The organism is Parapedobacter luteus (genome assembly GCF_900168055.1).
GTDB classification, from domain to species: domain Bacteria; phylum Bacteroidota; class Bacteroidia; order Sphingobacteriales; family Sphingobacteriaceae; genus Parapedobacter; species Parapedobacter luteus.
Genome location: NZ_FUYS01000001.1, coordinates 171,255 through 228,925, shown reverse-complemented (window position 1 = coordinate 228,925; position 57,671 = coordinate 171,255). Strand labels below are relative to the sequence as shown.

Sequence of the window (57,671 nt, the reverse complement as noted above, 5' to 3'; positions counted from 1 at the left end):
AAACAATAATCTCAGCTTATGCTCCGATTAGGTAGAGGCCGGACATGCGTTTACGTGTCAAACCAAAAATAAGCGATTTGGCAAAAAACTACCAGTCAGCCCCTGCAATGTAAGCCAATCTTTACAAAGTCATAAAATTGAGTAACGATTAGGATATTGACAGCTTCTTAGCGCTGACAAAAAGGAATAAAAATTAACAACTAATAAATGATGAGCGAAACATAATTCACTGTCCGGTTGTTATGTATTCGGATCAAGTTGGTTTATTCACATTAAAACCCGCGAACCATGACTTACCTAAAGGGGATTACGTTGGCAATGGTCTTTTTGCTCAGCGTATCGTTCACTGCCTTCCACCATGGATGGGCCAATTATGACCAAACGAAAGTATTGGATTTCCAGTCAGCGATCGAGCATTCTATCTACGAAAACCCCCATGCACTGGCTGAAGTAAAATACAACGGAGCACGCTGGACAGTTTACCTGGCGCCCGCAAGCCGGATGAAAACCCGTGGTGTCTCTGCGGATATGATTAAAAAAGGCACATCATTGCGGATAGTCGCCTATCCCCATAAAACCAAAAAGACGGAAATGCGTGCCGAACGGATATTCATCGGTGGCGAGAAATACGAGCTACGTTAACCAATGCGCGCTGACACATCGCCGCATTTCTTTGAGTGGCTGGAAAGCACGCCGTTGGCATCCGGTATCCGGCAGTCCCTGTGGGCTTACCCGGTTCTGGAAATCACACATATTGTGGGTATCGTTATGCTTGTAGGGGGTGCGTTTTTGATTGACCTGCATCTGCTGGGGTTCTCCAGGAATTTACCGTTTCCGGCGCTATCACGTTACCTACTGGCTTGGTCGGCAAAAGGGTTGTTGCTTATTATTCCGTCGGGAATACTGTTATTTATGACCAACGCTGCATCATTGGCTTCCGATCCGACATTCCGCCTCAAATTGGCCCTATTGGGCATCGCGGGTCTCAATGCCTGGGTATTCCATAAGCTGATCTCCCGCCGAATCGAATCGACAATTCAGCCAAACCTGCCTTCTGCGGCCAAAATCTCCGCCTTCTTTTCCGTCATCGTTTGGCTGGCCATTATCGCTTGCGGGCGCTTATTGGCTTATTAAAGCTTGGGTTAAAAAGCCCCCTCTTGGATGGACGTGAATCAAGAGGGGGCTTGTACCTTGTTATCTTGTCACCCGCATGACGCCCTGCATGATACGCCAATGGCCGGGGAACGTACACACATAGGGATAATCCCCGGGTGTGGTAGGCACCGTAAACGTTAGTTCATAACGTTCCTCCGGATTAACCAGCGGTGTACTGAATAATACATCCGGCGTATTGGGAATATACTGCAATTCCACGCCATTAGGCTGCTTGGCCAAATCATCCGCTGCTTGCCCCACCCGGTCGAGTGTTCCCGGTTTCAGTACCAACAAATTATGTTGCATATGGTCCGGATTTTCGAAGATGATTTTCAACGTCTGTCCGGCCTTGGCGGTAAAATTCGTTACATCGTATTTCATTTCGCCGATGACAGCTTTAATGGTGATGGATTCATCGGCTGCAACAGCCTCCCCCTCTCCAACGTCGTGCGTGTTTACAATGACAAGGCGCGTATTCTCCAGGCGACCGGTGAAGTGAAAGTCATCGGGGTAGTCGCCAACATTCGCAATGCGGGGGGAATCATCACCCCAACGGCGTTGACGGTTATGCCCTATGCGGATAAACCCGCCCGGCATTTCGGCAAATAAACCGGTTGCCTTTCCTTCGGCTACTTGTTTGTCATCCACGGCCAGGGTCATCTTTCCGCCTGCAAGCAGCGAAGCTTTTACCTTAAACTGCCCGGGTAACGAATCCGCGGAATGGATGATGGCTTTTCTTCCCTTTTGATTGACCTGGAAATAGATTTTGCCATCTTTAAGGAACACAGCATACCCGTCGCGGTTGTCGCCATGGGATATGAGCACTCCCTCCAGTAAAACACGGCGCATTTCACCCGGCAGGACATCGGCCACAAAGCTTATCTCCTGATTAACAAAGTCAGGGATTTGCCGCCCGCCGATTGTCCCCCCCCGTTCGGTGGTCAAAGGAAGTACCGTCATGCGCTTGCCTGCGACAATACGTTCGCCCAGCGATCCGTCGGTGTTGGAAAGATCCGGGTGTCCCAATTTCTGGTGGTATTCATCCATAAAGGCCTGCCGATGTACTGTTCCTGCGATAAGCAGTGCATGGGATACCCATTTGTCTCCAATATTTTCCGGTTGCTGCGCAGCCTCAAACACGGCGCTGCCGATCTCCGCTGTTGGTGCCGCATCTGACAAGGCTAAGAAAGCCGCCAGGCGCACGCGCAAATCGGGGTCCTGCGTTACACCGGACGCAAGAAGTTGCTGCACCACATCGGGCTCAGTTGCCGGGAGCGTTTGAATAGCGGCCCGGCGCACGCCAGGTGCGGGATGTTTCAACGCTTCAATGACCACCGAAATGCTGCTTTCATCAGACCCATCCAATAATCCCAACCCATGCAACGCCCAAATAGCATGAGTTGCCGCACCATTGACGGCCACCTCATCCACAGACCTATCCCGAATAAGCTTATGCAGGTCGCCAGCGGCTTCCTTATCGCCAGACTCTACCAGCAGCCGCTGTGCGGTAAGCCGCCAAAACATATTATCGCTTTTCAGCCCATTCACCAAGGTGCTTGTACGCTCAGGATTCAGCTTAAGCGGCTTATAGCGTTTGGCGTCTTCATGAACCAGCCGATAGATGCGCCCTTTTGTATTATCGCGGAGCGGATCGATATAGGCGTTACCTTCCCCGGTTTCAAAACCCTCAGGTGTCGGATTGTGCTGGATGATGAAGTTATACCAATCCAGTACCCACAACGCACCATCCGGGCCTACTTTAGCCTCTACCGGTCCAAACCAGTTATCAGCGCTGGCAATCATGTTCCAGCCATCGCCTTTCTCCTTGAAACCGGCACCGACCTGCTCCAAGATGTGGCGATGCACCAGCCGCCCCGTGGGTTCTGAAATGAATGCTACCCTATTCCAGTATTCCTGCGGAAAGGCACGGGCGGTATACAAGCTGTGGCCGGCCGCTGCAGTAAAGCCGCCATGCACATCCACTTGCCGGAGGTCTTTGGTAAGTACATGCATGTTGTAATGCGCATCAATTTTCTCGATACCCCGTTCATGCAGGTTGGCCTTTTCATAATAGCGTGCCGGAATAGCAAAAAAATCGCTGTGCTCGTTGTTGGCCGTAGAGATAAAAACGTCGAACTCCTCGGAAAACCCGAGCCCCCACGTATTGTTGGAGGTGTTGCCCAAATACTCAAATTGTTTGGCTTCACCGTCAAATTGGTACACGCCTGCGCCGAACTTGAATGGCTGGCCTCCTATCGTACCTTCGAAACCTGAGTAACCCACCGTACCCCAGATTTTGTTATCCATGCCATACCGCAAATTGGACGGTCCGGCATGGGTGTCGTACGTACCCCAGCCGTCTATCAGCACTTCGCGCACATCGGCCTTGCCGTCTCCATCGGTATCTTTCAAGAAAAGGAAATGAGGTGCCTGCGCCACTACGATCCCGCCGTTGACAAACGTAAATGCCGTCGGGATGTTCAATCCCTCTGCAAACACCGTAAACTTATCTGCTTTGCCATCACCGTCGGTATCTTCACAAATGGTGATGCGGTCATCGCCCTGTCCCTTGTCATTCCGTACGGTATTGGGGTAGTCAACAGTTTCAATCACCCATAATCTTCCCTTTTCGTCCCAATCCATCGCGATGGGCTTTTTGATATCCGGTTCACTGGCAAACAATTCCAGTCTGAAGCCCACTGGCACTTGTATCAGGGTCTGCGACTCTTCGGGGCTCAATGGGTGCTGGTATCTCGGTGGCGGGTCGCGGCGCTCATAGTTCGGCATCCTCCCCGCTTCATAGGTAGGTTGCGCAATGGTATATTCTTCCATTTTTTTAACCGCTTCTTCCCCAACGGCCCATCGGATACCGCTTCTTACCAACTGAAGGAATCCCGGATTACGGAATGTCCGCTCATCATGGCCAAATGCCGTATAGAATACCCTGCCGTTTCCATATTCCTTCACCCAGGTATACGGCTCACGATGCGTACTATCCACACGCTCCATCAATACCACGATGTCATCGGCAATTTTATCATGCACATAAGTTTCGTCCCATTCGGTTTCAAAAGGCTCCACACCTTCCACCGCCGGGTGGTCTGGCATCACGATTTCAGCAGAAAATGCGCCGCCGCCATGGCTTTTGAACTGCCCACCGATGAGCGCCACCACCTCTGGCGAATTGCGAAAACAGAATGAAGCCGAGTGTAAAGGAATGAACCCTTTACCGGAAGCCACATAATCCAGTAAGGCCTTTTCCTGCGCGGGGCTGATGGAATCGTGGTTAGCGTACACAATTAATCCATCGTACCGGTACAAATCCTCACGTGTAAGATCATCGGGGTCTACAGAATACGTGATATTGATCCCTTCGGGGAAATACGCTTGGGCTAAGATGTCGGCCAATAATTCCGAATCATGATGTTTACTGGCGTGGCCCAGAAAGAACAACTCAAGCCGCCGGGGACCATCGTCCTTGTTTTTTTGGCCACCGCAGTTCAAAAAGAACAAGGGGGTCAGTAACAATAGCCCGATTCTAATTAACTTATTCATTTTATTGTTTGATTGACATTTATTGACATTAAAAGACGACCTCATGCGGATACGCCATTACTTTGATAAGGTAAACTCCGGTAACCGGATGATTTCGCCGCCCTTCAAAGCAGACTCATGTGCCAAAATCCCCACACAAGTGATATTAGCGGATTGCCGCACATTTGGGAACGGCTGTCGGCCTTCCACCAACGCACTGACAAACTCGTGTACCAAATGCGGGTGAGATCCACCATGACCTGCGCCCTGAATAAAAGACAAATGTTGGTTGTCACCTTCATCATACACACCTCCGGTGGTAAAGTGCTGGATCGGCTCAGGCAGCAAATGTGCAAAATCAGGGCATATCACTTCTTCAGGGATTTCGGGTTCGGGCTTCTTAGCCGTATGCACGACCAAAGGCTCCCCCTCTATAAGCGGCCATTCCACCGCTTTCTTCGAGCCGTACACCTCAAAGCTCTCGCGGTACTGACGGGCAGTATCAAACAGCGAACGGTATACATGCGCGCTCAAATCCGAATTTCTGAACTTAATGTGAGCCGTTTCTACAGCAAAAGGCGAATTGTAGTAGTGATGCAACGCTTCCCTGATGGTCCCCGAACCGAAGCATGATACATACTCAGCCTCACTACGTGTAAGCCCCAGTACAGGCCCTACGCAATGGGTGGCATAATGCATCGGGGGCAGCCCCGGCCAATAGTCCGGCCACCCGTCCATATCCTGCTGATGGCTGGCCTTTAGAAACTGGAGCTTGCCCAGCTCACCTTTTTCATATAGCTCCTTCATAAAAAGAAATTCCCTGGCATAAACAACCGTTTCCATCATCATGTAGGTCAAGCCGGTTTCTTCAACGGCCTCCACCAATTGCCGGCATTCATCCACCGTGGTGGCCATTGGCACGGTACAAGCCACATGTTTGCCTGCCCGGAGTGCCTTTAATGACTGCTCGGCATGGTTGGGAATGGGGGTATTGATGTGTACCGCGTCAATCTGGTCATCCTTTAGCAATTCGTCGTAATCGCGATATCGTTTTGCTATACCAAAGGCATCGCCCACCTTATTCAGACTTTCCTCATTCCGTTGGCAGATGGCATACATATTCGCATCCGGATGTTGCTGGTAAATGGGGATGAACTCTGCCCCGAAACCTAAGCCGACAATCGCTACATTAATTGGCTTTTTGCTGATCATAATCTATTTCTTTTATTTAATTGTAAAAACCTGTTATCCATTTACTTAAATGCGCATATCCATCACGGGCAAAAGCATCCTGGCTATCCGCCAAACTACGCCAAATACACACGGCTGCTGCCAGCTCTTTATTCTCCGGCGTAAAGCTCTCAATGGATACGGTCCCCCGATAATCAATTGCTGCCAGCCCACGGTAATAAGCATCCCAATTGGCATTTCCTGTACCAGGTGTACCCCGGTAATTTTCGGATACCTGCATGTGAATCAGCTTGTCACCGGCTTTGCGGATAGCGGCCTCCGGATCAGGCTCTTCGATGTTCATGTGGAACATATCCAAGCACACCTTTGCGGCAGGGTGGCCAATATCGTCAATAAGGCGCAGCACATCGTCCACATTGTTGATCAAGTCCGACTCAAAGCGGTTCAACGGTTCCAAGGCTATCTGCAGCCCTTTTGCCGCAGCACGCTCGCATACCGTCCGCAGGTTCGTTACCGCCCGTTCCCACTCGATAGCCCGCTGTTCAGCGGGCACCATCCGGGCCTTTCCTACGGCAGCGTACATCGGACCGGCAACAAACCGGGCTCCCAAGTCATCCGCGATATTCAAACATTCTTCGATATAAGCGAGTCCGGTTTGCTGCAAACGCTCATCATCATTGGTCAAGTCGCGCGTTGGGCCAAATGCCCCGCAGATAACCGCCTCCAGGTTATTCCTAAACAGCATTTCCTTCACAGCTTGGGTATCAACCAATTGTGGATCTTCCACAGCGATTTCCACAGCATCATAGCCGAGCGCCGCTATCTTTTCAAATAACGACCCGGCCTCTTTTGTGGTAAATGGGGATACCCATAACCAAGTACTTACACCTCGTTTAACATGTAAAGCCATAAAAAAATAATTTATTTTATTTTGCCACCATAGGTGAATGTATAATTACGCATGTCATAATCGAATAATTGTTTACGTTATTGGTTATTATGTATGTGCTAAGATAGGGGCTTACAACGCATTGACACACCTATTAATTAACAAATACTGACTGTATTTTGTCCATTCTACCATGCTTACGTAGCGTTATTGGATAATTAGCTAACATTTTCATTACAATAATCGGGATAAGCTTCCGTTTATTAGATTTGGATATATACGCTCTACACCATGACGATGTGAAGAATAGTGTGGCGTAAACGTATCGAACAATCGCTGCTGTATGCAGCAACCAAAGATAAACCATCATGAACGTCACCTTAAAAAAAACCGCCATACAAAAGACGCGGATACCCGAGTCCAATGTGTTTTTTGTGCGCGAACTCCACGACAGGCATTTTGATGCGACCTGGCATGCCCATATGGAGTACCAGCTCTTTTTAGTGCTCGAAGGCACGGGCACCAAATTCGTCGGCAACACGGTCAAACCGTTTGATAGTGGCGACCTCACATTTCTTGGCCCCAATATTCCGCATCTTTGGCGAAGCGATGAGTGTTACTTTGACCCCTGCAGCGAAAAGAACAGCCGAGGCTTGGTGATTTACTTCAATGCAACAGCACTTAGCCCGCTGATTGATAAAGAAGAATTTGCGCAATTGAAACTATTGCTTGAAAAGGTAAGGCGTGGAATGGAGCTTTATGGAAAAACCGCGCAAACGACCATCCAATTGATGGTCGAGCTTGTCCACCTGCACGGTTTGGAAAGTATCATCCAGTTATTCAGGATACTCGACCTGCTTTCCAAAAGCAAAGAATATCGACTGCTCCATGATGATCCCGTTTATTACCAGTTAAAGGACGTAGAGACAAACCGCATCAATACGGTATACAACTATGCCGCCAGACGTTTCAAGCACAAAATCACGTTGGAAGAAGTATCTTCGCTGTTGAATATGACCCCCACCTCATTCAGCAGGTATTTTACCATGAAAACGAGTAAATCATTTTCGTACTTTCTCACAGAGCTCCGCATCCGGCATGCGTGCAAACTGCTCGCCACCGAGGAGGCCAGGAGCATCGCACAAATTTGTTATGAATCAGGCTTCAACACACTCTCAAATTTCAATAAACAGTTTAAAACATTTGTCGGCATGACCCCCACCGAATATCGGCAGAAGTTTATGACGCTCTGAACTAAAGCCCGAACCGTTTCCGGAGCGTCAGGCCATAAGTAGCCGGCCTGCCCATGTGCACGGCAGCAAAACCGAAGTCGTAAGCGTAGTCGATGTAGCGTTTATTCGCGAGGTTCTGACCCCAGCATATCAGTTCATAACCCATCAGGGAATAACCGATATTGACATTGAGCAGACTGTAAGCCCCCTGTCCCAGGGTATTTTCCACGGTAAAATACTGTTGACCGAAAAATTTTGCATAGGCGCCCAGTTGCAGCTGTTGCCGTTTGGCCCTATCGACGGGAACCACATACTGCGCTCCCAAAAAGGCAGTCCAATCTGGCGTAAATACCGGCCGGTTACCCTTTAGCTGCACATTGCCTCCATTGCCCGCCGTGTTCAAGTCGAGGTAGCGCGCACGGGTAAATGCGACGTTGCCCCATAAACTTAGGTGACGCACCACGCGGGCAGTCGCCTCCAGCTCGCCGCCCATACTTTCCATGCGGCCCGTATTTTGCGTTACCGTAACCGCATCCGGCAAAACTAATGTAGGGACTTGAGCGTCATTGACCCGTGAATAAAACACCGCCAGATTCAGCTCCAAACGCCGGTCCCATAATAAATTCTTGGTGCCGATTTCGACATTATTGCTATACTCCGGAGCAAACGATCGCAAAGAAGCCTCGCCTGGGTCGGACGATAATTGCGAAATCCCTCCAGCCCGAAAGCCACGGGCATAACTACCATAGAGGTGATGTGCTTCGTCAAATGCATATTTAATACTCACGCTCGGCGTAAAAGCATTGAAATTAGCCGATGCCGCCGTATCCGGTTGCACGACCACCAACTCTCCGCCATCGGGCTGGAATTCTCCTCGGGCATCCAATTGTGCGTGCTCGTAATCATAGCGAAGCCCCGCTTGGAGCTCCACCCCACTTTCAAACCGGAAGCCAATCTGGCCGAAAACTGCAGCTCCCCGATTGATCGCCGAGTTCGTCAATACGCTTGTAGCGTGGGTCGGCGTACCTTCTCCCATCATTCCGGCATCCTCACCAAAATACGTTCCTTGCTTCGTGGGAGCATCCTGATGAAACAAAAATGCACCCGCCGTCCAGCTCATCAAGGCATGTTTTGACGGCGACGAAGAGACTTTGACTTCCTGCGTAAATACACGTACATTATTCCAATCTTTGCCGTAATCATTGATTATCGAAACGGCATCCAGAGGCGAAAAATCGCCATCGATAGGATCTCGATAATACCGGTAGTTAGACTGGAAGGCCGTTTGTGCACTAACGTTGAGCGCCTGGCCGAAATGGTTGATAGCCAGCGACACATTGCGCGACTCGTCAACCATCGTGGTCTTGGCGTTTTGATTCAGGCGAAATGGATGTTCAAAAGCATCGTCAAGCCCCATGATCAGTGAGAAAGCCCCATTGTTTCGGTTCGAAACGTGTTTTACATTTAATGTCATCGCCCATTGTGTGTTGGGCAAATATTTTAGGTAATAATTACCAAAGACGGTATGTTGTTTGTCATAGTGCGAACCGTCGAAATCATTGGTGTAGAAACCGTCCAACCCGTTAAACATACCCGAAGCCCCAAAGAACAATTTGTCCTTCAAGACCGGCATGCGTACCCCCAGAAGGTATCGCTGCTGTCCATAATTCCCCAGATTTACCTCCGCTAATCCACTCACGTTATTCGTTGGCTGCTTCGTAACGATATTAATGACCCCAGCCATTGCATTACGACCATACAGCGTGCCCTGCGGACCACGCAGCACTTCTATGCGCTCCACATCTTGCAGGTACGGTATATAAGTATCGAGCCCGAATTGATTTACGCCATCCACATAAGTAGCCACGGCAGAATTGTAGGACGTCGTGGTGATGCCGCGGATGGATGCAACATTCCGGTTGTCGCCAGGATTGGCGATATTCAGGTTTGGTACCACCGCCGCCACATCCATGATGTTCCAAATATACTGCTGCTCAACTTCCTTCGCACCAACCACCGATAAACTCGCAGGAATATCATGGGGGTCATGTTCCATTTTGTGTGCCGTCACGATCGCTTCATCCAGCCGGTTTTCGACGCTGGTCAATTGAATATCGACAATGACGTCTCCATTGACCGTTACAGTGCGGTTTTCTGCGGCATAGCCCAAGGCGCTTACCCGCAATAGGTGCCTGCCTGACGGAACACCTTCAAGGGCAAAGTCCCCGTTTTCATCCGTCGAAGCAGCCAAATTTGAATTTAGCAACTGTACACTGGCTCGGGGGATTCCGCCGCTATCTGCGGTTATTCTGCCTTTAATCGCATATTGAGCGGTGGCAGCATAAGAAAGCGACAAGCATACAAAAAACAGGTAATAGCGAAGCATAGTGCTTTTGATGTTTATAGTAAGTATCTTCTGGTGTTAATTCGAGATGCCGAAATTACTAATATTCCTCCGGATAACAAGTCTGATCGACAAGCATCTGCCCCACGCACGATCGTCGAAGCAAAGGCGGACACTGGCCACCGACGCCATAAAAAGGGCCATGCGGCGGATGTGCTGCATGGCTCTTTTATGAATCATCCTATACTTTATTAATATCCCGGATTCTGTGTAAGATTCGGATTTTTTGTCAGCTCAGCAAACGGAATAGGGAAAAGCGTACGGGTTTGAGCCTGTGGATGGGGCCGGTGATTAAACCATGTTTTCGTTTGGAAAACGCCGAAACGGATTAAATCCTGCCGGCGATGTGCTTCGGCGGCAAACTCCCAGCCGAGCTCGTCGAGGAATCGGCCGTACTCGATATCAGTGCCACCGTTTACAGCATCCACAGAGCCGTCTTTTTCCTGCCAACCATAATTATAACTACTACCCTGTAGCAGTTGGGCGCCAGTTACCGTGGCCTTTCCCGGATTGTTTTTGAATGCTCGCTGGCGCACTTCGGTGACTAATCTCGCGGCGCCATTCGCATCGCCGGTGCGCAGGAGCGCCTCAGCTTTCATCATTAAAATATCCGCATAACGAAACATTGGATAATCATTGTCAAGATTATTTGTGGCCCCTTGTTTGATTTGGTACTTGCCTATCCGGTAGCCAGAATTGCTTGGCGCAACTGTTCCATCGCCGCCAATGCCGGGTACATGCTTGACATAGTTAATTACTTCTTCACCCGTTGATGCGTGGTACTGTGGTCCCTGTATCCATGTATCGTATAAGCGTGTATCTTCCGAATCATAGGTATCGATGAACTGCGGTACCGCACAGTTACCACCCCATGGACCTGCAGACATGCCGTACACCAGTCTACTTAGCGGATCTAATGTTTTCATATGAATTTGACTGCCTTGCCCGTAAATTTCATCATATGGTACAGCGAAGATGATCTCAGAAGAGTTCTGATTAGTATATGTAAATACATCGGAGTAGTTCGCATCTAATCGATAGGCATCGCTATTGATGACATCATTGGTCTCTTGAATGACCAAATCCCACCGTGGGGTGCCGGTATAGATTTCCGCGTTTAAATAAATCTTTGCTAATAAAGCTTTAGCTGCCCATCGATTCATTCGACCATACATCTGGGATACCTCTTCAGAAAGGTCCGGCAGAACGGTTGTCAATTCATCAATAATAAAATTATATACTTCCTCCCGCGTACGTTGTTGGGGCAACGACACATCCGTATAATCTGTTACTATCGGAACATTCCCATGATTGTCCAACAATAAGTAATAAGCCAGCGCCCGTACGGCACGTAGTTCGGCTATCGCAGCATTACCAACTTCCGCGGGCAACGGAAGCGTTCCGTCTTCAATCTGCATGATGACCATATTGGTTCTTGTAATGGCAGAAAATGCCTGATTCCAAGTGTTGGTTGGTTGCCATTGTTCTGAAGTCCATGTATGCTGGTGCATCCGACGATAAGTGCCGCCGTCATCCCATCCATTTGGCCGAACCGGAGTAATAATGATATCCGCGGCCTCTTCTTGCAAGTCAAAATACCCCTGCCAGCCAAACATCAATGACCGAAATGGTGCATATACTGGTGCCAAGATATAAGGCAGATCTCGTTCCGTCGGCTGGAAGGAACTAGCCAGGACTTCAGAATAAACTTCCTCTTCGAGGTTAGTACAGGAGCTGATGCTCGTAGTTAAACCAACCGTCAGCGCTATCATGTATGCTAGTGTTTTCGTTTTCATAATGATTTAGTTTTGAATATAACTAGTTACTAAAAGGTGACGTTTAACCCTAAAGTATACGTCCGCGTTGTAGGGTATTTATCACGGTGATCCATCCCTGGAGCAAATGTAAAATCACCAGTATAGCTTACTCCCTCGGGATCAATCCCCTTATACCCAGTGAACGTTACCAGATTAAGGCCGGACACATAAATTCGCAAGTTACTAATTCCTTTTATAAGATTGGATGGCAGTGTATAACCTAACGTCACGTTGTCTATCTTGAGATAATCACCATCTTCGATGTAATGCGAGACATACACCAAATCATTGTTCAATTGCTTTCCGTATACGGGATCATAGGCAGTCTTCAATACGTTATAGGCTTTGTTCACTGGATTTTCGTAATAAAGCCGTTGCATATTGAGTATTTGATGGCCAAAAGATCCCCGAAAGTTTACGGCCACGTCAAAACGCTGGATATTAATTGAGTTATTCCAGCCTACATTATATTTAGGAATACCGTTTCCATAAAATTGTCGATCTTCAGGGGTGGCGCTCGCAATCGGAATAACCTCACCCTCTCTATTTTCAACTAACCACTTGCCGTCATCGTCAAGGCCTACACTTTTGAACACGAAAAATTGACCGATCGGTCTACCAACTGCTACTCGGTGTGTAGATACCTGAATCGGCTCGCCAGTATGCCCTGCATCAAAGAATTCGGTCGTGACATTGAATTGTTCGTTCGATAAATTTACCAGTGTATTCTTATTTGTTGAAAACGTCACATTGGTGTTCCACCGTACTGTTCTGGTGTCTACCGCCCTTACATTTATCAACGCTTCGAACCCCGAGTTCTGCATTTCTCCAGCATTTAACATCATGCTGCCATATAAGTAGGGAGGCGTCGGTACCGCAAAGCTATACAACAGATCTTTCACATTTCGGGTATAATAGTCGAGCGAGCCGCTAATGCGGTTATTCAAGAACCCGAAATCCAATCCCACATTCCACTCTTCTTTTTTCTCCCAGCGCAAATCTGGATTGAAATTCCGCGCCGGCACAAATCCAGGCACCCATTCACCATTGATAAAGGCACCTTGGCCAGTAGTAAAATTATAGCTGGTTTGAGATTGGTAGGGGTTGTTGGCAATCGTGCCCGTTACCCCAAAGCCGGCGCGCAATTTGAAGTCCGACACAAAAGTTACCGGCTGCATAAACTCTTCATTAGCCAAATTCCAAGCTACGGACGCCCCTGGAAAAGTTCCCCAACGGTAGTTTTCGCCAAATGTTGAAGACCCTTCTCTCCGCACACTGGCTGTTAGCATATATCGCTCTTTCCATGAATAATTAATACGGCCAAAAGCCCCGCCAGTTGCCATTTTGATTTGCTGCTATTCATCGTTGCAAGTCCACGTTGGAGCGCCGTTCCCGCCTGAAGACGATTGTAGGTGTAATCGTCTGTTGGAAAATCAAAATTATATACATTAAACGATTCGCCGGTATTGTCTTGCCAGCTGTACCCCACCAACGCGGTGAAGCGATGATCGCCAACTGTTTTGTTGTAGTTTGCTGTCAACTCCATTAAATTCTCTAAACTTGAACTTGTGGAACGATTCGCCGTTCCGTTCAGGTTATTCTTTGTCGTATTTACATGGTCAAACGTCGTATGGTCACCGGTAAGGTTGTTGTTCTGGACCCTTGATAGCAACATTTTTAGGCTGAGGTCAGCTATGGGGCGATAATCAATCGACCCATTGAAGCGAGTTTCACGGAAAATTCGGTCATTGATTGTTTCATGAATAATGCCAAGTGGGTTGTCATACATATACGCGTCACGCTCTAGCCAACCTCCATTTGCGTTGTAAATCTGGTCTGTGGGATTACGAATCATCGCCTGTCTCCAGGCCCATCCACCAGCCCCCCCTTGTTTTGCGCTCAATGATTGATTGATTACTTGAATATTAGTACGCAACTTGCCGTCAAACATCTCATGATTGAGATTGGCTCTCAAATTCAACCGTTCCTGCCCTGACTTGAGAAAAATCCCTTCCCAGTTCCGATAATTCAACGATCCGGTGAAATTTGTTCTTGAACTTCCACCAAAAAAGGTAAGATTGTGGTTGTGGCTTACCGGATTTTGCAGCACCTCATCAAGCCAGTTGGTATTGCCTCCAAAATCCTCGTAAGCGTATCCTTCTGCAATCAAACGCCGATAGTCGTCGGCATTCATCATTTCTGGAGTTCCAAACAAGGATTGGATATTGGCGTAGCTATTATATTCAATAGAAGTCCGAGCTTCAGCGCTACGATTTTGTCGGGTTGTAATCAAAATAACGCCACCGGTAGCCCGAGTACCATAGATAGCCGCTGCCGAACCGTCCTTCAGCACGTCCACAGACTCAATATCCTCCGGCGCCACTGTTGCAATATTTCCTGGAATACCATCAATTAGCACCAACGGGTTTTGCGAGCCGTTAATCGAATTCAACCCGCGCAGATTAATCTGGGCGGTCGCATTAGGGTCGCCACTGGGCGTGGTGATGCGCAGTCCGGCGACTTTGCCCTGCACCAGTTGAGCGGCATCGCGAACGGTACCTTTCACGAAATCTTCCGATTTAACGCTGGCAATGGCACTCGTCACCTCGCCACGCCGCTGCGTGCCATACCCCACGACCACGACTTCCTCCAACGCCTCTTCGGTTGCAATCAGTTGAACGGTGAGTGTGGTTTGTTCGGTGAGACTAAACTCTTGACTCACAAACCCCAAAGCGGTCACCTGCAAGATAGCCGGCGAAGTGTATTGGACAACGAAATCTCCGGATTCATTGGTTGAAGTGGCGGTTCCCGTACCTCGTAAGCTGACCGAAGCCCCCACAACCGGCACGCCCGATTCATCCAGGACTTTCCCCCTTAAGGTGGTTTGCTGTTGCGCTAATCCTAATTGGGTGACGAATACACATAGGAAAGCAAAGAAAATGGATAGCTTTTTCATACATTAGTTAATTGCTTGGTTATTAAAATCATAATTCACGTTATTTTAACACTTAATATGGTAATCATTAGGCCTATTTTTGATATGTTAGCAGCTAATGATGGTCCCAATTACAATTGGGTACAATTGGTTATGAAAGAAACGTCAATATGACATCTTATATGACAAAGATAAGCCGTCGCCTATCGCCAGACTAACAACATATTCGCAGATGCAAACCGAAAATTAACTAGGGGAAATAGGTAAAAATTTGTCCACGGACTTCCGTTATCCCGAAAAAGGCATTACAGCTCCTAAATTAGGACTATTTTTGTTTCTGGCTAAGATATAAGTACAATCAAGCAAATATCGCCAAGAATTTTAAAAATGTCATACTTACATTTGTTATGAAGTATACACCATGATGAAAAGACAAAAAGATTTATTGAAACACCTGGGTAGTGGAAGCTTCCTGTTACTTGCCTCTTTACTTATTGGATCTCAAAGCTTGGCACAGTCGCCATGGGAGCGCATTGCCAATCTTCCATCAACCTTGGGCCTTGAACAAGGCGTTTCCGAATTTGACATAGCGCCATTGAAATTGAAGCTCGTCAAAGCTTCCCAGACCGTGGCAGGACTTACACCATTGGCCGATACAGCGTTTGATTACACGCCGGACGAGCGATTGGAAGTCCGCGCAAAAGATGGATTATACCAATTAGGCGACATCAATTTCCGAGTCCGCACCGGTGCCAGTGGCGACTGGCAATCGTTTTCGAGTGCTGCTAAACGGGCGCCCGTCATTCCCCTGTCTGCAAGTGGCAGTATACTTGCTGCGGCAGATCTGGCTCCTACACTCCCAAACGATGTACCCTTAGCCGTAAAGCGTTTTTGGCAAAACGACGACGGCCATTTGATATTGCGTTTCGAACTGACCAACAAGACGACACATGACATTGAAATCGGTGCATTGGGTATACCCTTGATTTTTAATAATATCCTGGAAGGAAAGCACCTCGATGAAGCGCATGCAGACAATGTGTTTTTTGATCCTTACATCGGTATGGATGCGGGCTATCTACAAGTAAACAGGCTTCATGGCAAAGGGCCTGTATTGCTTGTTCTCCCCCATGAAAATGCGCCGTTTGAAGCGTACCACCCGCTGAATGACGATCCAACGCCGCGCGGCATCGTTTTCGAGGGCTTCCACGAATGGATGATCCATAGTAAGGCGTATGCAGCCGACGAATGGAAAGGCGTAGAACAGTGGAACGAGCCGACTTCTACGTTGCTTAAGGCGGGACAAAGCAAGTCATTCGCACTGAAATTCGCCCTGGCGCCAAGTGTTCGCCAAATCGAAGACGAGCTGATTAGCCAAAAACGCCCTGTCGCTGTCGGCGTGCCTGGCTATGTCGTCCCGAAAGACATAACCGCCAAGCTATTCCTGAATTACGGCAGCAAGGTGAAATCGATTGCAGCCTATCCTGCCGGCTCCCTAACCATCAAACGCGGCAAGAAAACCAAACATGGATGGGAAACCTATGAGATTGCGGGCAATACCTGGGGCCGTTCCCGGCTCACGGTCACGTATGCCGATGGGTTGACGCAAACCATCAACTACAAGGTCATTAGCCCCGAAAAGGAAACGGTAGATAAGCTCGGACATTTCCTTACCACTGAGCAATGGTTTGACGACCAACGCGACCCCTTTGGACGTGCCCCTTCGATCATCAACTACGACTATGACGTCAAACGGAAGCTTACGCAGGAAAATCGCGCCTGGTTTGTCGGACTGAGCGACGAGGCCGGTGCAGGCAGCTGGCTGGCTGCGATGATGAAGCAAGTGTTGCGGCCGAACAAGGTGGAAGTCGAAAAACTGAAGCGCTTTGTTAATGAGACGCTTTGGGGCGGCATCCAATACAAGGATGGGCCACTAAAATATGCGGTAAAGAAAAGCATGTTCTATTATGAGCCCGACTCCATGCCGAAAGGCACCTACGTAGACAGCATCCCCTTCCGTGGGTGGTCGGCCTGGAAGAAAAAGGAGGCCGACGATCCGGGCCGATCGTATAACTATCCGCACGTGGTTGCGGCTTACTGGACGATGTATCGCCTGGGCAGATACCATGTGGGCTACGCCGATGATATCCCCTGGAAGCAATCGCTTGAAAACGCGTTCCACACCACTATGGCGATGATGAAGCATGCGCCCTATTATACGCGGTTTGGTCTCATGGAAGGATCGGTCTTTTTACTGGTACTCAACGACCTGAAGGCCGAAGGGCTTACCGAAATGGCCAATGAAATGGAAGCAGCCATGCGCAAGCGGGCCGACCGTTGGGAGCAGCAGGCGTACCCTTTCGGCAGCGAGATGCCATGGGACTCCACCGGCCAGGAAGAAGTATACCTATGGTCGCGCTACTTCGGCATGGATGAAAAAGCGATGGTCACGCTTAATGCCATCCTGGCCTATATGCCCACCGTTCCCCATTGGGGGTACAACGGCAGCGCGCGGCGGTATTGGGATTTCGTATATGGCGGGAAGCTTTCCCGCATTGAGCGTCAGCTGCACCACTATGGTTCTGGACTAAACGCCATCCCCGTGCTTACCCATTACCGCGACCATCCGGACGACTTTTACCTGCTTCGCGTAGGTCACGCCGGTGCCATGGGGGCGTTAGCCAATATTACCGAAGACGGTTTTGGGCCGGCAGCCTTTCACTCCTATCCCTCCACGCTGGCCATCGATGGCTACGCCGGTGACTATGGCTGTGGGTTTTATGGCTATGCCGTCAACTCAGGCACCTACATCGTAAATCATCCCGAATTCGGCTGGCTGGCATTCAGTGGAAGCCTCTCCGAAAAAGGCGATTTGGTCAGCACAAAAATCACCTCGGCTGCACGGTCGCGGGTCTATCTGGCTCCCATTGGCCTTTGGATAAATGCCGATGCGGGCAAAATTGACGAAGTGTCCTATAACACCAAGACCGGCGAGGTCACACTCACGCTGGCGGGAGCAGACGAGCATACACCGAATACGTTACTTCGGATAACCAAGCAAGGCACGGAGACCGGTGGCGACTTTGAGCTTGCCGGGTTTGAAAAGAACGGGCAGGGGCAATACGTGGTGCAAAACGGACCCCAAGCCCGTAACATCCGTGTAGTATTTTAGCCTGCTGCACGAAATCTGGATCCGCTGCATTTACGTCTGCTAGGCTTGCTTTGCAGCAGACTAAAATACAATGGGCATAGTTCATTACTACTGCAAGGCACTTGGGATGCACATAAGCAGCCTTGTGGCGTGCACCGAAGGGAGCGTTACAGCGGCGATGCGCATCCCAAGTGCCTCGCACTCGCGAATCCTAACCTTGCTTCGCAGCAGGCTAGCATACAAGCCGCAAATTATCTTCCCTCCACGGCGGAGATATAATACAAGTATTCCAGTTGCTTAACTGTCACCAATTCCTTTTGCGCATCGGTCAGCACAACCGACTGCCATGTTGCCGTCGGAAACAATTTAAATGATGCCGATCCATAGTCAGTCAAAGCAATAGGCAGGTTGAAGCCGTCAATGCAATGCTGCCATTTATAAAATAGCCGATTATCTTCAAAATAAAATCGAAATTCGGGAATCTGTACTGTAGTGAGGTACTGGGCAAAAACATTCCGATAGTCGTAGCCAGTCTTGTCGCAAAAATACGCGATTAGCTGCTCCCCGTCGATCGTTTGGTGCGCGTGCTCCCGTTGCAATCCCCGCAATATTTCCCGGAACAACGTATCATCAGCCATACTGTGGCGAATGGTGTGCAACATATTCCCGCCTTTGGGGTACATATCACCGCTACCCTGCGCATTCACGCCAAATGGTGGTACGATGGGCTTGTCATTCCGGATCCCCCTACGCACGCCATACACATAATCATTCCCCGCGCCAATGCCCCAATGATATTCTACATACAATGCTTCAGCATAATTCGCAAAACTTTCATGCACCCACATATCCGCCAAGTCATTGGTGGTGATGCTATTACCCCACCATTCATGTGCACTCTCATGAACGATGATGAAATCCGACAGCAAACCGTAGCCCGTACCGGAGGCATCCCGGCCCCGGTAACCAAACGCATAAAAATTACCGTACCCGATGTTACTTTGATGTTCCATTCCGGTATTATCGGCTTCCACCAGTTTATAGCTATCTTCGTAAAATGGATAAGGCCCAAACCAATACTCAAAAGCACGCAACACTTTTTTTGCTTGCTCAGGAAAATACCTTTCGGCCTGCGCCTTGTGAAGTTGCAACGGCCAAAATTGCAGATCCAGTTTTCCCTTTTCGCCAATATACGTATCGTTAATGGAAGCGTATTTGCCGATATAGGGTATCATGCAGTAATTATTAATCGGATTGGTAACTTCCCAGGTATAAGCCATCGTCCCATCATGGTTATCGATCCGTTCGACCAACCTGCCATTGCCAACCGCCTGCAGCGTATCCGGCACAACCATGGTCAATGAAGCGCCGTCATCCGGCTCATCGCTTTGGTGATCCTTGCAGGGAAACCAAACCGAAGCACCTAACCCCTGACAGCATACGGTCATCCAGGGGTTGTCCAGGGAGTCTCTTGAAAACGTCCATCCCCCATCCCAAGGTGGTCTGATCGCAATGTGCGGATTGCCCGAAAAATAGACATTGACCCGGTCTGTCGTTCCTGCTTGCTGCAGGGGCAGATCAACGTACCAAATGTCGCCCCCTGCATATTCAACAGGCCGCTTACTGCCGTCACTGGCCAGTACAACGCTATCGATTTTAAGCGGCGGCTTCAGATCAAGTTGCATCCTTCCGGTCCCACTATCCACTACCTGATAAGTCATTCTGTTCGTGCCCGCGGTATACTTATCCTCAAAATCCGGCACGATGGTCAGATCGTACCGCCGCACATCCCACCAAGCCCGTTCAGGCGTGTTGCTCCCACGTAGCGTATCCGCCCGCGAAAACCGTTCCTGTCGGCTCACCAGCTCCTGAGCGGTCACCGCCAGCGACAACATGATGATACCTACAGCTAATGCACATCCATTAAATAATTTCATCGCGATTTCCGGTTAATTACTATCACGAAAGTAGTGGATGCGTTTCCACAAGACCCCTTATATTTTTGCAAATGTAAACCATAAATTGACATGCTTCCACAATCCAATTAAGCTGCCACCTATAGAATCGGTTCCTGCCGATTATCAAAGAAAACGATAATCTGAACCTCATCACCCACGACACAGTACAAAAACGAAATGTTGCGATGCACGATAGCACGCCTTACATGCATATCCTCTTGAATAGTCTGAAAAGCAAATGGGTATTTGGCAACGACACCCAGTACCCGTCGGGTATCTTTCTGAAACTGTTTGGCAGTTTTAACGCCCCAACGTTTCTTCACTTGCTCCAACAAGGCTTCAAAACTGTCTTTCGCTTCTTGGGAGAAGTACAGGTTATAGTCCGCCATTACGGAATTAGGGGTTGCGGGTCAGTATTTCTTCAAACTCGCTAAATGGGATTTTCCGCCCATTGTCCAAGTCTTCGATTCCGCGTTTCATTCCTTTGATGGCATGGTGGGGCAGGGGAGCGGACACCTGCGGCTCAAAGTTGATCTTAAGCGCCTTCAACACAGCCTTCAATGCGGAGAGTTGTTCTTTATTTTCAGGATATACTACGTACGCTTCCATGAAAACAAATATAGCGTATTTCTTTTTTCATTTCAATTTTCACGGCTATTAAATCTTATATTCTTACCTAAATGTTGATCTCAAGACCTATTTCAACGTCACGTCCAAGTACACAGAATGACGTCCGTATGTTTCATAGAACGGTTTAAAAACCACCCCGTCAATCTCAAATTGCAACTGCTGCGGGTCACCTTTGATTGACCTGCTGATATCGTTCGCATCCAGGGTTACCTTACGCCACTCATTTCTTGCTTCAGGTTCCTGGGCAGCCAGCAATATCGGTCCGTAAAACAGGCTGGCGATGTTCTGCTGATCCATGACCGGATCCAGGCGAAATTGAAAAGGCATTTTCAATTCGATGACATCGCCATCTTTCCAGTTGCGGCGTAATGGCAGATAGCTGCCCGGCTTCGCCTCTACCTTTTGTGCTTTACCATTGATCGTCACAAAAAATCCCTTGGTTGCCCAGCTCGGCACACGCACGTGGATGGCAAACTTTCCGCTGCCTTGAATCATCAGCCGCGTATGGTCTTCCCTGGGAAAATCTGTGACCTGTTTCACCGTTATTCCACGCTCCGTCCAATTTAATGTTGAGGGGATGTACAGGTTGACATAAAGCGCCTGATCATCCTTGCTTTTAAAGTAGATGGAATTCTGCAGCTTGGTACTGCTCTCTATTGCGGTGCCGTTGCAGCACGTAAAACCCGTCATGTTCGGGTTGCCGAATCGTTTGATAGACCCCGGCCTGAGCGGCACATGATAGGTATTGGCCGGGCTGTCCTCGGCTACCGAAGCCAGAATATGGTTGTACAGCCCGCGCTCATAATAGTCCATCAACTCCGCCCGCTGATCGAAGAGAAACAGGTTACCGGTCAGTTTCAGCATATTGTAGGTGGCGCAGGTTTCATTTTGCCCTCCCGTAGCAAAGCCGTTTTCGTACAATGTAGCCGGCTGGGCAATAAAACACTCCGCATTGGCGGGGTTGCGTGCACCGGCAACACCACCAATGCTATACATATAATCGTTAACCGCCTTATACCAGAAGTTATCAGCCACTTTGTAATATTCCGGATTATTGGAAACCCGGTACATTTCGATACTTCCCACGATTTGCGGAATATGCTGGTTGGCATGCAATCCGCGGAAGGTATCGACATTTTTAGCGAGCCCATGCGAGCGTTTGGCATCGCCAAAAAACATGTCGATATTGTCAAACAACTGTGCGGTCTTCAGGTAATTCGCCTCCCCTGTGATCCGGTACAGGCGCGCCATTGCCTCATTCATGCCCCCAAATTCACCGGCAATGTATGTATTCCACATTTTTATAAGTGTCTCCGTCGGCAGCTTGCTCAAACGAGCATATACCCAATCGCTCATGCCCTTCGCTATTTCCAGCGCTTTTTCATTGCCACTCACCTCATACACATCCATTAAGCCGGCCAAAATTTTATGCAACGTGTAATAAGGCGCCCAAACCTGATTTTTCTGGCCTCCGTACGTCGCTCCGTTTTCCAGCATGATAAATTGATCCGGGGGATAAGCACTGATGAAACCTTCTCCCCAGTTCCAATAATCCGTACGGATGCCCGTCTCGCTAAGATCGGAATCATAGTCTGACTTTCCCGGGCCTGGCGGTACCGCCGTGGGGTCGGACACAGCGGTACCCCCTGCTTCTTTCGGTCTTCCGGATAATTGGGATAAGTCATATAGGGTATTGACCATATATGCCATTTTTTCGGCGAAATTGGCCTGAAGTGCTTTGTCATATCCCGTACTGGCGTAGGCCTGCGCAATGGCCGTGAGGTAATGTCCCGTGGCATGCCCCCTTAATTTGGTATCCTGGCTGTCCCAAACCCCCAGGGGTTTTGCTCCTTCGGGCTGCGGTTGGCCGAACGCATGGCGGAACATATAAAGAAAGGAGTTCGGATCAGTCTTGGCCAACGTGGTGATAAACTTATCACGATTTTCAATAAATTTAGTTTCGTGCTCATACGTATCGGTTTCCAACGAAACCCGATCCAAATCAAACGCTTCCAGCTTTAGATCCGGTGCAGTTGATTTTTTATCCCCGCTGATGGTAACGAAAGCCCTGGGCTGAAAATCCGTTCCGGGTACGCGCCCCGTAACGGTATAGCGGCCGGCACTCATCACGTCGCTGTTGTCTGTCGGAGCAGGCCACAGCACGCGTACTTTCGGGCCGTTCATCCCGTCCTTGTAAGTTCCCTGTACATAACTCGGCAATCGGGGCAAATGCCCTACTTCCGTCTCCACTTCTACATCGGAGACATCCACCAGATACGCATGATAAAGCTGTGACTGGGACAACAGGAAAGTCGGCAGATCTTCCTCCGGCTTACCCTCGTTTACCGCGCGCCGATTGGCTCCCCGCTGTGAATTGTTATAGATTCTATTAACCTGACTTCCACTTAAGGGAATACGGTAAATACGGAAATCATGTATCATGGCATCAAGATAAGGATCCTCAGGCAGCAGCGATTTTCCGATATAAAGCTGATTCTTCCCGCCAGATTGCGGATCGAATACTGCTGTCAACTCCAGTGGAACCTCCTTGGCTTCGCCCACCGGCATGCCATCAACGTAAGTCATGACAGATTTGGAGGGAACATCAATTACGACGGCAAGATGAATCCACTTATCCGTTTCTATAGCCGGAGAAACCGCCCCCTTGGCATTGTTTCCTTCCGCCGTGACCAGCGCCTGGAAGCCCGCCTGGGCTTTTGTCCCTACAGGGGCTGCAAAGAAATGCTTGGCGGTATCCTTTCCAAAATCAAAAAAACGCTGGCCAGGCTGGGCCGAACGCAGGTATATCCATCCGGATATACTAAGCGACTCCAGGTCGGCCAATGCCTCTTCGGGTATCGCAACAAACGCGCTGCTATCGCCAGTGAGCGACAAGACCTTCCCAAACCGGTTGTCATTGACAAATTTGACGCCAGCGCCTTGAATTTGGGCGTGTAAATTATTCCGGGACCAGTCTTTGGTGTCGCCATCAAACACATAACGGGCAATCATTCCGGTTTCACCAATCCCATCCAATATCTGGTCCCCGTTTTGTGCGTGAGCGGTGTTAACACCCTGAACAAAAACAGCAACGAAAAAGACGGCATACAAGAATACGTTATACATGTTCATTCGAATATTGTTTAAAGGTTGCAGCTTGCGTTACGCTACTATTCTATTTCTTTTTAAAGACAGCCTATGCAGGATTCTCAATAAACCCTGTTAATTAATACATTAAACAAGCGATACACGATGGATAATTCTGTCTAAAACTATAAAGAATCCGTGTTAAGCGATAATTCTATTTTAGTTAATCATAACCTGATATTAGCAAGTATCCAAAAACTGTAACCCGTAATCAAGTTCAGCGCCGGTCGGTGCCCGGTAGCACCCTCACCTGTGCTCCTCCCGTGCTTCTCCCGTGTGATATCCTATAGATATCCAATAATACTTCGGTAAAAAGGCCATTTGACCGTATTTCATCGGATACCTATCGGGATCGTATAGGGAAAAGGGATGGGTAGAAGGAGGTCGGGCAGACAAAATTAGACCGATATTGCAAAAATGCGGCAACAGGCCGGAGCAAAAAAAGGCCGCACCACAAATGATGCGGCCCTGACTGCCTATTGGATGTTCACGTTAAAGACAAAAGTCGCCTGAACGGTTCGCCCCGGCTCGTACTCATATACCAGGGCCTGTCTGATGGTATACGTGGCACCTGCCGTCGTCTGTGCGGGATACTGTCCTATCGTAAACACGAAGGTCGACTCATTAAACTCTGAAAACACACGGGCATCAACACCCCATGGGACGACATCGCCGCTCGCACCAAACCAATGCCCATAACCGTTTGCCGTAGTGGTCGCATTTAAAACGCCTGTCGGTTCTACCGCATGGAAGGTGACCGTTCCACTGGACAGCCGGGCAGCGATATCACTTGGCTGGAGGACAAATGCCAAACCAAGCTGCCCTTGATCTACACTCACGGTTGTCCCCGAATAATTTTGGGCGTCATATGGAAAACTGATATTATAGGTAAAGGTGATATCTTCCGGCTCATCGTCATCATCGAACGTCAAGTATCCGACGACATCTGTATTTGTAACTTTTATCTCGTACGGCCACTGTTCATCATTGGACTCATCTTCGTCCCAAGCATGTGGCGCATACGAGGCAGGAGCCCCGGTTACAACGAAAAACAGCCGCCCAGTTCCGGACGGGACGGTAAACGCTGCCGTCCCACTGGCCGCGCTGTGCATATCCCCATATACGCGGCTACCATTTTCCAGCAATGCAACGTAGCCATACCGCCAGCCGGCACGGGAAGGATCGGCGACGGGGTTGTACCCCGTCTCATTGATCAATCCGGTAAAGGCAATGGACACCTCGGTACCGGCAGCGGGCACCTCCAGCGGGATGACATTGTAGCCCGTGGTGCCGGGCGTCCGATCATAGGTGACACGCAGCGTCCCGTCGCTCAGCATCGTAAATTTATAGGTCAACGCACCAATATGATTTGTACCCAAATCGCGTAATGCCCCAATATCCCACGTAGCAAACTTCGTGGCCATGTCATAGATCTCGTCATTCAGCTGCGCATCGGTGATACCGGTAATGCGTTTATAAGCTTGTATTGGGTCTTCCGGTTGGATAGCCTCCCGCCAAATCCGGCCGACGATGTCCAATCCGTGCTTATCAGCCCAATAGTGGTGAATGAAATAGTTTGCATAACGGTACCACTCGTGGATCTGATGCCGGTGATAGTTTTCGGCGTATACCGAAAAATGATGTGATCCAAAATTCTGGTCGGGATAGCTCTGGTGTGCCTGCCACTGAGCCGTCTGCTCCCAGAAGCCGTTGCCGCCATTGCCGCCAAATCCGTACCGGAAGCCGTGGGCAGCACCCAAATCACAACGTACCTGATATTGGAAACTGTGCCCGATTTCATGCGCGATGGTCGCCCCTACGGGTTGTGCTGTGCCTGGACTGATCCATAGGGCACCGATGACGTCGTCATACCCGCCACCATACGCCATCCACTCGGTGGTGTAGTGCAGGAAAATCATCATTTTATATTGGTCCAGGTTAGACTGGCCGATGCCGCGTTCCGCGAATTTCAGCGTATCAACATTTAAGGCGTAGTACTCTTCAGCCTTCTCCAAGAGGTCGTCAATATCGACACGGTGCGTTGCCGGAACGGCGGCGTCATTCGGGTCATTGGCACCATAGCCAGCCCCCCAGAATACAATGAAGTGGGCCGACTGCCTGCTGCGGTGATAGCTCCAGGTACTGGTGCTGTCTTCGAAATCCATATTGGCAAATTCATTGGGTTTGTATATGGTCAGCGTATCGGTTGTCTCTTCTGCTGTGGGACTTTCCCCGATTAAGTCGCCTTTTTTACAGGAAGCAAAAATAAGCGTCATAAAGACAACTAAAACTGTAAGCCGTAGTTTTAATGCAGGTGCTTTCATCATGTAGGTGGTTAGTTAGTCGTTAGTTAACAAATGATGCGTTGGCACGCCGCATACTACGCGCTAACGCATCATGGGTGGACTTACCTCGGCACGTTCATCTTATCCTTCGTTATTGGATCGTGATGTTAAACACAAAATTCACGCGGACGGCGTCTTCTCCAGCGGGCCTGTAAATCATCGCCTGCCGAACCGTAAACGTATCTCCCGCGAAATTCCTGTCCGGAAACTGACCTATATTAAACACTAAAGCCGATGTATTGAATTCGCTGAATAACCGCGCATCGTCACCCCAGCCAACGGTATTTCCGCTCGCGTCAAACCAATGGCCGGGTGCCGCCGCCGTGCTGTTCGGGTTAAGCGTCCCATCGGGCAATAATCCGTAAAAAGTGATCCGGGTATTCATCAGGCTGGCTATTTCTGTTGCTGAAATACCGAATAGGCCTGCCAGCTCGTCCGGATCCATAGGGACAGCGGTGGCCGCATATCCGGCACCTTCGGGCAGTGTAACGTCCCGCGTGATCGTCGTGGCAGGAAGCCCCCGCCGTACGGTGTTCAACCTGTACCGGACAATATGGGTACCTGGCAGGTAAAACCTGGTGTTTGTCATCGTGTTTATGTTCATGGCGATGCTGTTGTCCAATGCCGGAATCCGGTAATGGGATTCCGGTCCGGACGAGTAATTGGTTGACCCCACACGCGCCACGCTCTTGAGCGGATAAGCCATCCCCTTAAAGAAGGGATACTCGTACACGATGGCCGTATCGGTCAGCTCCTCCGGGAAAAAAGGCGACCAATCGGCAAAACTGGGGAGGGAGGCCCTACGGACCACCTCTCCTTGCTTAGGGTTGAACCGGACACCATCACGGTCTTCCCAGACGTAAATAATCCGGTTCTCAGCAGTTTGCCGGTATTCGGTTGTTACCGAGTAATCCCTCCATTCGGCAGTCGCCGATTCGTCAGACATCGTACTGGTTGAGGCCGACGAGGCGAATACCGAATCCGGCTTTATCGGCAATAACGTAATATCCATTACTTCCGGATAAATTTTTGTTCCCGAAATGTTGGTTACTTTTAAATCCAGCGTATAGGATCCCGGGGGTACGTATTCGGTAGCCGGGGTCAAGGCCACCTTTCCGCCGATTTCATTCACGGTCAAGGCCGGCTCGGTGACTGTCCCAATCTTCGCTTCCAACTGTTCCAGCGTGGTGTCATCGGCACCCACCTGTTCCAGGAAAACGTGATACTCGTGGGGTTGCAGAAAGGCCGTTTCCGCCGCTCCCGTCTCCTTATTGCGGATTTCCAGCAGTTCCACGGTCATCGGTGTGGAGCTCCCGTTAGCAATCAGCGGGGGTGTACTTACCGATGTTCCCTGTGTCACCAGCAATTCAGCAATATTGTACCGGAGATGCTCATTCAGGAATCCAATTTGATCAGGCTTACAGCCCTGCACCACGGCCAGCGTGGCCAGCCCGTAGCGCCATATATGTTTCAAATTCATCTTTATCAGATTAAAACCGTTAGTTAATTGTTATATTGAACACGAACTCCGCCCTGATTTGCTGGTTGTTCCGGTTGGTATATACCATAGCCTGCTTAACGGTGTACGTGTCGCCCGAAGCCAGCCTGTCTGGATACTGGCCAATGCTGAATGTAAAGGTGTCGCCATTGTACTCGGAGAATATACGCGCCTCATCACCCCAAGCCACCACTTTACCGTCCCGGTTGAACCAATGGCCGGGAGCATTCGCCGTGCTGTTGCTATTGAGACTTCCATCCGGCTCAATCGCATAAAAGACAATGGAATTCCCCAGCAAGGTAGACAGATCTTCCGTTTGCAGCCTGAAGACCTCAGCGATATAAGTAGCCGGGGCGACAACAGATGTGCCGACGTAACCGCTTGCCGGGCGGAATGAGACATCGTATGTAAACCGTATACCGTCAGGCAAATCCTCGATAAATGGACCCGTGTCGGTTAGCGATGCAAAATCAAGGAGGAAAGTATGCGTGTTGGCCAGGACGTTCAGCGTTGTCCCCGAAGCGGTTTTAATGCCGGAAGTCTGGCATAGAATGTGTAAATCCGGCACGTCATTGCGGTCTACCCTGACATTACCGTCGGGACCGACTTGGTCGGCCTCCCCTCTTACTCTGACAAAATACAGCAGATAGATATCCTGATACGTCCATTGCCCTTTGGGTTGGAGTATTTTGTGATAGGCGAAGCCTGTAGATCCCGCGGGATTCGCTACATACGTATACGATGTTTCCGCTGTGCCCAGCCAGTGGGAGCCGTCGCTATTGATATAAGCCCGCACCGAGTCGACATGCAGTTCCTGGAGAAACTCTTCAAACGAATACGAGGCATTTTCATTTTCATTCAGCACCGAATCGCGCTTCACTTGGTAATAACGGGACACCGAATAGTCGGATGGCGCCCAAAAGGTCCGTGCATTATTAATTTCGTCCTTGAGGCCAAAATGATCGATCACCATCAGCAGGCTGTCAAACATATGATGCGGATGCGCTGCGAGGTAATCGTATGTATTCAGGCTGACATCAGCTTGGTGCAGCCCCTCATCGGTAAGGTAGGCATCCTTTTCGCACGCGAGAAACCCGAGCAATACGGCAGCACCAACGATTGCCGATTTTATGCGGAAATAAATAACTTTCATAACAATCCGTTCTAATCTGTTTATAAATTGACTGTACCCCAGTAAGGTGTCTGCCGCAGCAATGGATTTTGGTTCAGCAAGCTTGGGTCAAACGGCCAGTAATACTTTCCCCTGTTAAATTGATCCGATGTCATTTTAGCTGATGGAAATTGGAATATGCCGAAGTACTTGTAAAGCCTCACCATGTCATAGTACCTGTGCCCCTCCAAAAACAGTTCGCGGGCACGTTCATCGAAAATGGCTTCAACAAGCGAGCCCGAACCGTCCCATGCGGGCAAGCCGGCCTGCATACGTACTTCATTGAGCAGCTCGCGGGCCGCGGCCCCATCGCCCGTTGCGGCCAGCGCCTCCGCCCGAAGGAGTTTGATATCGGAATAACGGAACACCACGGTGTTGTTTTTGTAAACAGGTACCGCATTGTTGCTTTCATCGCTGAATGTCAGGTTCGCGTATTTGCTGCAAATCACGTAACTGCTATTTATCGTTGTATCAAACATAAACTTCAGCCGCTTGTCATCAGGGTTGTCAAAAAGGTTGCTTATCCGCGCAGGCGGGACGACCAGCACCGGTACCGTCCGACGGTTGTACGGAGACACCAATGTGGCCTCGCCGATACCTGATCGCGTTCCTTCGTTAGCTGTATTCTGGGAGATTTCAAAAATCCCTTCCGAAGAATTTCCCCTAAAGATATTTCGGTATACCAGGCTGTCCCGCGACACATAGTAATAGAGCTGGCTTTGGATCACCGAATCGGCAGCTGCTGCCGCCCCTTCGTATTCACCCATCCATGCGTGCAGGTGGGCCTCCAACGCAAACGCGGCACCTTTGTTGGCCCTCACCGCAAAATCAGCCGACGTCGCATTTTCCCAGGCGAGCAATGCTTTGGCCTTTTCCAGATCGCTTAGGCTTTGAGCCAGCACTTCTTCCGGTCTTGCGGCGGCATGGTTTTCGGCATGCAGCGGCGCAACCGCTTCGGTAACAAGCGGCACCCCACCCCATATACGGCCCATGTAGAAATACGTGAAGGCTCGTATAAAGTAAGCTTCGCCAAGTAGGAAATCACGGCGGGCCTGGCTGTCAAAGACGGCAACGTCCATTTTCTGGAGGTTTTCAATAATGCGATTGGCATGGTCTACCACACGGTAAAACCTATCGTACCGACGCAGCTGGTACATCGCGTGGTTCACATCAGACGGCGCGACATACAGGTTCCACTGGCCATTCAGGATCTGCCCGAACGGAGTGACGTTGGCCGCGCTGATTTCATCGGAAGGCAGGTCTCCATATGCATAAAAAGACAGCCCATCCGCCCGGTTGAAGGCCGCCCGGATCAATGCGTACCCCCCCGCCACCGCTGCATCCACGTCGCCTTGTGTTGTCCAAAAATTTTCATCCGTCAAGGCACTTTTGGGTTCCAGATCTAGAAAGTCCGAACAGGAAGAAACCAACAATACCATCATATTCAGCAGTGCCATACTGCACAATTTAAATGCTTTCATTACGTTTTCCATTAAAGATTAAAATCTATACCGAATGTCCACTTTTTCGGAATCGGGTAGCCGTTACCCGTTGAATACCCGTTGGGCTCCACCGCTTCCGGATCGGGCACGGTAGACCAGGAAAATATGGCGATATTGTCTAACACGGCGTACAGCCGCAGCGATCGCATTCCCAGCCGCTTTGCAACGTTCGTTGGCACGTTATAACCCAGCCGCACGTTTTTTATCCGGATAAAACTCGCATTTTCAACAAACGTGCTGTTGGCAATATGCCAGTTATCCACCGTGTTGCGAAACAGGGAGGGGAATCGGGCATTATCTCCGGGCTGCATCCAAAAATCCGTCAACTGAAAATCGCCCGATATGGCAGAATTGGTACCCCAGGTACTGTACAGCGTGGCGGAGCCGGCGTCTTGCAATCGGTCAGAAAGATAACCATTCCATAGCGTGCGTCCGAAAACGAACGTCGTCAATGCCGAAAGTGACCAATTTTTATAGGAAAACGTATGCGTCATACCGCCGACGATGTCAGGGTTGGGGTCGCCCATGTCTACTTTATCATTATCGTCAATAACGTAATCGCCGTTCATGTCGAGCCGCCTCGGATCACCGGCCTGATACTGGGTGCCCGTAGTGGACCCATGCCTGATGCGATCTCCCGTCAGTGGGTTCACAGGCACATCCCCATCCGTGGAGTAAACGCCATCCACTTTCCAAACTTTGAACGGAAATAAAGGTTGCCCCACGTTCAGCGCCCGTTCCATCCAAGCTGGGCCCACTTTGATTTCCCGGCCCCCATCAGGCAGTTTGGTGACAAAATTCCGGTTATAGGAGATATTAAAATTGGTACTCCATTGGAATGCGGAATGGGGCGACATGTTCCGTGAGTTGACGGTCAGCTCCACACCCGAGTTACGGATATCGATGTAATTGTTCTCGATGGTGGCGTATCCGGAAGTCAGGGGCATCTGCAGTCCATATACGAGATTGGTTGAATTCCGCACATAAAAATCGGCATTTACTTCAATACGGTCATTTAACATATTGAGGTCGACTCCGATATTCATTTGCGGAGAGCTTTCCCATTTGATGGTAGACGATGTGGCCGCGGCGCCGTAGTTTGCGTACGCCACCCGGGTACCGTTATACGTCGTTTGGTTTGGGACTGCCGGGAGCCCCAGCTGTCCCTGCTGCCATCCGTCTACACCGTTGTCCAACACAGAACCGGTATAGGTACCATCATAAGTAAGCATGGTGTAATGCGCGTATTCCGACCCCGGGTCACGCCCGGTAATACCGTAACTGCCCCTGATTTTCAGGAAGGTAATAAAGTCGCCGAGGTCTTTGAAGAAATCTTCCTCGCTGACTGCCCAACCCGCTGAGATCGACGGGAATATCCCCCAACGGTTGTCGGCACTGTACCGGGATGATGCGTCCATACGGTAACTGGCTGATATCAGGTAACGGTTTTTATAGTCATAGCCGAACCTGCCGAAAACGGACATCCTTGCGCGCTCGGCAATCAATGACCGCCCGTAGAGATTTGATCCGGATCCGATGCCCGAAATCGTTTTGATGGCTTCGTTATTTAAACTCCTGCCCAGCAACTGGCTATTGTTGGACACATTCTTCTCCATCCCGTAACCGAGTACCCCGCTCACCGTGTGCCCGCTGTCAAAGGTCTTGGCATAATTCAGGTAACTCTCCCACTCCCACCGCCGGTTTTGGTTTACCCAGTTCTGCGCCGTATTGTAATTGCCTGTCAGCAAAACCGGACGGTATAAATCGCGGGTATTGTTGTTAATATTAAAAGAAAACTGGCTCCGCAGCGAAAGTTCGGGCACAAACAATTTTTTGACGGTACCGGCCACATTACCATTTATACTGGTCGAACGGTCGTCATCCAGCAGCCCGTCATAGCGCCCCGTATAAATCTGCCTGTCCAGCTCCCCTATTTCCCAAAAAGACGACGGGAAACCCCAGGTGGTAAACGGATACTTCTGATCGTCACCCGACCCGTGTTTGGCTTTTGTAAAACCCGCAAAGATATTCGTTTCAAACTGCAGGTTTTCCAAGGGATTCACCTGCAGCAAAAGCCGGGGGGTAAGGCTTTGGTTTGCGAATCCCATCATCACCCCCTCCTCATAATAATGCTGGGCGGATATACGGTACAGGAATTTCTCCATCGATGCCCCGATGCTCACGTTGACGTTGGTAATGGGGGCCGACTGCAAAAACAGTCCCTGCCAGTCCGTGGCATTATTAAATGAAGGATTTAAGCTGTCCGTAAGCATCTGGTGGATCTGACCGGTATAAAACCAATCGTACTGGCCGCCGCCATACAGCAACGACATTTTCATCCGCCTGTCGGCCGCGCCCACCATAATCGGCTTCATCGCCGGCCTGCTGGACACGCCACCGTATGCAGACACCCGTACTTCCGGAACCCCCAAGGGCGGCCGTTTGGTTTTTATAATAATCACACCGTTAGCCGCCCGGGCACCGTAGATTGACGCGGCGGACGCATCCTTGAGAATGTCCACAGATTCAATGTCGTTCGGGTTAATCGCCTGCAGTGGACTGGCGTTCCCGTAAGCGGCCTGGATATCGCCCACATCATAAATAATATTATCGATGACGTAGAGCGGCGCCTGCAACTGGTTATCCGCAAGGCCAAGGTTACTCGATCCCCGAATATTGACCACGTTGTTGGTGCCCGGCTCGCCCGACGTGGTCAATACCGTAAGACCGGCCACACGGCCCTGAAGCATCTGGTCAAAGGTTGCGTATGGCGTGTTTTCGAAATCGCGCCCGCTGACGCTTGAAACGGCTCCTGTCATCTTGCGCCGCTGCATATTCTGGTAGCCGACCACGACGACCTCATCCAAACTGGACGCGTCCTCTTCCAGGATGATATCGACGCTTGAAGAACCCGAGGATACGCTGCGCTCCAACGGATGGAATCCAACGTACGAAAAGACCAGGGTACTTCCCGGCCCGCGGACGGTAATGGTATACCGCCCGTTATCAGCCGTCACGACCGTATTCGGGCTTCCTTTTTCCTTGACGGTGACCCCAGCCAACAGCGTACCCCGTTGATCTTTCACCACGCCCGAGACAGTCACATTCTGCGCATAAACCCGCGCCCCGCACAGGTAACAGCACAACATGAATAGCATGCATGGAATCCTAGTTAAATGCAGCCTTTTCATAACTTTCAGATTTAGTAAATAAATAAAACATAGACCTATTACTTAATGTTGATAAGCAAATTGTTCGTCAACCGTTACTAATGACGGTTCGCACCACCTTCAATTGAATTGATTATAAATTGGTTATTAAAAACGTCTTTTTGACGTTTATTTACTTCTCAAATATAAGTGGCATCCGGATTCAAAAACAGCCGGATATTAACCAATAAACCTTTAAATTTAATCGGTTTGGGATTTGAATACAGTAAACGACTTAAACGTGCCGTATCCCTGCTTATTTTCGTTCGTCACTTGGTAAAGGCCGACATGCACGGGCTTATTGCCTACAAGGCTATCCATGTGATATGGACTACCGGGCAACTCCTGCCAATTCCGGCCATCTTCGCTGCTGCGCAGATAGATCGTGGAGCCCAATCGCTGTAGCTGTAAGTGGCGATGGAAACTCCAGCCCCGGCCATTGTTCTGCTGGCGACGGCCCCGGCCATCAATGACCGTCACGAGATTACCGACATTCCAACCGGTCATCACACTGCTCTGCAGTAGGTGTTGGCGACCATCGGTACCTTCAAAAGAAAGCATGATTCCGGTTTCGTTCGGACTGCCACGCCGTTCGTCCCGCCCACTGACGTCGTCCAACTCGGTCTGCGCTACGAAATCACCGCTCACCTCGCGGTACAAAAACGGCCCGGTGCTGCGGCTTCCGTTCCATTGGGTATTAACAGACGAAAGCTGCAGCTCACCCCCACCGCTGCTTACGGTCTGAAAAGCATCCCGGTCTCCGGAAATGCCATCCCAATGGGTGCCCACTACGCCGTCATCAAGAAAATCGTGTGACACGGCAAAGTCCGCGGGGCTTGCCACGGCACGGGTACCCGCCTGGATGGGGTTAGTTGGCTTCGTCACGTAGCCATACCGATCCTTGGCAACAACCTGGAAAGCGGGTATCCTATCTGCGTTATCGCAGACCACCAGAAAATCCGTCCGATCTAGCCATCCGCTACACACATTCCCGATTGAATCCACAAACTGGTATTGCATACCCACCCCATCTATCGCCTCGGCACGCATGAATACCGTATTTTCGTTGATAAACATCGGCGGCACTTCAAATACAGCCGCTCCCCAAGCGCATGTGCCCACCTGCATTTCCTGATAGCCGTTTGCTGCCAGTTGCTCATTCGTCCAAGCCCCTTCGAATACACGGATCGAGGCTACGGCCATATCGTTCAGCGAAAACAAACCGGTTTCTATGTCGACGAAATACCGATTGAGTTGGTCTTGTTGCACCTTTACCGGTTGGTCATTCACATAAACATGCGCCAGGCCATCCTTGCGCATCACAACCAACTGTCCCCACTGTCCAATATTCAATTGGTGCCCAATCCCGCTAATTCCATAAAGCGCAGATTTTTTTCCCGTGATACAAAAATCCACCATAAGCGTCGCATCCTGATCTTGCTTTTGGCCGAACGCTTCGGCAACCGGCGCAGCTTGGATTGTTACTGGTCTTTCGGCAGCCGCGGCTATTCGTCCACAGATTATGCTGGCTTTCAACGTTCCACTGGCCACTTGTAAATCGCCGCCGAGCACACCTTCGTTTTCCCAACGGCTCACCGCACCAAACGCCAGTTCGTCGGCACGCAACCACACCAGTGCCTTCGATGTGTTTTCGTGTTGATAATCCGCGATCACTTCGGCTGCCGACAATGCCCGGTCATAAACCTTAAGTGAGGACAGCGCGCCCGAAAAATAATCAGATTCGCCGAAAGCCTTTCCCATCATAAATGCACGTGCAGCGTTCATCAATAGCATTTTGTTTGACGTATTGACCTCCGTACCGTCGACATACAAGCGCTCCATATAACCATCGAAGGTGACGGCGATATGGTGCCATTGGCCAGCTTCGGGCACCGTTTGGTAAGCAACATCCGGCCATGCTCCGCGGACGACAGCCCCATTGCCGCGGTCATGGCCATAACCCACGATGCCGCGCGAGAGATCCTGCGCGCCTTGCGTCCAAGCCAGCAGCGGCTCATGCCGCTCGACAGTAGGGTTAAATACCCACGCGGAAACCGTATGGCTGCTATTGCCAGACAAAGTCGTTGGTACGGCAAATGAAGAACGAAAAGCGGTCTTACCATCGAAGATGACGGCCTGTCTCCCAGCAAGCATGGCCACATACGGTGCACCCTCAGCATTCCATTCTCCAGCCAGGCTACCGTTGTTGGGCAGCTTCGTCAACATACTTCCCAAGGGTAGCTTGGCCGCATCAACATCAATTAACAGCCCCCCGGGGGTATCCCGCGGAGTAAGCGGCTGTTCATCCGACAGCACGGGCCTGCCCACACCGGCTTCCGCAAAAACCTTGATATTCCAAATGGCTTTAAACATCCCGGGCACTTGTGTCTGATCGATCGTCATGCGGAGATACCTGGCACGTACATCGCCTTCGTCAATCATGGGGCTACCCCAGCGGCGGTTGTCCCGCCGGTTGGAGAAGGTCTGCCAAGTGGCACCATCGGCAGAGTACTCGATGACATACCCGTAATACCAGGTAGCGTATTCAAACTGGGTATGTATGGTCCTCACAGCCTTTACCTCCCCGAGGTCCAGCTGCAGCCAGGCAGAAGCCTGATTATCCGCCGCTTTCCAAAGCGTGCCGTTGTTGTCATCGACCGCAAACTGGGGGCTAAAAGCTTCGCTATAGGCCGAAGAAGCCGTCACCTTAGCGCCAAACGCAAGGTTTTTATAAGGAATGGTATTTTCACCGAGGTATCCAACGCCACCGTGCGTAGGCACGACCTTAACGATGTTGCCCTCATGGTCAAATTCCATCCGGTCAGCGGCTACCTGCCGGTGGAATCCCCCACCCGAATGGGGATTATTATGCCGATGGTAAATGATGTAGTATTGGTCGCCTTCCTGAAGGATGCTGTGATGTCCAGGGCCGTGCACGGTGCCATCGCTATTGGTGGAGAGTACCGGATTATGCGCTTCCGGATACACAAACGGGCCCATAGGCCCATGCTTGCTCATCGCATACTGTACCCGATAGGTATCGTCCTCGCACCGTCCGGAAGAATACATGAAATAATAAATGCCTTTGCGCTTAAAAACAAAAGGAGCCTCAAAAAAGTCCGTTGCATCGGTGTTGGGGATCAGCTTGATATCCGCAAAGGTCTTCATATCGGGGTTCAGCAATCCGACAGCGCACCCATGGTCGGGATAGATGCCCCACGTCCCCCAATATAGGTATATCTTGCCGTCGTCGTCACGGAATGCCTGCCCATCAAGCGTAATCACGCCGGGAATTTTGTAGTTCGGAACGAGGGCTTCCCCTTCCGGCTGCAAAGGAGACCAAGGACCCACCGGACTGTCGGAAACCGCCCCATAAAGCTGCACAGGCTGGCTGTAATACAGGTAATACCGGCCATCGTAACCTGGGGTCATCTCGGGTGCCCAATACCAATGCGTATTGGGCCAGTTCATGGGCTGGATGGTCCAGTTGACGAAGTCCTTGGAGGTCCACACTTGCGAAGGCCCCGCGCCCCAGCCATTACCGTCCGTCGTGGCATAGATATAATAGGTATCTCCGATCTTCCGTACCGTTGGGTCGGCAAAGTAACCCGGTATGATGGGATTGCCCATGCTTGGCCGCTCGTGCGGAGCCAGTGCCTGGCCATTTGCACTTGACAAGAACACATTAAAGCAAAAAAACCTCAAAAAGACACTTAAAAGAAGGGAGCAATCTCTGTACATTTCTTTAAATGTTAACGTACTGTCGTGCCTGTTAATTTAATCTGGTAAGGCCACTGTTCTTCCTTGGGGGGTTCGTCTCCCTGTTGTCCTCTTCGACGCATCGGTATTGACCAATGCTCTTCAGGTGCGCCCATGACCACGAGCCATAAGTGCTTGGTTTCATCCGGGACCTTGAATTTCGCTTTACCATCGGCAGCAGTCCGGATCTTGCCATATACGCGCTCCCCATTCGCTTTGTGGGCAACGAATCCATAGCGCCAGCCCGCCTTATCGATATTGTGCATGCTGTACCCGCTGGCTCCAGCCAATCCCTTGAAACGAAGTTTGACGGTTGTCCCGGATTCAGGCACCGCCAATTGGATACCGTTGTAACCATAGTTCTGCGGACATTTCACGCTATCGATACGGTACCAACCATCGCCCGCGTCAACCAATGACGTATGATGCTGATTAGCATACGGAGAAGCAACCTCCCGGATACGGTCCATATCCCAGGTGATAAACCGGCGGTAAGCATCGAATAACTCATCATTAAACGCTTGCTGTCCAATTCCCGTCAGCCGTTTGTAGGTCATCACGGCATCTTCGCCTTCATTTGACTCACGCCATAGCCTCGCTACGATATCCTTCCCGTGTATTCCAGCCCAGTATTCCAGCACATAAGGCGAATGATACATGTTGGTTGGATGCAAAAACGCGTAGTGTGTTTTTTCCATAAAACTCACCAAGTGGTAATTTTCAAAGGTCATCCACTCCGGGTACACCTGCCATAGCATATATTGAGACGTCATCTCGGCCATCGAACCATGCGCACCGTTTGCGCCGTCCGCCCTCACCAGAAACTGGAAAGAGTGTCCCAATTCGTGTGCAAAGGTGCCATAGGGATATGTATTGATCCGCGCCGGGGGCGCCCAGAATATCCCGACATGTTCAGATCCGCCGCCAAAAGCAGTCCCCCCACCATCTTCGCTGCTAATCACATATATCAGTATTTTATATTTATCCGACCATGACTTTCCACGGTCGGCAAACTTGAGGGTGTCGATAAAATAGTTGTAAAACCGCTCACCTTCCGCCAACGCAGCCGCCAAATCGAATCGTTTGGCCGAATCAGGGTTGGCCATGGGGTCGTCACCGTATTCTTTTGCCCAAAAGGCGGCAAAATTGGGGGTCTCTATCATCCGCTTATAGCTAAACTCGCTATTGTCATCGTTATAGTCATTGCCTTCGGGTACGCGGTAAACCTTTTGGGGAATATACCGTTCTTTGGTTTCAGCCAACTGCCCATAAGCGCAAAAGTTCAATAAGGACGCAACTGAAATAAAGCCCAAGGTTTTTAAGAATGTATTATCTTGCTTCATGATCTTTTTTAATTATGAATTCTTTCAGTGGTTCGACGATGTAGGCGAAAAAACCCCCACCCAGCCACCACCGCGCGCCAAGGGAGCCTCCAGTGGCTGCCCGCCACTCCACTCTATACTGACGATGCGATAGTCGGCTGCATGACGGTCGGCATTTATCCCATCCTGCAACACCGTCACCTGATACCGTTGGTCATTGCCGAAAGGCAGGTTTAGCGACAGCCCCCGCGCATCCCAATCCGTCATCGCGGCCACATACCATGTATCACCATACCTTCTTGCAATAGCAGCATAAGCGCCTACCTTTCCCTCCAATGCGATCGTTTCGTCCCATACCGTGGGGATCTGTGCGATAAATGCGGTGCAAAGGGAATCTGCCAAATAATTGGATGGGTTATCGGCAAGCATCTGCAACGGGCTCTCGTACATCACATACATAGCCACCTGGTGAGCACGTGTACCCATACTCATCGGTTCCGTAAATGCAGGATGAAAATTCGCTTCGACGACATTTTTCATCGCGCCAGGCGTATAATCCATCGGTCCGGCAACCATCCGTGTAAATGGCAGTGTCAGGTTGTGTGTGGGTGTAATCGTATTTTCCCATTTATGGTTTTCTAAGCCACGCACGCCCTCATACGACAACACATTCGGATACCGATGGTGCAAGCCCGTAGGCTTATAAGCGCCATGTAAATCGACCATTAATTTTCGCTTGGCAGCCTCGCGCGCCACACGTTCGTAATAGTTGACCATATATTGATCCGCCCGGGCCATGAAATCGACCTTGATGCCTTTCGCCCCCCATGCTGCATATTGGTCCAGTATGGCATCCATATTCTCGTCCAATGGCCCCCATAGGCACCAAAGCCACACGCCAACGCCTTTTGATGCGCCATATGCGACCAGTTCTTGGATATTGATATCTGGAGAAGCGTGCAAAAGGTCGGTCGTGCTACGGGTCCAACCTTCATCCAGCATAATGTATTCCAGTCCAAATTTTGAAGCGAAGTCGATGTAGTACTTGTACGTCTCCGTATTAATGCCGGCTTTAAAGTCCACGCCGTAGATATTGTTCGCATTCCACCAATCCCATGCGACCTTTCCCGGCTTAATCCATGACGTATCTTCAATTTCCGGTGGACCAGCGAGCTTGTAATTGAGTTCATTGATGAGCAGATCCTTGTCGTTCGAAGCGATAGCGATTGTACGCCAGGGGAACGTCCGGTTGCCGTCGGTTTCGGCGATGTAACTTGCCGTTTTCTTAATACGGAATCGTCGGTCGCCGATAGTTTCCGAATCCAGGATTACCGGCGGATATCCGGCTGTCAAGGCATTATTGCCGGTACCAAATAGAAACATATTTGGATAGTCGTACAAATCTGTCTCGCTAATTAGTAAGCTGGTACCTGCTGGCGACTGAACGAGCAACGGCAATGCCGCGTGCTTGTCTGGTCCAAAAGCACTTACAGCACTGTCCGTATACAGGCTCTCGAAGTGCGAGAGAAACTCCAAGTTCTCTTCATCCGACCAAAAGACGCGATAGTTGGTCGGGAAATTCAGTGTCAACGGTTCATCGGTCACTTCGATACGGCCGCCGAATGCGGTCACAAATCGATAGGCAACCCCCTCATCATAAGCCCTGAACTGCAACATATAATCACCGAAACGGAGTTCGAGTTCATTATACTGATTATGGACTACGCTGTTCTTCAGCGGCACGATAGCGGTCACCTGCTCATCGACAGACCGTGTTGTATTGCCTTTTGCCTTGCCTACCCATCCGAGGTGACGATTGTCCTCAATAACCACATCAATTGGACTCTTATCCAGGAGCGTCCGCCCTCCTTTGGTCACCTGCCAAGTGACCCGGCCATCAATGAGCACCGTAACAGCCACTTGGCCATCCGGCGACACCACGCGATAATCGCTGATGCGAGCGGACACCATACCCCAATGCATAAGCAACACGAACACCAAATAGTTGAAAACGTTTCCTATATATTTCCTTTTTGTAGACATAGTTCTGTATGATAAGCTGGCGTCCACCTAGCTAATGACCCCGTCTTTACAAATGTAATAGTGACACTTAAATAAGATTACCCGGATATTGACGAATGTAACCCGAAATTTAACGGGTGGCAATCGCCTGCTGTCCTTCCCAAATCGGCGGATCTACGCCTAAAAGGTGTTTTACAAAGAAATCACGTCGCTTACGTTCGCCATATGGTCCCCCGGATGTGTGTGCTGCACCAGGTAGCACCACCAGTTCGTGTTCCTTGTTGGCTTTAATCAAAGCGTCCACAACCTGCATGGTAGATGCAGGGTCTACATTGTCATCCACCTCGCCCACGATAAGCATCAATTTACCTTCTAATTTGTGGGCGTTTTCGACATTGGAGCATTCAGCGTATTGCGGACCGATGGGGTATCCCATCCATTGTTCATTCCACCACATTTTGTCCATCCGGTTGTCATGGCAGCCACAGGAAGAGACCGCTACTTTATAAAATTCAGGGTGGAACAGCACTGCGCCCGCAGCATTTTGCCCACCTGCCGATGTGCCATAAATCCCTACCCGGCTAAGATTCATATACGAATACTTGGCTGCTGCTGCCTTCATCCACAGGATACGATCGGGGAATCCCGCATCCTTCAAATTTTTCCAACATACGTCATGGAAAGCCTTCGAGCGGTTTGATGTACCCATACCGTCGATCTGGACGACAATAAAACCCAGCTCGGCCAATGCGGCCATGCCTTGTTGTGTGCTGAAATTCTTAGGCACAAATGAGCCTTGCGGCCCAGCGTAAATATTTTCAATAACAGGATATGACTTATTCGGATCGAAATTCGAAGGCCGGATGATGACGCCCCAGATGTCCGTCACGCCGTCGCGACCTTTTGCGTGGAATACTTCCGGGTACCGCCAGCCCGTGGCCAGCAAGGCGCTATCGTCTGCCTTTTCCAGTTCCAACAATACCTTGCCGTCCGTCGCGCTGCGAAGCACCGATACAGGCGGGGCATCCACCCGTGAATAGGTGTCTACAAAGGTCAAATAATCAGCAGAAAAAGTTGCTCGGTGATTCCCGTCTTCTTTAGTCAACGGCATCAAGCCGCTGCCGTCGAAATTTATGCGGTAATATTGGGTAAAATAGGGATCCTGTCCAGCTTCGCGCCCACTTCCAGCAAAAATGAGCTGCCGCTTGTCTTCATCTACATGCACGACCTCTCTAACCACCCATTCTCCTTTGGTGATTTGATTCTTTACGGCGCCGCTCTCCCCATCGTACAGGTACAGGTGATTCCAACCATCTCGCTCCGAAGCCCATATGATTTCCTTGCCGTCATTGATATCCATCCGGTATCGCTTGCCACTATATTCAACAAACGTCTTGCTGGTCTCTGTGATCAATGGCTTCACCGAACCGTTGCCGGCATCCATGGCAAACACTTCATACCGTTGATGTCCCCGCTGATTGTATTCAAACGTGAATGCCCTGCTGTCCTTGCGCCACTCCAACCGGGAGATACTGTACTGGTTGGGAATCAATGACGGATCTACCGCAAAAGACTGTTTACTTTCTATCAGGAAAAGTACAGGTTGGTTTTGCGGCAACGCATCGCCAGGTTTTAGGTAATTACGCTCTTGCAGGATAGGTTGCAATTGCGTGCTTGGCGAAGATTCAACAAAATAAATTTTCCGTTGCGTATTGGGCCTTACTTTATTTACGGCCAGTTTTTTTGAATCCGGCGACCAGGCAATCATTGGCGAATAGTGATGGCCGAGCGCCCCGTCATAGCTCAACTGTATCTCTTCTCCTTTGTCGTTTCTGCGGCGGATATATACGTTGTAATTTTTGATATATGCCACCCAGTTGCTGTCAGGCGAAGGGGTTTCCCGGACACTGCCATCATCGGAATCGCCCCAATAACGGCCGCTGCCTCGGCCCCACCGCGGCGGCTCGGGCTTCCTCCCCGTGTCCAAAACCTTGTAGTCCGCCAAGCTTGCACTCCATATTTTCCCAAATGCATCAAACTCAATCTGATTGGTAGATTTGAAGACGATGTTGTCAAAAGGGAGGCTGTCCGCATCAACCTTTTCGCCGCTAGCCGCCTGCAATGCTGTAGCTATCCGTCCATGGTCAAAGGCTTCGCGCTTTTGCCGCTTGGACGCATCCACCAGCATGAATCGCTTGCCTTCGGGCGTGTTGTTTGCATACCAAAATTGTTGCCGATTTTCCAGCCACGAAAACCGGGTTGGCGAATAAAATACCTTATCCCGTGTCGTTTCGCCGAAAGCAATGGCCCGGCGGTAATCTGCTGCTGTGCCTTGGCCAGTAGCTCGATGGGCGACAATAAAGCCACAAACCAGTAGACAAAGCGTGTAACAGTTTCTTTTTTTCATATACTCTATTATTCGTTAAGTGGTTAGTTTACGCTGTGCTTCAGCGGATACAAGTCATCGATTTCCAATATGACATTGGATTATAAAAATAGCTACGATATTGGTCCGCCTAAAGCTATATTTTAACCATATAAACCCTGATATTATCCGAATTCATGCATGCAAGCGGCTTTGATTCCATCCATATTGGTCAATCTAATACTATTCAACCCTATCTAATTGGGCGTCATACCAACATTCATTTATAAAATCCACTGTAAACGTCGGCTGCGATAGTATCCGCAGAATAGACCTGATCTAACAGTAAATACAGTTTCAAATCGTACTGTTTCAAATCACGGGCGGATTTGAGTGTGAGGTCTCCATCTTTAAAGGGAAAGTTTGAACCAAACCACCACTGTGTACCTTCTGCCCAATATTCCTCCTTTGTGTTTATGGCGTATTGCCCTGCATACCTATTGTTCGCTCTTGCGATTTCGTATGCTTCCTCAATTTCTGCATACAGTTTTGGATCAACGGTCCGTATTGTACTCATTATGTTATGGCTAAATTCATGTACCAAAATATTTTCACCATAATACCTGGTATTTGCATACCCGAGAAGGTTCTCTTCCGCGCAGGATGTCAGCGTTCCGCCCATGCCGCGTGCGCGTTGGTTCCAATAGGTCCTCGGATCCATGCTTCCAATTCCGCCGGGCTTGTCATAATTTTCTCGCTCCTTAGGGGTAAGCCTACGGTCGTCCTTAGCGGGCTTTCTCCAGTTCCTTCTTTCCGGAAGATCCATCTCGCCTTCCGTATGGGCGATGATCAGGACACGAGCCCCCTTTTCTACCAGCCCTTTCCGGATGTCCAATCGTTTTTCGAGCATTTGGTTTACGATGTCACGGGCGACCAATAAGGCATCGTCTGGCGTATTTGCGGATGAAAGAATGGGAATCCCCCTTGCGTCACAGTATTTTTTGTAAAAACCTGTGTCTGCTTCTAACGAGTCAGGGGGAGTTCGGACGATAAAATTTACATAGTTTTTAACCAACGAATCCGGCAATGGATGCTTCTGGCCGAAAACGCAATTCGATCCCAATAATACGGCCAACGCGAGCAGATAAGCTCTTCGCTTACTTTTAGTCCATATCATATCACTACACTTACTCATGGCTGATAAATACCGTCGTATGGATTTTGGTCTGTAGACACCAGGTTTGTATTGCTGTTAAACTCATTCACCGGTATCTGCAAGATAAACCGCCACGATCGGCTTGGTATTTCCACGATGGAAGGATGGTCGCCAGTACGCGACACAGGCTTTTGGTTTCTGATTAAATCAAACCACGCCACGCCTTCGGCGTAAAGTTCTTTTCTTCGCTCGACAAGAATAGCTTCAATCAGCGCACTTCCCGTACTTGATGTCCGAGTTGCTTGGCGTTGATCCTGCAATTGCCATAATACGGTCTTTGCCTCATCCTCCCTCCCTTGTCTTGCCAAGGCTTCCGCTTCTACCAAATACATTTCCGCCGAGCGCATCAACACGATATCACCATAAAAATCATCTTGGGCCTCCCTGAATTTGTCTGAAGTCCAATGCCCATGATCCTCCCGATACCAAAATTGGTTCCGCACATCCCCTTCTTCAAACAGGCCCATGAAGGTATCATTTACATACAGGAAATCAAAAGTCCATTGTGTCCCCCGAGTCTGATTTGCCCAAAGGGTGAAAGGTGATCCATTGCCCAAGTTTTGTACGGTCGATTGATGTACACCCCACATCCATTCTTCAAGCGCCCATTCGTTGAAACCCGACTGAAATTCTTCCTTCGTCATTAAGGGATACCCGCTTTTGGCAGCATTAGCCGCAGCTGCGGCGCTTGCCCAATCTTCCATCGTTAAATAGACATTCGCCAAAAAGCCTTGAGCCACGGATTGATTGACTTGGCTTTTAAAGGCCCTGTTAAAACCTGCCAAGAGGTTGATGGCTTCATTTAAATCACTCACGATATTTCCATACACTACGGAGACCTGTTCCCTCGGCCGACCTTCGGTATTGCCCCCTTGATTATAATACGGGACGCCGGGCATATCACGGGCAATGGCATACGTTTGCTGATAAAACCTCACCAGGTAAAAATAGGCCCAGCCCCTGATTGCAAGCGCTTGCCCCTTAATATGGTTCTTCTGTGTTTGATCGCCATCGATACTATCGATATTGTCCAAAATCATATTGACATTATTGATAATCGTATAAAAGTAAGACCAAACTTGGCTCGTCATCCCTCCGTCTGCCCGGGTGGGGTTGGTATTGTGGGCATAATAAACCTGCATTTGTCCCATGGAATTGCGTACGATCAAATCTTGCCCCATGATGTCAAATCCGTTATTGAACTGGATAATAGAACCAAATTCGATGTCTGTGCTGCGAAGGCGTATAAGGTAATAAACACCATTGATCGCATTCTGCGCGCCGTCCATGGTACTGAACAACAATTCATCAGAAATCGAAGTCGAAGGATTGGTATTTAAAAAATCATCATCACATCCTGCAAAAAAGAATGCAAATGCCGTGAAGATGTTGAATACAATAATTTTTCTTAGTTTCATCGTTTTATGTTTTATGCTTTTTACCCTAATCGTTAGAAGGAAGCTCGGAGTCCAAAAGACCAGCTTTTCCGTATAGAACCGGCGCCGTTGCCATTGGTTCCGTTAGAAACTACGCCGTTGATTGCTGTTTCTGGGTCGGTACCACGATCAGCAGCTTTTCCCCATGTAAAGAGATTAGTACCCTGGGCGAATAGCTTGACGCTATGTATAGACCACCTTTCCGTTAATTGTCTTGGAAGTTCATAACCAATTGATACATTCCGTAGCCGCAAAAAGCTGTTGTCAAACAGGTATTGTGTGGAGCTTGAACCCACGTTATTTTGCGTAAATTCGGATAGCCTGGGGATACGCGTATCGGTGTTTTCCGGCGTCCAGCGATCCAAAATTTGTGTGCTCATATTAAATCCTCTCCGGTATCGTACCCCTTCGGCATAGTCGCCGTCATACATCTTACCGCCAATGCTGTAATACAGCATGAATGACAAATCAATACCTTTATATCGGAAGGAATTGGTCAGTGCACCAAACAAATCGGGCAGGGAGCTTCCCTGAAACCGTTTCTGGTCATTGTTATTCACTTCCGTGTAAAGCTCGGTTGCCTCGCGCGTGCCGTCTTCATTATACCTGTACCACGTGTTGTTCCCAGTTATGGGATTGACACCTGCCCAGTCCACCAAGAAAAACTCATACCGGGACCTTCCCTCAACCATTTTGAACCGGCCGTCTATGATCTCGTTTTGGGGAAGCCGCGTAATTACGTTTCTATAATGCGAGGCATTGAAGTCGACACTCCACAGAAAATTGCTGTTACTTATTACGGTAGTACCCAAATCCAATTCAATTCCGCGATTTTCGACGTCGCCGATATTTTCAGCGATGGTGCTAAGGCCTACCGAAGGCGGCAGGGGTTTATCAAAAATCAGGTCTTTTGATGTCCGGTTGAACCAATCTATCGCCCCGTGCAAACGGCGGCCAAATAACTGGAATTCCACACCAATATCGGCCTGGACGTTACTTTCCCAAACCAGGTTGGGGGTAGGGAGTCTGGAAAGCGTCACGCCAGGATTCGTATAGTCGTTTCGGCCGGTGGCATAAAGACCTTGATAGGCGTAATAGCCTACTGCTACTTGGTCATTTCCCACAGCGCCGTAGCTCCCTCTCAACTTCAAGTAATCGACCCAACTCGTGTTTTTCACGAATTCCTCGTCGGATAGCACCCATGCCCCACCAACAGACCAGAAATTCCCCCAGCGGTTGTCAGGCGCAAACCGCGACGATCCATCCATCCTATAACTTGCCGACAACAGGTATTTTCCGCTCCAATTATATTCCAAACGAGAAAGGTAGCTCTGCAAACGATAGTTATCTTCAGACGATGAAGAAGCCGTCATTTCCGCTGCTGCACCCAACTCAAAAAGCCCTCCCAATGCAAATTCCCGTTTTGAAGCGCTTAAGTTATTGTAAAGTGCTTTATAGGCCTCCTGGCCCACCAGCACATTGATATGGTGAAGGCCAAAATCACGGTCATAGGTCAACAGGTTGTTGAAGGTATACGAAAACCGCCTATTTCCACTACGTGTCGCATTACCGCCGCGGGCTGCGGTGGAAGTAAGCGTTGCTGATTGGTAAGAATGGTTGTAGTTCAATTGGAAATCCGTGCTTATCCCGCTCCGCAGTGTCAACCCGGGGATAAATCGAATTTCCATGAAACTTCTTGTCGATAGGTTGTCCGTTTTGTTGCCAGCGAAATGCCAATCGTATGGATTTTTATAGTCACCTACAAAGCCGGGATTCCAACCGCGCCATTCGGTACGTGTGGCGTCACCGTAATCGGGCATCAGGTTACCGAAAGGATCGCGCATATACGTGTTGTTGTCGTAATCCCATTGATATACCGGATACAACGTGGGCATGGTCCGCGTAAAACGGGCTTGAACGTTCGGGTTTTGTTGGAATGAATGGCTGTACGACACATTGGTTCCTAAGTTCAACCAATTATTCACCTGTGAATTTACATTTGCCCGTCCCGAAAATCGTTCAAACTCTTGTACCTTGAAACTGCCTTTGTCATTCAAGTAAGACCCGGAAACGAAATATGACGTCCTATTTTCCTGCCCTGTCGCGCCACTGATGTCCACGGTATGTTCCTGTCTCAAGCGTGGGGTAAAATATTCCCCAAACCAATCGCCATAGTAGAGTTGTTGTGCGCCGGGTATGAGTCTACCGTCTGTGCCGATCGGAGTAGGTGTATTATAAACGTTCTTATTGGGATCTTGGAAGTACTCCTGAACCACGCGATCGGTAGCATACTGCGAGGCAACATCTAACGCAACACCGCGGTCGGTTTGCCCATTGCGCAATGCTTCCCAGGCAAGTTCCAACAGCTGCTGCGGACTGAGCTTGTCCGGATAGGGTACCGCCATGTCTGAATAGCCGAAATTGCTTCTCACATTGATTACCGGCCGGGGCGTATTGCCTTTCTTTGTGGTGATCACAATTACACCGTTTGCTGCACGTGAACCATACAACGTAGTCGCCGCCGCGTCTTTCAAAATCGTCATGTCGGCAATATCATTCGGATTAATTGAATTTAAATTGCCGTCATACGGCATCCCATCCAAAATATACAACGGGTTATTCCCTCCGCCAACGGAACTAAGCCCCCGAATCACAATCGTGCCATCACTTCCGGGAGCCCCATTGGTGTTTAGCACTTGTACCCCCGGGCTTGTGCCTTGTATCGCCTGCGTGATGTTTGTCGGCTGGGTCGCCAAGATTTCGTCACTACTCACCATTGTTGCTGAGCCCGTAAACGACTTTTGGTTAGCACTGCCATAGGCGGCATTGATAATGACCTCCTCCAACGCCGTCTCTTCTGCTAAAAGTACTATTTCCAGTGATGTCCTGTCTGCCACAGCAACCTCTTGTCTTATATATCCTAAAGCGGTAATCACCAGTGTGGCGTTTCCGGGCACGTTTATCCTAAACAGGCCTTCGGCAGACGTTGTCGTACCCGTACCGGTATCTTTTATAACGACCGACACCCCGGAGACGGGCTGATTGTTTTCATCCACTATTTTTCCCTGGACGCCTAATTGTTGTGGATAAGTCCGATAGCAGTATAAACAGATTATTGCAGCTATAATAAAATGTAATCTCATAAAATTTAACTTTTAGTAAAAATTATAATCTTAAACGAATCACTAAATCCATGCGAGTCGTGTTATCAACATATTCGTTGAATTTTTTACCTCCGGTAGTCCCTTAAATTATCACATTGCGGTTGGCAACTAATACAACTCGGCATCCAGCAGTTGGATACCACCGCTTCCATCTGCGCTTTCCTTGAGATACAATCGCCCTTTCAGCTCTACCGGAAAATCTGAATAAGGTACGGCCCTATCCTTCATCATCACCTCAATCATGGGCGGAATCCCGTCCTGCCCGCAAAACATACATTGCATGATCGGCAATACCGACAACATAAACCGCTTGTGGGTCCGGCCGCTTTCAATGGGAATGACGTAACCAGCCAAATTGACCACTTTGTTACTCAACGCACGGATTTCGGCCGATAGGTTGGTGCCAAATGTTCCATTGCCGTTGCCACTATTGGTTGCGTTGTTAATGGCTCGCCAAGTTGCATTCATCATTCCTTCGTGGAGGGCTTGTCCATCATGTGGCGACTGGGCCAATCCCTGTTGAAGCGGCAATCCACAAAGGAATAGCAGGAGCAGCTTTTTCATTTCTTTCCGAATTTATTTCCAAAACGGTGCCTGCTCGTAATACCGCCAGCTGGTTTTGAAATCCTTAGTTAACTTTTGATCCGTAAGAATGGCACGTACCATTTCCACCGGCATGGCATTTAACCGCAACACCTTATCGTGAAACTCCTTTAACCCCATTTTGCCGCTGTCCACAAGCTCTTGCTTAAGCCCTGAAAACTGAAGCCCGCCCATCATATAAGCCAGCTGATAGAGCGGGGTAATACGAAGACCGAAAGAACGCCTAACCTCTGCCTCGGCATTAGCCCGTTCGAACACGACCCGGTCTACCAGGAAATCAATACATTCCTGAGGTGTCCACTTGCCCAAGTGGTAGTTGAGCGAGAAAATCACGCGGGCACATCGGTGCATCCGCCAGAACAACATGCCCAGCCTGTCTTCCGGGGACTGCGGAAAGTCCATGCTATAAAGCAAAAATTCCCAGTACAATGCCCATCCTTCCGTCCAGAACGGCGTACCAAACGATCGGTAGCTACGGTAGCGATTATTCATCATCCGTTGGTAATGGTGCCCTACTATCGATTCATGGTGTACCGTTGCCCTGGAAAAATGCGGGTTGTTTCCGCGCATACTCATCATCCGGTCTTCCACTTCCATGGTATTGGTGGGATAAGATATGCTGATCGACGTACCGCCCGTGAAAAACGGGTTAACGAGCTGGCGTTCGGGCGACATCATCCGCAAGCCCCAGACTTCTTCGGCCAGGGGATCAATCGTCACCATGTCATGCCCTTTGATGAAATCTATAGACTCGTCAAACAAGCGGCGGATGAGCGCAGGCTTGCCGCCGGCCGGTACATACGTTTGTTTAACCTGTTCTTGCGCAGCCTTCCAATCGTCACCGAAGCCCATCTCCCGCGAGGCCTTTAGCGCTTCTGCATCGCACCATTCAAATTCCTTCATCGCGATGTCGATGAGTTCCTCCGGGGTATAGGGGATGAAATTGTACCGCAACAGGCTGATCAATTCGTCGCGGCCAACAGGCTTGCCCACGATACCGCTGTCATCCATTTGCAAACGTCCAGCCGTTAACTTCTCACGGAAATCATTGGCGTAACCAGTCAGCGCTTTGGTCAGGTTCTCATAAGGCATCGGCATCCACCAGGTGTACAGCGGATCGTAGCCGTTATAAAACTCATACGAACTCCGCAATGCGGTTTTCAACCCGGTAATGATGTTGTCTGCCGTGTATACATTGAGTACGCCGAGGCTTTCGTCTGCACGCAGCCGGGCACGAAGCGACTGTATTTCTTTCGTGAAACCCGCGTAAAGCAATGCCAACGCCTCCGAATCGGGGATTTTGCTGCCGTCCCGCCGAAACCGCTCAACTTCGTATATCTTCTCCGCAAATGGAAACCACTCCGATACCTTCGCCACTTCATCAGCTTCCATTTTCGACAGCCGGAGATTCTCCTCGCGATCGCGTTTGAACAGAATATAGTCTACCTTACACTCTTGTGGAAGACTTTCAAAATCGATTTTGGCCAGTTTTGCCAAATAATCCTTATCCAACTGTTCAAACCGTGCACGGCGTTCGGGGGAATACTCCACCACATAGGCAATCCGCAGTGATGCCAGATCTTCATTGTAATTTGTAATGAGGTTGGGCATAACCTGGCACGGGACGTATTCGTCGCCTTCCTGCCCTTTTACAGCGTTGTGCGCTGTGAAGAGTATCAGCAACGCTACAAACAACCCTTTCAGTTTTTTTTTCTTTCGCATAATGAGTTAATTTATTGATTAGAATAAGTAATACACCGATTAGTTGACATCCCAAAATAACCTCGTTTCATATTCATCTCCCCCAATGGCGGCAGCGGCGGCTGCATAGCTGGTGCCATTGACCGATTGTTCATCAATCGGATAAGTAAACCGTCGGGGGACAATGTCCGAGAAAGCGGCTGCTGGAGCCTTCAATACCGGGTAATCCAAGCGCCGGTATTCGGTCCATGCCTCAAAACCCTGTTCGAACAACGCAATCCATTTTTGGATACCGATCTTTTGTTTCCAGCTACCTTCCGCCGTATGGTAATTCACATTAGGTTGCGCCAAGTATTCATCTACGCCGTCCAAATCGTAATAATCAAAAGAAGCTGCTATCGCCTTATTGTAATGTTCGTCCGCATTCGTCACGCCATCTATACCTCGTTCTGCTGCTTCGGCCAGAAAAAACTCCACGGAAGCATAGTCCAGGAAGATAACAGGCAAGGTCATTTCCCGGAATCTATCACCCAAGGCGGAATAGTCATTGTAAGGCACCACATCGGCCGACACCGCTCCCTTATATTCGCCATTGACCGAATAAAAATAAGCGCCGCGCCGTGGGTCATTAAACGCGTTCATATAATCCATAAGCGGCTTCGTGGCAACGTAGTACCGAAGGTTTTGCCTGACCAGAAAGGCATAATAAGGATTAGCGTTGTTGATGTCATTTAGATACGTGAAAAGCGCGTTATCTTCATTTGACGTAAAGACCCCTCCCGTCACGGCCGTTGTCACGGCCTGAGTCCCAACTGCTGGTTCCGCATCCATGATGCGCATGCCCATACGCAGTTTTAACGAATTGCCAAATTTTACCCAATTAGCCACATTGCCGCCGTAAACCAAGTCTGCCGCACCAAACCCAGCACCAGAAGGATCCAGATTGGCAATGGCTGCACTCAGCCGATTAATCAGATCAAGGTATACTTCGCGGTCGTCGTCATATTTCGGCTGGACATTCTCAAAATCCAATGCCTCCGAATACGGAATATCGCCGTAAGATTCCACCAGAATTTCATACACATACACTTTCATCAACTCTACAATAGCCAATTGGTTATTCTTTTGGATACGTTCAGCATCCGTAAGCGGTTCTTTGGCTGCAATCACCCGGCTGCTTTCGTCAAGGTCTTTCAGCATATCGCGATACAGGGGTGTCCACGAAAAGGCTTTGAGGTAAGTGACGCCCTCCACATAAGTGACGGATGTGATCAATTGCACAAATAGGCGTGCTGAGGCTGTGCCTGAAGCCAGGTAAGTAGTCGAGCCAAGGTGGTCAGCCAAATCTTTCAGCGCATTGGAAAAAAACATGTCCCCGGTAGTGGTGGTGGCGTCTTTCGTATTGTCGTTCAATGACGTCAAGCTATCCGCACAAGAAAGGCATTGGAATAGCGCTATCATCAGGAATAGTTTAATGATCGTTTTCATGATAAAGCCGTTTAGAAATTAAGTTTGAGGTTAAATCCGAAATTACGCGTAGTCGGGAAAACCCCGGTTTGAAAATTCTGCAAGGTACCCGAAGCCAGTCCGGCTTCAGGATCCGCATAGGGCAGATTTTTGTGTATAATCCACAAGTTTGAGCCGATAAACGATAGCTGCGCCCCGAATAGGCCATACCGCTGGACAAACTTGGCAGGCAATGTATAAGAAAGCGACACTTCCCGAAGCTTAATATAAGACGCGTCATACATAAACATTGCACTCGGTGCCGTGGGCATACCCAAGGCATGGTTTCTGTCCCGCATTTCCGTGCGGACGGTATTCGGCGACCCGTCCGGCGCCACACCGGGCAGTAACAAACCGCCGCCCGCTGAAATGGGGTCGCGTACGGGATTTCCCAGTTCATTCAACCCCGTTGTGTTCGTGTAAAGCCCGTTTCGCGAGCCAATAGCCATATCCTCTGAGAAGATATCGCCGCCTTTTTGCATGTCTACCAAAAATTTCAATGAAATCGCTTTGTATGAAAAGGTATTCATCACCCCGCCATTCCAATCCGGATTCATGTTGCCCAGCACGCTGTTTGCCGTTGACGTCTTCAAATACTTACCGGTTGTTTGATCGACAACGCGCTCCCCGTTTAGGTAAACGAAGTCCGAACCCCACCACATGCCAAAGGGTTGGCCCACTTCGGCATTCAACGACATGTCTGTACTGTATCCGGCCAGCCGTAGATTGGTTACGCCTTCATAGAGCGACATGACCTTACTTCTATTCATCGCCCAATTCACATTGATATCCCACGTGAGGTCCTGATTGGCTAATGGTTTACCCCCCAACGATATTTCCAGCCCCCGGTTTCGTACGTCACCTGCATTGACGAACTTACTGCTGTATCCGGTAGCAGGTGTGATGGTGACCGGCATGATCTGATCCTTGGTATTCGTCTGATAGGCCGACACGTTTAAGCTGATCCTGTTCCCATAGAAAGCCGTCTCGATTCCCGCTTCAAAACTTTGGGTGCGTTCGAGCTTTAGGTTGGGGTTATTCTTTGTATTATTGATGGAATACAGCTGCACTGCCCCGAATGGGGTAGGTTTGTTCAGCACATCAACAAGGCTTTGCGGCCGGGCATCGTTTCCTACCTCGGCATAGTTGAGCCTCAATTTCCCGAAGGAAAGCACGTCGCTGCTCACCAATTCAGAAAAAACAAAGCTTCCCGCGATAGAGGGATAAAAATAGACGTTACTGCCCTTTGGCAACGTCGAGGATTCATCGATACGGCCGGTTACATCCAGGAAGAAGGTTTTATCGTATCCCAACGAAACCGAGCCGAAATAACCGTTGATACCAATTTCCGTAAGGCTTTCCGATGCCGGTACAGGATTGCCCAATGAGTTGTTGATAGCGTACAGCCCGGGAACAATCAATCCCCCACTCGTGGCATTATAGATAGATTGGTTTTTGTTCCTTCTGATATTCGTCCCAAAAACACCGCTTATGTTAAATTTTTCGGTTAAATCTTTATTGTAATTCAACATGAGGTCATAGTTTACCTCACTAAAGGAGACATTGCGGACGCTGTACCTCGCCGGCACACGGATCAGGTCATTCTGCCGATCCTCGATCTTATACGCATAGCTATCGACCGCTATTCGTCCGAAGATTTCCAGCCAATCGGTCAGCTGGTATGACAAGGCAGCATTGCCAACGAACCGATTTCTATCATCCGATTGTTGATTTTGGTCAATGATATAAAACGGGTTATCGATTGTCCCTCCCGGAAATTGGCTAAGGTTCTTACCGGTAAGTTCGTATACCTCCCTTACTTTCCTGAAATCAATATTGGGCTGCCAATATTGCCGCATATTGATGATAAAATTACTAAACGAACTTCCCTGTCCTCGCTGACTCCTCCCATTAGTGACGGAAGTCGTATAATTGGCCATTGCCGAGGCGGTCAATTTGGGTGTCAGCTTGAATGAACTGTTCAACGAAAACGTATTTCGGCTCAATGAGCCATTCGGCACGATTCCTTTATCGCGAAAATTCGTATACGACAGGCGATAAGTCGCGTTGTCATTATTGCCCGCAAATGAAATGCTATTGTTTAACGTCAATGGATTCTGGAAGATCTCAAGGGGGCCATGTTCGGAAGGCACCCATGGGCTGGGTTGCATATAATAGGGCGATTCGGGATAGTACGAGTCCCACTGATAAACCATCAGGTTGGGATCATAGGCTGCCCCAAAGCCGGCATATTGATCATACGCCGGAACCAAATCGGGTATCCCGTCGCCGTTTACGTCCCGCTCGTTGAAATAAACGTCTGATTGCAGACCGCCTGACAATGGGCCGTATGCAGCACCGTATTCCTGTTGGTATTCAGCAAACGTATTTTTATTGATTACCCCGAATGTCGTAGAAGAATTGACGGTGATACCGACACCTACTTTTTTTGCTCCCTTTTTCGTGGTTACGATGATGGCCCCATTCGCGGCGCGTGATCCGTAAAGGGCGGTTGCCGCAGCGCCTTTCAGGACGTTAACGGATTCGATGTCATCGGGGTTGATATCGGCCGCCAAATTCCCAAAATCATAGCCGTTGTTGGATGAGAAGCTATTGGAATTGTCGATGGGAACTCCGTCAATAACCCACAACGCCTGATTGTTGCCGGTCAACGATTTATTTCCACGAATCACGATGCTTGCCGAGCCGCCCAACCCGCTGTTCGTCCTGATTTGCACACCTGCGACCTTTCCAGATAGTGCACTCGTCACGTTACCGGTATTCACGGTATTCAGGTTTTCGCCATCCACTTGCTGGGTTGAATAGCCGAGCGATCGCTGTTCACGGGACAGCCCCAAGGCGGTGACGACCACTTCATCCAAGCCGGTCAATGTTTCGGCGAGTGTGATTTTATAGTTGGTCTGCTGCCCAATGGGTATGCGTTGTGGTTGATAACCCACTGACGAGACCACTAATACCGCTCCGTTGGAGGCCTGAAGACTAAACGTGCCATCTTCACGTGTCTGTGCGGCCGTGGCCGTCCCTTCCACCTGTACGGTTGCGCCAGGCAGTGGGTTTCCCGAAGCATCGGTTACTTTTCCGGTAATCAATTGCTGTTGCGCTAAACTCCATTGTGTTGCCATCATACAACTCAATAGAAGCATGTAAATCTTTTTCATAAATTTGTTGGTTAATTTACGTTACATCGTTTTTGGATGCTCAATATCAAGGCGACCGCCTACCCAAGGTGGTTTCAACAGCTAAAACGCATCGAAAACACAAAACTAAATGGATAGATCCTGTCATCCAGCCTCGAATCCACTGTCCCTAAGCCTCCATTTAATACGACATATAATTGGTTAACCTTCAAATAATCGATTATTTCAGGATTTACATCAAAAGTAGCTCTATTATAAACAATTAGCTAACAGTATATTACCCAATAAACATTGAAAATTGATATCATTTGATTCTACAGGCCTTGTCATTCGTCATAAAACCGCCAATTCGTCCTAAATTCCTTCGCCAAAGGTTGGTCGGTAAGGATCGCACGTATCATTTCCATCGGCATGGCGTTCAGTTTAATGATGCGGTCATGGAAATCACGGTAATTTAGCTGCCCGCTGTCTACCAGCTCATTTTTCATATGCATCATCTGGATACCCCCCAGCAGGTATGCTATCTGATAGAGTGGTGCACCCCGTGTACCGGCACTCAACGGTCCCCTGATTTCACTTTCCGCATTGGCCCGCTCATGGCCGACATGATCGACCAGATAATCGATACATTGTTGAGGTGTCCATTTCCCCAGGTGAAAGTTTAGCGAGAAGATAATGCGTGCACAACGGTGCCTTCGCCAAAATAGCATGCCTATTTTGTCTTCCGGCGTTTGAGGAAACTTTAAATCCCACAACAACAGTTCCCAGTACAATGCCCACCCTTCCATCCAGAATGGCGTGGAAAATTCCGCGCGGTATGTCCGATATCGGTCGCGCATGAAATACTGCAAGTTATGTCCCGGAATGAGTTCATGATGAACCGTAGCTCGCGAAAAGTGCGGATTATTGCCACGCATGCTCATCAACCGCTGATCGATATCCATGGTATTGGTGGGATACGATATACTAATCTCCCAACCTCCGGTAAAAAACGCCGTATACCGCTGCCGATCGGGCGTCATCATGATCATCCCCCAGGTCTCTTCCGCCAACGGCGGAATGGTTATCAAATCGTGCGCTTTAAGAAAATCGATGGATTCATTATATAACCGCAGTATAGCCTCGGGTTGCTTACCCGGATCGACGTACTGGTCCTTTACGTATTCATTGGCCTTTTTCCAATCGTCACCAAAACCCAACTCCCGTGAGGCCTTGATGAGTTCCTGATCACACCATGCCATTTCCTTTTCGGCAATTTCATAAATCTCCTCGGGCGTGTACGGTATCATTTCATAGGTGAATAGTTTGACCAGCTCATCGCGCCCCACAGGCTCCCGGGAGACAATCCCATTGCTATCTGGCGGTGGCAATTTCGACTCAAACTGGACTGAAAACCGGTTAAACATGCTATCCAGTTGTTTGAAAGGGCGCTCCGCCCACCAGGTAAAAGATGGGTCATAACCGTTGTAAAACTCATACACATTGGTCAATGCTGTCCGGAAACCTGCAATGGCCTGTTTTGCGGTCAGTATTTCGCCAGTAGTAAACCGGGCATCGCTCTCGACCAGCTGGCTGCTAAGCTGCTTGACTTCTTTGGTCAGGTTGTTCCAATACAGCGCAACACGCTTGGCATCCACGCTTGCACCTCTTC

The 57,671-nt window shown here is 49.5% G+C and carries 32 protein-coding genes (1 of these 32 only partly in view); 4 read left to right on the top strand and 28 right to left on the bottom strand.

What is annotated here, in order from left to right; translation table 11 throughout:
- The first annotated feature begins 288 nt into the window (after positions 1 to 288).
- Positions 289 to 642, top strand: coding sequence for a DUF6152 family protein (locus B5X72_RS00965; RefSeq protein WP_079714933.1), 354 nt, complete (start codon positions 289 to 291; stop codon positions 640 to 642).
- A gap of 3 nt (positions 643 to 645) precedes the next feature.
- Complete coding sequence (locus tag B5X72_RS00960) at positions 646 to 1,134, top strand: hypothetical protein (protein WP_079714932.1); 489 nt, start codon at positions 646 to 648, stop codon at positions 1,132 to 1,134.
- Between the two features lie 60 nt (positions 1,135 to 1,194).
- Here the strand turns inward: B5X72_RS00960 and B5X72_RS00955 are convergent, their stop codons facing one another.
- From B5X72_RS00955 to B5X72_RS00945, 3 genes are read right to left on the bottom strand one after another with little or no spacing between them, the layout of a single operon-like run.
- Positions 1,195 to 4,710: a PVC-type heme-binding CxxCH protein gene (locus tag B5X72_RS00955; protein WP_079714931.1), complete on the bottom strand. Its 3,516-nt coding sequence runs from the start codon at positions 4,708 to 4,710 to the stop codon at positions 1,195 to 1,197.
- A 57-nt stretch (positions 4,711 to 4,767) separates the two neighbouring features.
- Positions 4,768 to 5,901 (bottom strand): Gfo/Idh/MocA family protein, encoded by a 1,134-nt coding sequence (locus tag B5X72_RS00950; RefSeq protein WP_079714930.1) that lies wholly within the window; start codon positions 5,899 to 5,901, stop codon positions 4,768 to 4,770.
- A gap of 16 nt (positions 5,902 to 5,917) precedes the next feature.
- Positions 5,918 to 6,790 carry a sugar phosphate isomerase/epimerase family protein gene (locus tag B5X72_RS00945; protein WP_079714929.1) on the bottom strand — a complete coding sequence of 291 codons (873 nt, stop codon included), beginning with the start codon at positions 6,788 to 6,790 and terminating at the stop codon, positions 5,918 to 5,920.
- A gap of 347 nt (positions 6,791 to 7,137) precedes the next feature.
- On the opposite strand from B5X72_RS00945, the gene B5X72_RS00935 reads away from it, so the two are divergent.
- Entirely contained in the window at positions 7,138 to 8,022 is an 885-nt protein-coding gene (locus tag B5X72_RS00935; protein WP_079714927.1) for an AraC family transcriptional regulator, read from the top strand.
- Position 8,023: 1 nt separating this feature from the next.
- Here B5X72_RS00935 and B5X72_RS00930 read toward each other — a convergent pair whose 3' ends face one another.
- From B5X72_RS00930 to B5X72_RS20890, 4 genes are all read right to left on the bottom strand, one after another.
- Positions 8,024 to 10,387 carry a TonB-dependent receptor gene (locus tag B5X72_RS00930; protein ID WP_079714926.1) on the bottom strand — a complete coding sequence of 788 codons (2,364 nt, stop codon included), beginning with the start codon at positions 10,385 to 10,387 and terminating at the stop codon, positions 8,024 to 8,026.
- 209 nt (positions 10,388 to 10,596) lie between these two features.
- Positions 10,597 to 12,201: a RagB/SusD family nutrient uptake outer membrane protein gene (locus tag B5X72_RS00925; RefSeq protein WP_079714925.1), complete on the bottom strand. Its 1,605-nt coding sequence runs from the start codon at positions 12,199 to 12,201 to the stop codon at positions 10,597 to 10,599.
- Positions 12,202 to 12,230: 29 nt separating this feature from the next.
- Positions 12,231 to 13,511: a TonB-dependent receptor domain-containing protein gene (locus tag B5X72_RS20895; RefSeq protein ID WP_245826770.1), complete on the bottom strand. Its 1,281-nt coding sequence runs from the start codon at positions 13,509 to 13,511 to the stop codon at positions 12,231 to 12,233.
- Positions 13,505 to 15,178 carry a SusC/RagA family TonB-linked outer membrane protein gene (locus B5X72_RS20890; RefSeq protein ID WP_217698070.1) on the bottom strand — a complete coding sequence of 558 codons (1,674 nt, stop codon included), beginning with the start codon at positions 15,176 to 15,178 and terminating at the stop codon, positions 13,505 to 13,507. The genes B5X72_RS20895 and B5X72_RS20890 overlap by 7 nt, the downstream gene beginning before the upstream one ends.
- A 400-nt stretch (positions 15,179 to 15,578) precedes the next feature.
- Here B5X72_RS20890 and B5X72_RS00915 point away from each other — a divergent pair, with 400 nt between their 5' ends.
- Positions 15,579 to 18,329, top strand: a complete 2,751-nt coding sequence (locus tag B5X72_RS00915) for a DUF5695 domain-containing protein (RefSeq protein ID WP_139378474.1) — start codon at positions 15,579 to 15,581, stop codon at positions 18,327 to 18,329.
- Positions 18,330 to 18,559: 230 nt separating this feature from the next.
- Here the strand turns inward: B5X72_RS00915 and B5X72_RS00910 are convergent, their stop codons facing one another.
- The 21 genes from B5X72_RS00910 to B5X72_RS00810 form a co-directional block, all read right to left on the bottom strand.
- Positions 18,560 to 20,245 carry a M1 family metallopeptidase gene (locus tag B5X72_RS00910; RefSeq protein WP_079714923.1) on the bottom strand — a complete coding sequence of 562 codons (1,686 nt, stop codon included), beginning with the start codon at positions 20,243 to 20,245 and terminating at the stop codon, positions 18,560 to 18,562.
- 119 nt (positions 20,246 to 20,364) lie between these two features.
- The gene (locus tag B5X72_RS00905; protein WP_079714922.1) at positions 20,365 to 20,655 is read right to left on the bottom strand and encodes a type II toxin-antitoxin system RelE/ParE family toxin; all 291 of its coding nucleotides are present in this window, start codon (positions 20,653 to 20,655) and stop codon (positions 20,365 to 20,367) included.
- A gap of 7 nt (positions 20,656 to 20,662) precedes the next feature.
- The gene (locus tag B5X72_RS00900) at positions 20,663 to 20,875 is read right to left on the bottom strand and encodes a DUF2683 family protein (RefSeq protein WP_079714921.1); all 213 of its coding nucleotides are present in this window, start codon (positions 20,873 to 20,875) and stop codon (positions 20,663 to 20,665) included.
- An 87-nt stretch (positions 20,876 to 20,962) separates the two neighbouring features.
- On the bottom strand, positions 20,963 to 24,028 hold the full coding sequence (locus tag B5X72_RS00895; protein ID WP_079714920.1) for a beta-L-arabinofuranosidase domain-containing protein: 3,066 nt from the start codon (positions 24,026 to 24,028) through the stop codon (positions 20,963 to 20,965).
- Positions 24,029 to 24,519: 491 nt separating this feature from the next.
- Positions 24,520 to 26,370, bottom strand: a complete 1,851-nt coding sequence (locus tag B5X72_RS00890) for a DUF4859 domain-containing protein (protein ID WP_079714919.1) — start codon at positions 26,368 to 26,370, stop codon at positions 24,520 to 24,522.
- Positions 26,371 to 26,479: 109 nt separating this feature from the next.
- Positions 26,480 to 27,868 (bottom strand): DUF4859 domain-containing protein, encoded by a 1,389-nt coding sequence (locus B5X72_RS00885; RefSeq protein WP_079714918.1) that lies wholly within the window; start codon positions 27,866 to 27,868, stop codon positions 26,480 to 26,482.
- Between the two features lie 19 nt (positions 27,869 to 27,887).
- The gene (locus tag B5X72_RS00880) at positions 27,888 to 29,039 is read right to left on the bottom strand and encodes a DUF4859 domain-containing protein (protein ID WP_079714917.1); all 1,152 of its coding nucleotides are present in this window, start codon (positions 29,037 to 29,039) and stop codon (positions 27,888 to 27,890) included.
- A gap of 20 nt (positions 29,040 to 29,059) precedes the next feature.
- On the bottom strand, positions 29,060 to 30,538 hold the full coding sequence (locus B5X72_RS00875; protein WP_176146047.1) for a RagB/SusD family nutrient uptake outer membrane protein: 1,479 nt from the start codon (positions 30,536 to 30,538) through the stop codon (positions 29,060 to 29,062).
- An 11-nt stretch (positions 30,539 to 30,549) separates the two neighbouring features.
- Positions 30,550 to 33,717 carry a SusC/RagA family TonB-linked outer membrane protein gene (locus B5X72_RS00870; RefSeq protein WP_176146046.1) on the bottom strand — a complete coding sequence of 1,056 codons (3,168 nt, stop codon included), beginning with the start codon at positions 33,715 to 33,717 and terminating at the stop codon, positions 30,550 to 30,552.
- A 252-nt stretch (positions 33,718 to 33,969) separates the two neighbouring features.
- The gene (locus B5X72_RS20700; protein WP_176146045.1) at positions 33,970 to 37,446 is read right to left on the bottom strand and encodes a family 43 glycosylhydrolase; all 3,477 of its coding nucleotides are present in this window, start codon (positions 37,444 to 37,446) and stop codon (positions 33,970 to 33,972) included.
- A 74-nt stretch (positions 37,447 to 37,520) separates the two neighbouring features.
- Entirely contained in the window at positions 37,521 to 38,870 is a 1,350-nt protein-coding gene (locus B5X72_RS00860; RefSeq protein WP_079714913.1) for a DUF6055 domain-containing protein, read from the bottom strand.
- A gap of 24 nt (positions 38,871 to 38,894) precedes the next feature.
- Positions 38,895 to 40,892 carry a glycoside hydrolase family 97 protein gene (locus tag B5X72_RS00855; RefSeq protein WP_079714912.1) on the bottom strand — a complete coding sequence of 666 codons (1,998 nt, stop codon included), beginning with the start codon at positions 40,890 to 40,892 and terminating at the stop codon, positions 38,895 to 38,897.
- Positions 40,893 to 41,001: 109 nt separating this feature from the next.
- The gene (locus B5X72_RS00850) at positions 41,002 to 43,278 is read right to left on the bottom strand and encodes a S9 family peptidase (protein ID WP_079714911.1); all 2,277 of its coding nucleotides are present in this window, start codon (positions 43,276 to 43,278) and stop codon (positions 41,002 to 41,004) included.
- Positions 43,279 to 43,516: 238 nt separating this feature from the next.
- The gene (locus B5X72_RS00845) at positions 43,517 to 44,413 is read right to left on the bottom strand and encodes a glycoside hydrolase (protein WP_079714910.1); all 897 of its coding nucleotides are present in this window, start codon (positions 44,411 to 44,413) and stop codon (positions 43,517 to 43,519) included.
- A gap of 14 nt (positions 44,414 to 44,427) precedes the next feature.
- A complete protein-coding gene (locus tag B5X72_RS00840; protein WP_079714909.1) occupies positions 44,428 to 45,870 on the bottom strand; it encodes a RagB/SusD family nutrient uptake outer membrane protein in 1,443 nt (480 codons plus the stop codon).
- Positions 45,871 to 45,902: 32 nt separating this feature from the next.
- The gene (locus B5X72_RS00835; protein WP_079714908.1) at positions 45,903 to 49,031 is read right to left on the bottom strand and encodes a SusC/RagA family TonB-linked outer membrane protein; all 3,129 of its coding nucleotides are present in this window, start codon (positions 49,029 to 49,031) and stop codon (positions 45,903 to 45,905) included.
- Positions 49,032 to 49,160: 129 nt separating this feature from the next.
- Positions 49,161 to 49,616 carry a hypothetical protein gene (locus B5X72_RS00830; RefSeq protein WP_079714907.1) on the bottom strand — a complete coding sequence of 152 codons (456 nt, stop codon included), beginning with the start codon at positions 49,614 to 49,616 and terminating at the stop codon, positions 49,161 to 49,163.
- A 12-nt stretch (positions 49,617 to 49,628) separates the two neighbouring features.
- On the bottom strand, positions 49,629 to 51,377 hold the full coding sequence (locus B5X72_RS00825; protein WP_139378473.1) for a DUF885 domain-containing protein: 1,749 nt from the start codon (positions 51,375 to 51,377) through the stop codon (positions 49,629 to 49,631).
- A 39-nt stretch (positions 51,378 to 51,416) separates the two neighbouring features.
- Positions 51,417 to 52,844: a SusD/RagB family nutrient-binding outer membrane lipoprotein gene (locus B5X72_RS00820; protein ID WP_079714906.1), complete on the bottom strand. Its 1,428-nt coding sequence runs from the start codon at positions 52,842 to 52,844 to the stop codon at positions 51,417 to 51,419.
- Positions 52,845 to 52,855: 11 nt separating this feature from the next.
- Positions 52,856 to 56,041: a SusC/RagA family TonB-linked outer membrane protein gene (locus B5X72_RS00815; protein WP_079714905.1), complete on the bottom strand. Its 3,186-nt coding sequence runs from the start codon at positions 56,039 to 56,041 to the stop codon at positions 52,856 to 52,858.
- Positions 56,042 to 56,346: 305 nt separating this feature from the next.
- Positions 56,347 to 57,671, bottom strand: partial view of a DUF885 family protein gene (locus tag B5X72_RS00810; RefSeq protein WP_245826769.1) — the 3' portion only. It continues 394 nt past the right edge of the window; the window shows 1,325 of its 1,719 coding nt (coding positions 395–1,719); the start codon falls outside the window, past its right edge — the gene reads right to left on this strand; its stop codon occupies positions 56,347 to 56,349.

Bases quoted from the DNA above. Each gene is read 5' to 3' on its own strand.
- B5X72_RS00965 (WP_079714933.1), top strand. From the start codon at position 289: ATGACTTACCTAAAGGGGATTACGTTGGCAATGGTCTTTTTGCTCAGC.
- B5X72_RS00905 (WP_079714922.1), bottom strand. From the start codon at position 20,655: ATGGCGGACTATAACCTGTACTTCTCCCAAGAAGCGAAAGACAGTTTT.
- B5X72_RS00885 (WP_079714918.1), bottom strand. From the start codon at position 27,868: ATGAATTTGAAACATATATGGCGCTACGGGCTGGCCACGCTGGCCGTG.
- B5X72_RS20890 (WP_217698070.1), bottom strand. From the start codon at position 15,178: ATGAAAAAGCTATCCATTTTCTTTGCTTTCCTATGTGTATTCGTCACC.
- B5X72_RS20895 (WP_245826770.1), bottom strand. From the start codon at position 13,511: ATGCTAACAGCCAGTGTGCGGAGAGAAGGGTCTTCAACATTTGGCGAA.
- B5X72_RS00945 (WP_079714929.1), bottom strand. From the start codon at position 6,790: ATGGCTTTACATGTTAAACGAGGTGTAAGTACTTGGTTATGGGTATCC.
- B5X72_RS00840 (WP_079714909.1), bottom strand. From the start codon at position 45,870: ATGAAACTAAGAAAAATTATTGTATTCAACATCTTCACGGCATTTGCA.
- B5X72_RS00925 (WP_079714925.1), bottom strand. From the start codon at position 12,201: ATGAAAACGAAAACACTAGCATACATGATAGCGCTGACGGTTGGTTTA.
- B5X72_RS00870 (WP_176146046.1), bottom strand. From the start codon at position 33,717: ATGCTATTCATGTTGTGCTGTTACCTGTGCGGGGCGCGGGTTTATGCG.
- B5X72_RS00815 (WP_079714905.1), bottom strand. From the start codon at position 56,041: ATGAAAAAGATTTACATGCTTCTATTGAGTTGTATGATGGCAACACAA.
- B5X72_RS00820 (WP_079714906.1), bottom strand. From the start codon at position 52,844: ATGAAAACGATCATTAAACTATTCCTGATGATAGCGCTATTCCAATGC.
- B5X72_RS00835 (WP_079714908.1), bottom strand. From the start codon at position 49,031: ATGAGATTACATTTTATTATAGCTGCAATAATCTGTTTATACTGCTAT.
- B5X72_RS00910 (WP_079714923.1), bottom strand. From the start codon at position 20,245: ATGAAATTATTTAATGGATGTGCATTAGCTGTAGGTATCATCATGTTG.
- B5X72_RS00855 (WP_079714912.1), bottom strand. From the start codon at position 40,892: ATGTCTACAAAAAGGAAATATATAGGAAACGTTTTCAACTATTTGGTG.
- B5X72_RS00895 (WP_079714920.1), bottom strand. From the start codon at position 24,028: ATGAACATGTATAACGTATTCTTGTATGCCGTCTTTTTCGTTGCTGTT.
- B5X72_RS00950 (WP_079714930.1), bottom strand. From the start codon at position 5,901: ATGATCAGCAAAAAGCCAATTAATGTAGCGATTGTCGGCTTAGGTTTC.
- B5X72_RS00955 (WP_079714931.1), bottom strand. From the start codon at position 4,710: ATGAATAAGTTAATTAGAATCGGGCTATTGTTACTGACCCCCTTGTTC.
- B5X72_RS00915 (WP_139378474.1), top strand. From the start codon at position 15,579: ATGATGAAAAGACAAAAAGATTTATTGAAACACCTGGGTAGTGGAAGC.
- B5X72_RS00860 (WP_079714913.1), bottom strand. From the start codon at position 38,870: ATGAAGCAAGATAATACATTCTTAAAAACCTTGGGCTTTATTTCAGTT.
- B5X72_RS00930 (WP_079714926.1), bottom strand. From the start codon at position 10,387: ATGCTTCGCTATTACCTGTTTTTTGTATGCTTGTCGCTTTCTTATGCT.
- B5X72_RS00890 (WP_079714919.1), bottom strand. From the start codon at position 26,370: ATGATGAAAGCACCTGCATTAAAACTACGGCTTACAGTTTTAGTTGTC.
- B5X72_RS00825 (WP_139378473.1), bottom strand. From the start codon at position 51,377: ATGCGAAAGAAAAAAAAACTGAAAGGGTTGTTTGTAGCGTTGCTGATA.
- B5X72_RS00960 (WP_079714932.1), top strand. From the start codon at position 646: ATGCGCGCTGACACATCGCCGCATTTCTTTGAGTGGCTGGAAAGCACG.
- B5X72_RS00880 (WP_079714917.1), bottom strand. From the start codon at position 29,039: ATGAAAGTTATTTATTTCCGCATAAAATCGGCAATCGTTGGTGCTGCC.
- B5X72_RS00875 (WP_176146047.1), bottom strand. From the start codon at position 30,538: ATGAAAGCATTTAAATTGTGCAGTATGGCACTGCTGAATATGATGGTA.
- B5X72_RS00850 (WP_079714911.1), bottom strand. From the start codon at position 43,278: ATGAAAAAAAGAAACTGTTACACGCTTTGTCTACTGGTTTGTGGCTTT.
- B5X72_RS00935 (WP_079714927.1), top strand. From the start codon at position 7,138: ATGAACGTCACCTTAAAAAAAACCGCCATACAAAAGACGCGGATACCC.
- B5X72_RS00900 (WP_079714921.1), bottom strand. From the start codon at position 20,875: ATGGAAGCGTACGTAGTATATCCTGAAAATAAAGAACAACTCTCCGCA.
- B5X72_RS00845 (WP_079714910.1), bottom strand. From the start codon at position 44,413: ATGATATGGACTAAAAGTAAGCGAAGAGCTTATCTGCTCGCGTTGGCC.
- B5X72_RS00830 (WP_079714907.1), bottom strand. From the start codon at position 49,616: ATGAAAAAGCTGCTCCTGCTATTCCTTTGTGGATTGCCGCTTCAACAG.